Source organism: Inquilinus limosus DSM 16000, assembly GCF_000423185.1.
Classification (GTDB): Bacteria; Pseudomonadota; Alphaproteobacteria; order DSM-16000; family Inquilinaceae; genus Inquilinus; species Inquilinus limosus.
This window is the reverse complement of the sequence record NZ_AUHM01000029.1, coordinates 1-54717: the sequence shown is the minus strand read 5'-3', so window position 1 is coordinate 54717 and position 54717 is coordinate 1. Positions and strand designations below refer to the sequence as shown.

Sequence of the window (54717 nt, the reverse complement as noted above, 5' to 3'; positions counted from 1 at the left end):
GGGTCGTAGACGTCGAGCCGGAAATTGCCCCAGCCGACCGCCTGGCGGATCGCCGCCGGCGCGTTCGGGGCCACGTCGACCGTGCCGTCCGCCACCTTGCGATCGCGGGTGACGACCTTGTAGTCCCAGCGGCCGTCGGTCGAATACCACTGGTAGTCATGGATCTCCTCCACCAGGTCCCAGCGCAGCCCGCGGAGCGCAGCCGGGCGGCCGCCGGCGTCGAGGCCGATGACCTCGAAGCGCGCCTCGGCGCCTTCCTGCAGCGAGCCCGAGAACAGCGGCTTGACGCCGATCCAGGGATGCTCCTGCCGCACCGGCAGGACCATGGTCTCGTTGGCGGTGCGACCGCTGGAATCGAACACCGCGGTGCGCAGCTCGGCCTCGAGCGGCACGGTGGTGTCGGGCAGGCCGTCGAGCAGGATGTCGACCCGGCTCTGGCCCGCGGCGTCGGTCGCCGGGGTGGTGATCGGGCGGGTGCGCGGCGAGAAGGCGTCCTGCACCAGGCCGAAACGGTAGTCGGCGTAGTCCGGGAACGGAGTCGCCGCCTGGCGCAGGGTCAGGCTGGCCTCGGTGGCGAGGTCGGCCGCCGGGGCGCCGTAGAGGAACTGGGCGTCGATGGTAACGACGGCCGGCTTGTTGACGCGCAGGTCCTTGGCCTCGGTCTTCAGGTCGACGCGGATCCGCGCCGGCACGAAGTCCTCGACCTGGAAGACGGTGCTGCCGATCGCCTGGCCCTTCGGGTCGACATAGGCCTCGGCGGTCCAGGTGCCGGTATAGGCGCTGTCGGCCAGCGGCACGTCGAGGCTGTAGGAGCCGCCGCCCTGGTCCGTCACCTGCTGCACCCGGGCCTCGACCCCGTCCGGCCGGCTGATCCTGATGGTCAGCGGCACGCCGTCGATCGCCGCCGCGCGCTCGTTGCGCAGCAGCGTGGTCAGATGCACCGTCTCGCCCGGGCGGTAGACGCCGCGCTCCGGATACAGGAAGGCGTCGAGCGGGCCGGGTTCCGGCCGACCGCTGACGCCGCGGTCGGACAGGTCGAAGGCCGGGCCGGTCAGCTCGAGGAAGGTGAAGTCGCCGGAGCCGTAGGCATAGACCGCGGCCGGCCGGTTGCCGCCCTGCCCGGCCATGATCCCGGCCGGGAAGACGGCAAGGCCACCGGCGTCGGTCTCGGCCTCGCCCAGAACGGCGTTGTTGCGGGCGATCAGCGCCAGCTTGATGCCGGGCTGAGCCTTGGCCGAGGACAGGGAGCGCGCGGCCACGGTCAGCCCCTGCTGGCCGGAGAAGGTGGCGAGGCCGAGATCGGTGACCACGATCCACTGCGTGCCCGGGGTCTGATAGCTGTCCTCGTCGGCCTTGGCGTCGAGGGCGGAGAGCAGGTAGACGCCAGGCTTCGGCTGCGGCAGCAGCGTGTCCATCGGCACGCCGGTGACCATCGCCTTGTTGGTCTCGTTCTCCACCGGCATGGTGCCGGACCACACCTCCTCGCCCGTATCCTGGGCCAGGCTGTCGACGTCGTAGCTCTCCAGCATCTGGCCGATGCGGCCCTGCGCCACCTGGTCGATCAGGTTGCGGTCGTTGATGCGCAAGAGGCGCAGCTTGACCTCGGAGATGTTGACCGTGGTCAGCGGCACCGTGCCCTCGCCGCCCTTGGGCAGGACATAGGCGCTGCCGCGGAACACCACGCTGGCCGGCCGGTCCTCGACCGTCAGGTCGAAGCTGTCGTCGGCGGTGAGCGTGTCGCCGTCGACCGACTTGATGCCGGCCAGGAGGGTGACGGTGTAGGTCTGGCCGAAGGACACGCCCTCGATGCAGAGCTGCCGGTCGGACGGGATCACCTCGACCGGCACCGACGGCTCGATCCGGACATAGTCGGAATAGCGGACGGTGCGGCCGTCGACGATCGGGTCGGAGAAGTCGGCGCAGAGCTGCGGCGCGTCGCGGTCGTTCTGGACATAGGTCGAGGTGACGCGGAAGCCGTACTGCTCGCGCAGGTTGGCGGCGTATTCGGCGTTGTCGGCGGTCGGCGCCAGCTGCGCGCCCTCGGCCGCGACCTTGATCGCCTCGCGGCCCTTGTCCTGCCGCTCCAGCGATTGGGCCAGCAGGATCAGGGCGGCGCCGCGCAGCTTGTCGGTGCCGGCGTTGCTGTAGGCGGCGTAGGCGGCGCTCAGCGCGTTCTGCGAATAGGGTTCGGTCTGCTGCAGCGCCTGGGCCAGCCCGTACCAGGCGCCGGCATCGTTCGGCCGTCGGCCGAGGATGAGCTGGAAGGCGGTGACCGCGTCGTCCCAGCGTTCGCCCTTCACCGCGTCGGCGGCGAGGGATTGCAGCGTCTTCAGATCCGCCCACTGCGCCGGCGGAACGCTGCTGGCCTGCTGCTCCAGCCGTTTCGCAAAGGCCGCCGCCGCGGCGGCCAGGCCCGGCGCCTGGTAGGCGGCGGCGATCGGGGGCATGGCCAGCGTCGCGGCAAAGAGCGCCGCCGCCGCGGCAAGGGTTGCGAAACGCAGCTTCAAGGCCATGAGATCCCCCGTCGTCCACCCCGGCGCACCAGGGCCCGCCGACAGACTATACGCCCGATCACGTCGAAACCATGACGCAGGCGGGGCGGCAGAACGGCCCTCCCACCGCCGCGGCGACCCGTCTATGATCCGCGCGCCTTTCGGGAGCCCGCCGATGATTCGACTGATCACCGTCCCGCTGCTGCTGTTGCTGCCGGCCACGGCGTTGGCTGCCGAGACGCTGACCGGCGCCGAGATCCAGGCCCGGATCGTCGGCAACACCATCGACGGCACCGCCGGCGACGTCGACTACACCGAGTTCTACGCCGCCGACGGCACCATCCACGGCCTGGGCGACGACGGCCCCTATTCCGGGCAATGGTCGATCGAGGGCGACCGGATGTGCTTCGACCTGGGCGAGACCAAGGAATGCGACCAGCTGCGGCTGGACGGCACCAAGGTCGAGCTGATCGGCGAGGACGGCTCGCTGGTCGCGGTGGGGGAGTTGAAGCCGGGGAATCCGGGGAATCTGTGAGGGACTACTCCCCCTTCAGCTGCCGTTCCCGGTAGTAGATGAACAGGCCGGAGGCGATGATCACCAGGTTGCCGATGACGATGTTCGGCGTCGGCACGTCGCCCCACACCGCCCAGCCGAGCGCCGCGGCGATGACGATCGTGGAGTACTGGTAGGGCGCGACCACCGCGGCCGGGGCCAGCGACAGCGCCTTGTTCATGCACAGATGCGCGCCCATCGCGACGACGCCGAGGCCGAGCAGCAGCGCCCAGTCGAAGCCGGTCGGCGGCACCCAGGCGAAGGGCACGGTGGCGGCGCCGGCGAGGCCGGTGCCGACGATCTGATAGGTGATCAGGCCGAGCCCGCCGGTGTGGCGGACGCGGCGGGTGACGATCAGGACCAGGCTGAACAGGGTGGCGCCGAGCAGCGCGACCAGGGCCGATGCCGACAGCGCGGCGCCGGTCGGGCGCAGCACGATCAGCACGCCGACGAAGCCGATCAGCACCGCCGCCCAGCGCCGCGGCCCGACCTTCTCGCCCAGCAGCGGCACCGACAGCGCGGTCACGATCAGCGGCGAGGCCATGTAGAAGGTCATGACGTCGGCCAGCGGCAGGTCGCGCACGGCGAAGTAGAAGGTCGCGACCTCGGCCACCATCAGGCTGACGCGCAGCAGGTTCATCCAGGGCTGGTCCGGTGCCAGCAGGCCGCGGATGCCGCGGATCACCCAGGGCAGCAGGAGGATGAGGGCGCCGAGGCTGCGGATCAGCAGCACCTGGCCGACCGTGTAGTCGGCGACCAGCCACTTGCCCAGCGCGTCGTTGAAGGTGAACAGCGACATGCCGAGGAAGAACAGCAGGATGCCGGGGCCATGCCCGCCCTCCGTCCGACCGTCCAGCTTCTGGGCGCCGACCGCCGCCATCTCGCGCTTCTCCCCGATCCGTTCGCCTCTGTCTGCCCGAGGAATTTGTCGGACGGAAGCGGTAAGGCCACGGGCCGGGCATGCGTCGGCGTGAGGAGCTCCGGCTGAGGGGCCGGCTCTCCCCCTCACCCTCCCACGCGCTTCGCGCGGGTCCCTCCCTCTTCCCGAGGAGAGGGATATCGGAGCTGCGGCCCCTTTCACCTCTCCTGGGAAGAGGTCGAAATCGCGAAGCGATTTCGGGTGAGGGGGTGCGGCCTATCAGCCCAAGCCGGCGCCGGGCGTCAGGCGGCCTGCCCGAGCCCTTCCTTGGCCTCGTCGATCCAGGTCTTATTGATCGCCCGGTAGCTGCGCGTCGACTTGCCGGCGCGGGTCAGGATCTCGCGCCACAGCGTCTCGGCGGCGGCGCGGTCGCCGCGCTCCGCCTCGGCCCGGGCCAGCCAGGCGCGGACCTCCTCGCCGGCGAAGACCGGCAGCAGCTCGCGCAGCAGGGCGATGCCCTCGTCGTAGCGGCCCATCATGCACAGGGCCCGCGCATGCACCAGGCGGCGCTTCGAATCCGCGGTCTCGGGATTGGTCTCCGCCACCGCGGCCAGGACGTCGATCGCCTGCTGCGGCCGGCCCAGCATCAGCAGCGCCTCGGCCCGCAGCCGGCCGAAGGTCGGGTCGTCGGCATGGAGGCCGACCATCGAATCCTCGAGCAAAGGCAGCGCTTCGGCGGGCCGGCCGAGATGCAGCAGCTCCTCCGCCAGGGGCACCTTGTTGGCGGTGGTCGGCAGATCCTCATGCGCCTGGCGTAGGGCGCGCAGCCGGCGTTCCGGATCGACCGAATGGACCAGCTGCTTGCGGGCGTCCCGCACCGGCCGCAGATTCAGCCATTCCGGCAGCAACTCGATCAGCAGATAGGCGGCGATCCCCAGCCCGGGGGCGAGCAGCAGGATGTAGAACCAATAGTTCGCCCGCCCGGTGCGCACCGCGTGGACCAGGCAGCCCAGCTGGCAGGCGTAAATCAGGATCCCGAGAATCGGCATGATGGACCCCTCGAGTTTCGGGGTGATTTATCCGAAACTCGAGAAATCCGTCAACGCAGCGAAGCGGGACGGCAGTCCTGTGCCCGCCTCAGGCCTTGCGCTCGACCACGAAGCGGGCGACGGCGCGCAGCGCGTCGGCGCGGTCGCCGAAGATGTCGAGGTGGCGGCAGGCCTGGTCGGCCAGCATCCGGGCCTGGGACTCGGCCCGTTCGAGGCCGAGGATCGAGACGAAGGTCGCCTTGCCCGCGGCCTGGTCCTTGCCCGGGGTCTTGCCGATCTCCTCGGCCCGGCCGCGGACGTCGAGCAGGTCGTCGGCGATCTGGAAGGCCAAGCCCATGTCATGGGCATAGGCCTGCAGCGCGCCGCGCCGCGAATCCTCGACCTTGCCGAGGATCGCCCCGGCCTCGCAGGAGAACTCGAACAGCGCGCCGGTCTTCAGCCGCTGCAGCCGGGTGATGGAGCCGATCTCGGTCAGCGGCGTCTGCTCCGCTTGCATGTCAAGCGCCTGGCCGCCGACCATGCCGGCGGCGCCGGCAGCGCGGGCGAGGGCGGAGACGAGAGCGATGCGGACCTTCGGGTCGGCATGGGTCTCGGCGTCGGCCAGCACCTCGAAGGCCTGGGTCAGCAGGGCGTCGCCGGCCAGGATCGCGGTGGCCTCGTCGAAGGCCTTGTGTGTGGTCGGCTTGCCGCGGCGCAGATCGTCATTGTCCATCGCCGGCAGGTCGTCATGGACCAGCGAGTAGCAATGGATCATCTCCACCGCCGCGCCGACGCGGAGGGCGCAGCTCTCGGCGACGCCGAAGAGCCGCGAGGACGACACCACCAGGAACGGGCGCAGCCGCTTGCCGCCGCCCAGCGAGGCATAGCGGATGGCCTCGGCCAGCGGCGGCTCGCCCGGCTGGGGCTTGGGCAGGAGGCGGTCCAGGACGCGCTCGACCTGCGCGCCCGTCTCGGCCATGGCTTTGCTCAGATCAATCGACAAGACACGGCCTCAATCGAAAGTCGCGGGTTTGGCAGTGACGGCGCCGTCGGCGGCGCGCGAGATCATCTCGACCCGCGCCTGCGCCTCGCGCAGCTTCGCCTCGCAATGGGCGCGAAGCAAGGCGCCGCGTTCATAGGCCGATATGTTGTCGTCGAGCTTGCCCTGCCCCGCCTCGAGCTGGCGCACGATCGTCTCCAGCTCGGCGAGGGCGTCCTCGAAGCTCAGGGCAGCGATGTCGGCAGGGATGGGTCGGTCGGCCATGGGCTGTCCGTTCATGTTCGGGCGGCGACAATAGGCGCGGCGGAAGAAAGAGGCAATGTCGGCCGGGCGGGCTCAACCGTTGGCGGCGAGCACCCGGCCGGCGAGGTACAGCGAGCCGCAGATCAGCACCCGGCCGGGCGGGTCGCCGGGCCGGGCCGCGGCGGCGACCGCGGCCTCGACATCGTCGGCTGCGGCCACGTCGGTCAGGCCGACGGCGCGGGCGTGGTCGGCCACAGCCTCGGCCGGCAGGCTGGCCTCCTCCCCCGGGATCCGCACGGTGCGGATCGACCGGACGAACGGCGCCAGCGGCCGCAGGAACTCCCGCGGCTGCTTGCTTTCCAGCATGCCGCAGACGAGGTGCAGCGGCCGCGGGTCGAGCCCGCCGAGCCATTGCCCCAGCACCTCGCCGGCGCTGTCGTTGTGGCCGCCGTCGAGCCACAGCTCCCAGCCCGGCGGCAGCAGGGCGGGCAGCGGGCCGCGGGTCAGGCACTGCAGCCGCGCCGGCCATTCGACCGAGGCCAGGCCGCGGCGCACCGCCTCCTCCGGGATGTCGAAGCCGGCCAGCAGGTCGCGCAGGCGGATCGCGGTGGCGGCGTTCTCGAACTGATGCGCACCGGGCAGCGCCGGGCGCGGATAGTGCCGATCGCCCGCTTCGGTGCGCAGGACGAAGCCGTCCCCTGCAGGCGCCACGGACCAGTCGCGGCCGGCGAGGTGCAGCGCCGCCCCGGCCGATGCGATCTCCCGGGTCAGCACGGCCACAGCCGTCTCGTCGCGCTGCGGCGCCACCACCATCGGCACGCCGGGCTTGGCGATCGCCGCCTTCTCCGCCGCGATCGCTTCGATCGTGTCGCCGAGGAACTGCATGTGATCCATGGAGATGCGGGTCACCGCGGTCGCCGCGGGGCGCGGCACCACATTGGTGCTGTCGTAGCGCCCGCCCAGGCCGACCTCGAGCAGCAGGGCGTCGGCCGGCACCTCGGCGAAGGCCAGGAAGGCGGCGGCCGTGGTCGCCTCGAAGAAGGTGACTGGCTGGCCGGCATTGGCGGTCTCGACCCGCTCCAGCAGGTCGACCAGCGCGCCGCTCTCGATCAGCGATCCGGCCAGGCGGATGCGCTCGTGGAAGCGCACCAGATGGGGCGAGGTGTAGGCATGGACTCGATAGCCCGCCTGCTCCAGGAACGCCCGCAGGAAGGCGGTGGTCGAGCCCTTGCCGTTGGTGCCGCCGATGTGAACCACCGGCGGCAGGCGCAGCTGCGGATCGCCCAACGCCGCCAGCAGCCGTTCGGTGCGGCCGAGCGACAGGTCGATCCGCTTCGGGTGCAGATGGGTCAGCCGGTCGAGCGCGGCCTCGACCGCGGCCGCCCGGGCCTGATCCGTCTGCGCCTCAGGCACGATAGGCGGGCTCGCCCTCGATCGCGGCCGCGGCGGCGATGTCGGCCGGATCCACCACGATGTCGGCCGTGGCCGGGCGGAGGCCGCCGGTCAGATGGCCGAGGGTGCGGATCAACGTGTCGCGCAGCTCCTTGCGGGTCACCACCACGTCGACCATGCCGTGGTCGAGCAGATATTCGGCGCGCTGGAAGCCTTCCGGCAGGGTCTCGCGGATCGTCTCCTCGATCACCCGGGCGCCGGCGAAGCCGATCTGCGAACCGCGCTCGGCGATGTGGATGTCGCCGACCATGGCGAAGGAGGCGGTGACGCCGCCCGTGGTCGGGTCGGTCAGCACCACGATATAGGGCAGGCCTGCTTCCTTGACCTGCTCGACCGCGATGATCGAGCGCGGCATCTGCATCAGCGACAGGATGCCTTCCTGCATCCGGGCGCCGCCCGAGGCCGGCACCACCACCAGTGGCGCGTGCTGCATGACCGCCAGCTTGGCGGCGGCGACCAGCCCCTCGCCCACCGCCATGCCCATGGAGCCGCCCATGAAGCTGAAGTCGAAGGCCGCGATCACGGTGTCGCGGCCGCCCATCTTGCCGTGGGCGACGACGATGGCGTCACCGGCGCCGGTCTTGGCCTGCGCCTTCTTCAGCCGGTCGGTGTAGCGCTCGGTGTCGCGGAACTTGAGCGGGTCCACTGCGGGCTTCGGCAGCTCGATCGTCTCGTACTTGCCGTCGTCGAACAGCATGGCCAGGCGCTTGGCGGGGGCCAGGCGCATGTGGTGGCCGCAATGCTGGCAGACATGGAGGTTGGCCTCCAGGTCGCGATGGAACAGCATCGCCTCGCAATTCGGGCACTTCGTCCACAGATTGTCCGGCGTCTCCGGCCGGGACGAGACGAGGGCCCGGATCTTCGGGCGGATGTAGTTGGTCAGCCAGTTCATGGCGTGGTTCTCCGCCTTTCGGCCGGGAAGGTCAAGATGAGGGCGTACCTTGAGCGTAAGGATACATCGCCTTATATGTAAGGCTACAAAGCCTTACAGGGCCTCTACCAATGATGACACTACTCACCGTCACTGCGAAGGGCCAGGTGACCTTGCGCAAAGAGCTGCTCCAGCATCTCGGCGTCGCGCCTGGGGACAAGATCGCCGTCGACCTGCTGCCGGACGGCCGAGCCGAGGTCCGGTCGGCGAAGGCATCGGGCACCATTGAGGATTTTTTCGGCTGCCTCGCCGAGCCTGGGACCCCCAAGCTGTCGATCGAGGAAATCGGTGAAATCGCCGCTGCAGGATGGGCCGGCGAAAAGTGAAGATCATCGCCGACACCAACCTGCTGGTCCGAGCCGCGGTGCAGGACGATCCGGAGCAGACCTTGCTGGCGGAAACGACACTCCGCGATGCCGACAGCATCGCTATCCCCCTGCCGACATTGTGCGAATTCGTCTGGGTATTGATGCGCGGTTATAAGAAGACACCGAGCCAGACCGCCACAGCAATGCGCCGGTTGTTGAGCAGCGCTACCGTGGCGGTCGACAGGCCAGCCGCCGATGCGGGTCTCGCCATCCTCGAGGCCGGCGGCGATTTCGCCGACGGCGTCATTGCCTTCGAGGGCCGCCGCCTGGGCGGCGAGGTGTTCGTCACTTTCGACCGCAAGGCAGCATCGCTGATCGACGCGGCCGGCACGAAGACCCAGCTCCTATCCAAAACCTGACCTGACGCCACTGACGGCGAGCGGCGCTCAGCGCGCCCCGCGCACGCCCTCCGCCAGGCGCCGGACCAGGGCCAGCGGCGATTCGACCGTGGCGGCGGTCGGCCGGCCGTCGGCGTGCAGCGAGTGCCGGATCTCCTCGACGATGGCGGAGCCGACCACGGCGGCGTCGGCGATTCGGGCGATCGCGGCCGCGGCCTCCGGCGTGCGGATGCCGAAGCCCACGGCCACCGGCAGGTCGGTGTGGCGCCGCAGCCGGTCGACCGCGGGCTGCACCACCGCCGCATCGGCCGCGGCCGCGCCGGTAATGCCGGTGACCGAGACGTAGTAGATGAAGCCCGAGGTGTTCGCCAGCACGGCCGGCAACCGGGCGTCGTCGGTGGTCGGCGTCGCCAGGCGGATGAAGTCGATCCCCGCCGCCAGCGCCGGCAGGCACAACTCGGCATCCTCCTCCGGCGGCAGGTCGACCACGATCAGCCCGTCCACCCCAGCGTCCTTGGCGTCGGCCAGGAAGCGCTCGACCCCATAGGAGTAGATCGGGTTGTAGTAGCCCATCAGCACCACCGGCGTTGTCTCGTCGCCGGCGCGGAAGCGGCGGACCAGGTCGAGCGTCTTCGCCAGCGTCATGCCGGCGGCGAGCGCCCGCAGGCCGGCCGCCTGGATCGCCGGGCCGTCCGCCATCGGATCGGTGAAGGGCATGCCGATCTCGATCAGATCGGCACCGGCCTTGGGCAGGCCTTCGAGGATCCTGAGGCTCGTCTCCGGGTCCGGGTCGCCGGCGGTGACGAAGGTGACCAGGGCGGCCCGGTTCTGCGCCTTGAGATCGGCGAAGCGCGCGGCGATGCGGGTCATCAGATCTGCACTCCGAGCGCGTCGGCGACGGTGAAGATGTCCTTGTCGCCGCGGCCGCTGAGGCACATGACGAGCAGGTTGTCCTTCGGCAGGTCGGGCGCGATCTTCATCACATGCGCCAGCGCATGCGCCGATTCGAGCGCCGGGATGATGCCTTCGAGCCTGGCGCAGAGCTGAAACGCCTCCAGCGCCTCCTTGTCGGTCACCGCGGAGTACTGCACCCGGCCGACATCGTGCAACCAAGCGTGCTCCGGCCCGATGCCGGGATAGTCGAGGCCGGCGGAGATCGAATGCGCCTCCTCGATCTGGCCGTCCTCGGTCTGCAGCAGATAGGTGCGGTTGCCGTGCAGCACGCCGGGCCGGCCGCCGGTCAGCGATGCCGCGTGCTGGCCGGTCTCGACCCCGTGGCCCGCCGCCTCGACGCCGTGGATCGCCACCTCCGGCATGTCGAGGAACGGGTGGAAGAGGCCGATGGCGTTGGACCCGCCGCCGACCGCCGCCACCAGCGTGTCCGGCATGCGGCCCTCGGCCTGCATGATCTGCTCGCGCACCTCGTTGCCGATCACCGACTGGAAGTCGCGGACCAGGAGCGGGTACGGGTGCGGGCCGGCCACGGTGCCGATGATGTAGAAGGTGTCGTCGACATTGGTGACCCAGTCGCGCAGCGCCTCGTTCATTGCGTCCTTGAGCGTGCGGCTGCCGGAGATGACGGGCTTCACCTCGGCGCCCAGCAGCTTCATTCGGAACACGTTCGGCTTCTGCCGTTCGATGTCGACCTCGCCCATGTAGATGGTGCAGGGCAGGCCGAACAGGGCACAGACGGTGGCGGTGGCGACGCCGTGCTGGCCGGCGCCGGTCTCGGCGATGATCCGGGTCTTGCCCATGCGCCGGGCCAGCAGCACCTGGCCCATGCAGTTGTTGATCTTGTGCGCGCCGGTGTGGTTCAGCTCCTCGCGCTTGAAGTAGACGCGGGCGCCGCCGAGATGCTCGGTGATCCGCTCGGCGAGGTAGAGCGGGCTGGGCCGGCCGACGTAATGCGTCAGGTAGTAGCGCAGCTCGCTGTTGAACTCGGCGTCCTTGCGGGTCGCGGCATATGCCTTTTCGACCTCGAGGATCAGCGGCATCAGCGTCTCGGCGACGAAGCGGCCGCCATAGAGGCCGAAACGGCCGTTCTCGTCCGGGCCCGAACGGTAGCTGTTCAGGCGTGGCTGGAAGGGTGCGGTCTCGGTCACGCGGCGTCGGCTCCCGGGCGCGGATCGTGGCAGGAATGGGAAGAGGCCGTGACCTTACCGGCGACCGCGGCCTGCGCCAAACATTTGTGGCGAATGCCCGGCGCGCACGCATTCCAGACCCGCGGTGGGCGCAGGGCGGGCGGCTGCGTCCGGGTCCGCTGGTCTCAAGCCGTCATGCGAGGAGCGAAGCGACGAAGCAATCCAGGGGCCGGCGCAAATGGCCCTGGATTGCTTCGCTGCGCTCGCAATGACGATGGTGTGACGGCGACGATGGTGCGACGGCGTCTCGAGCTACTGCCCGACCGCCCGCACGGCGGCGAGGAAGCGCTCCACCCGCTCCGGCGTCTTGTGGCCGGGGCGCTCCTCGATGCTGGAGGAAACGTCGACCGTGACGGCGCCGGTGCGGGCGACGGCCTCGGCGACATTGGCCTCGGTCAGGCCGCCGGCCAGCATCCAGGGCTTCGACCAGGTCCGGCCGGACAGGATCGACCAGTCGAAGGCCAGGCCGTTGCCGCCGGGCAGAGAGGCGACGCCCTTCGGCGGCTTGGCGTCGAACAACAGCCAGTCGGTCACCGCCTCGTAGGCCGCGACCGCCGCCAGATCCTCGACCGTCGCGATCTTGACCGCCTTCATCACCGGCATCGCCCAGCGGCCGCGGATCTCGGCCACCCGTTCCGGCGTCTCGGACCCGTGCAGCTGGATCATGTCGAGCGGCACCCGGCCGAGCACGGAGCCGAGCTCGTCCTCGGTCGGGTCGACGAACAGGCCGACGCTGCGCAGCCCGGTGGGCACCATGCGCGCCAGCTCGGCGCCGAGATCCGGCGCCACCGAGCGCGGGCTGGGCGGGTAGAAGTTGAAGCCGATCCAGCGGGCCCCGTGCTTCGCCGCAGCCTCCAGCACCTCGGGCGTGCGGATGCCGCAGATCTTGGTCTCGATCGTCATGGCACAGGAGTCTGGGGAGCCGCCCCCCCAGCATCAAGCGCCAGGCCGAGATCCGCGGCAATCGCGCGCGCCGCGGCGGCCGGGTCGGCGGCGGCGGTGATCGGCCGGCCGATGACGAGATGGGTGGCCCCGGCCTCCATCGCCTCCTTCGGCGTCATCACCCGCTTCTGGTCGCCGACATCCGACCCGGCCGGGCGGATGCCGGGGACCATCAGCACCGAGTCCGGCTTCAGCACCCGGCGCAGCCGCGCGATCTCCCGCGGCGAGCAGATGACGCCGTCGAGGCCGCTCGATTCGGCCAGCCGGGCCAGGCGCTCGACCTGGGCCGAAACCTCCATCCCCTGCCCCACCGCCTCGAGATCGGCGACGTCGAGGCTGGTCAGCACGGTGACACCGAGCAGCTTCGGCCGGGGAACACCCAGCTTCTCCGCCTCGCTCCCCGCGGCCTCGGCCGCAGCCTGCATCATCGCCCGGCCGCCGGAGGCGTGGATGGTGATGTAGGTCGGGGACAGCGGCACCACCGAGCGGATGGCGCCGGCCACGGTGTTCGGGATGTCGTGCAGCTTGATATCGAGGAACAGCGGCACGCCGGTGGGCCGCGCGGCCCGAACCCCCTCCGGCCCCGCCGCCATGAAGAATTCGAGGCCGAGCTTGATGCCGCCGACCGCGCCCGCGACCAGGCCGGTCAGCCGCTTCGCCTCGTCCAGGGTCGGCGCGTCGATGGCGACGTAGACAGGATTCGTGGTCATGCTCGCACTCCCTCCGCCGGCAGGTGCCCGGCCGCCCAGGATCTCAGCTCGTCGGCGGCACGCCGGCCGAGCACGCCGTCGGCCACCGCCCGGCCGATCAGCGCCCCGAACTTGAAGCCGTGGCCCGAGCAGGGGCTGACCAGCCAGGCCCGGCCGCGCCGCTCCAGCACGAAGCGGCTGTCCGCGGTGAAGATATAGCGGCAGGTGCGGGCTTCGAGAATGCGGTAGTGGTCGAGGTCGTGCAGCACCGGCCGGTAGCGCTCGCGGAACGCCTCCGCCTCCCCCGCCGCGGCGGCGTGGTCGGATTCGGGATCGGCCCGCCGCTTCCAGGCGCCGACGCCGATCTTCAGCCGGGTGCCGCCGACCGGCGGGATCGCCCAATGGTCGTCCGGAAAGCCGCAATCGATGATGCCCGGCGCCGCGGCCCAGGCGGCGGCGTGCTCCGCCGGCGGGTCGAGATAGACCACGAGCTGACGGTAAGGGGTGAGGCGCCCGGCCAGGTCCGGGAACAACCCACCGACCCAGGCGCCGGCTGTGACCACCACCGAATCGGCCTGCAGCACCTCGCCCGAGGCCAAGGTGACGGTGCCGGCATCGGCATCGACCGATCGGACCGGCGCTTCGGGCCGCAGCGCCACCCCGGCGGCGCGGCAGAGCCCGGCCAGGGTGGAGACGATCCGGTCGGCGAACAGCACGCCGCCCTCGGGCATGAACAGACCCCAGCGGATGCCGTCCGGGATCAGGAAGGGGAAGCGGCGCGCCAGCTCTTCCGGCGGCAGCAGCTCATAGGCGGCGCCGAGCGAGTCGAGCGGGGCGCGGCAGCCATCGGCCCAGTCGCCCTCGGCCCGGCTGAAGGCGATCGAGCCGCAATTCTCGTAGTGGCGCACGCCGGCGGCGGCCCAGACCTCGTCCCAGGCGGCGTAGGCGTCGAGCGCCATGCGGGTGTAGCCGGGCGAGCCGGGGTAGAGGGCGCGGATCAGCCGGTGGCTGTCCCAGGAAGCGGCCAGCGGGTTCGGGATCGGCCCCTGCTCCAGCACCGTCACGGCCTCTCCGGCCCGGGCGAGATGCCAGGCGGCGGCGAGCCCCATCACCCCGGCGCCGACGACGATGCTGGTCATGTGTGACGGTCCCCGCGTTCGAGCGAATGCACGCCCCTATTTCACTGTCATGCCCGGGCTTGACCCGGGCATCCAGAGACTGTCGACACCCTCTGGACTGCCGGGTCAAGCCCGGCAATGACAGAAAGAGAGGCTCGCTAAGCTCCCTGCCGTTCCAGGGTCTCGACCGCCAGGCGGGCGGCGGCGAGGTCCTCCAGCGCGGTGCCGACCGACTTGAACAGCGTGATCTCCTCCGGCGCGCGGCGGCCCGGCGCGGTGCCGCGCGTCAGGTCGTGCAGGTCGGCCAGGATCGCATCCTCGCCGATCACCCCGGCCCGGATCGGCTGCAGCAGGTCGCCGGCCTCGGCCAGGGCGCCGGCGCGGGTGTCGACGAAGATCCGGGCACGATGCACCGCCTCGTCGTCGCTTTCGCGCATTGCCGGCAGATAGGCGCCGGCGAGGTCGAGATGGGTGCCGGGCTTCAGCCAAGCGCCGCGCACGATCGGCTCGCGCGACTGGGTGGCGCAGGAGACGAGGTCGGCGTCGCGGATTGCGGCTTCCAGATCCGTCGCGGCGCGGACCGGCAGGCCCTCCGCCGCCAACCGCCCGGCCAGCTCCGCCGCCTGTTCCGGCCGCCGGGCCCAGATGGCGATATCGGTCAGCGGGCGGACCGCGGCATGGGCGCGGATGAAATGCGGCGCCAGCGCGCCGGCCCCGACCATCACCATGCGCGACGCGTCCGGCCGGGCGAGGTAGTCGGCGGCCAGGGCCGAGGCCGCGGCGGTGCGGCGGTTGGTCAGGGTCGGCCCGTCCATGATCGCCCGCGGCACGCCGGTGGCGCCGTCGAGCAGCAGGTAGGAGCCGACGATGAAGGGCAGGTCCTTGGCCGGATTGCCCGGCATCAGCGACACCAGCTTGATGCCGATCGCCTGCTCCCGCTCCCAGGCCGGCATGATCAGCAGCGTCGCGTCGCCGGCCGCCGTCGGCACGGTGTGGTGATGGCGCAGCGGCGCCTCCACATCGCGGCGGAAGGCCTGGCGCAGCGCCTCGATCAGGGCGCGCGTGTCGATCGCCCGGTCGAGGGCGGCAGCGTCGATGGCAAGCATGATGATGTCTTCAGCGGGACTGGCCGGCGGCAGGCAGGGCCGGGCGCGCCGGCTCGCCGTTGCGGTTGGCGGTGGCCGGGACGCCGGGGCGCTGCCGCGCCTTCAGCCCTTCCAGGTCCTTCTGGGTCGCGGCCAGCCTGGTCTCCAGCCGGCGCATGCGCAGGCCGGTGGCGAAGCGGCCGAACCAGACGACCAGGCCGCCGATCAGGACCCCGGCCAGGAGCGGCAGCAGCGCCACCAGATAGAGCGGCGCCTCGGTCTGGAACGGCAGCGGCCAGAGGCCGAGCGTCACCGCCTCGCGGTTGCTGATCGCGAAGGACAGCAAGAGGAGGGCGAAGGGGATGGTGACGATCCAGGCGATGTAGCGCACGCGCGATCCCTCGTGGTGGCCGGGCGGCGGGGCCCGTCAGTCATCGGTGTTCAGCCGCTCGCGCAGCTGCTTGCCGGTCTTGAAGAATGGCACCAGCTTCTCCGCCACGTCGACCGCCACGCCGGTGCGCGGGTTGCGCCCGGTCCGGGCGTCGCGGCGCTTCACCGAGAAGGCGCCGAAGCCGCGCAGCTCGACCCGCTGGCCTTCCGCCAGCGCCTGGGTGATGCGGTCGAAGATGGTGGTGACGATGCGTTCGACGTCACGCTGGTAGAGGTGCGGATTGCGCTCGGCAAGCCGCATGATCAGTTCGGACTTGGTCATGTCTCCCGAATCCCTGTCCGCCGCCTTGTTGTCGACACGGGTGGCCGCGTCGCCTCGCTCGAGTTTGGCGGCAGCCGGATGGTGCCAGCACGGTCGCGCGAGCGCAAGGACAAGTGCTTCTGGACAAAGGGATTTCCGGCGCAGACGGTCATTCTGCCGGGCGCATCTCCGGGGCCGTGCCGCGACGGCCGCGGACCACCAGCAGGGTCGCGACCAGGCCGCACAGCGCGGCGAAGGACACCCACAGGCCCGGCATCGCCGAATTGCCGGTGGCGTGGATCAGCCAGGTGCAGACCGCCGGGGTGAAGCCGCCGAAGGTCGCGGTCGCCAGGCTGTAGGCCAGGGAGAAGCCGCTGGTGCGCACATCCTCCGGCATGATCTCCGTCAGGAACGGGATCATCGCGCCGTTGTAGCTGCCATAGAGGAAGGACAGCCACAGCTCGACCTCCAGCAGCCGTCCGAAGGACGGGGCGGAGACCAGCCACAGCATGGCCGGATAGGCGGTGACCAGCATCAGCACGGTGCAGGCGACCAGGATCGGGGTGCGGCCGATGCGGTCGGACAGCGCGCCCGAGAGCGGCAGCCAGATCAGATTGGTGATGCCGACGCACAGCGTCACCGCCAGGCTGTCGATGCTGGCCAGGTGCAGCGCCTGGTTGCCGAAGGTCGGGGTGTAGGCGGTGATCAGATAGAAGCTGACCGTGGTCATCGTCACCAGCATCATGCCCAGCAGGACGACGCCCCAGTTGTCGGCCAGGGAGCGCAGGATCTGCCCCACGCTCGGCCGCCGGTGCGCCCGGGCCTGGAAGGCCTCGGTCTCCTGCAGCGAGCGGCGCAGCAGGAAGATCAGCGGCACGATCAGGCAGCCGACCAGGAGCGGCACCCGCCAGCCCCACAGGGCGACCTCTTCCGGCGGCAGCAGCGTGCTGAGGAGCACGCCAAGGAGGGCCGCGACCACCACCGCGACCTGCTGGCTGCCGGACTGCCAGGCCGTGTAGAAGCCCTTGTGTCCCGGCGTCGCGATCTCGGCCAGATAGACCGAGACGCCGCCGAGCTCGACCCCGGCCGAGAAGCCCTGCAGCAGCCGGCCGACCACCACCAGCACCGGCGCCAGCAGGCCGATCGTCTCATAGCCCGGCATCAGGCCGATGGTCAGGGTGCCGACCGCCATCAGCCCGAGCGTCAGCAGCAGGCCGGCGCGGCGGCCATGCCGGTCGATATAGGCGCCGAGCACCAGGGCGCCCAGCGGCCGCATCAGGAACCCCGCCCCGAAGGTGGCGAGCGACAGCATCAGCGAGAGGAAGTCGCTGCCGGTCGGGAAGAACGTCTTGGCGATGAACGCGGCGTAGTAGCCGTAGACCATGAAGTCGTACATCTCCAGGAAGTTGCCGCTGGAGACGCGGAGGACGGCCATGGCCTTCGATCGGGGAGTCGCGGCTGCGGTCATGGATGGGCCTTTCTGAATCGGAACCGGCGCACTCTCTCCCCGCCCCGTCCCTCGACCAACCGAGCCGGCTTGTCAATGCCGAGATGGCGGGGACCGGGAGTGCCCAAAAGAAAAGGCCCGCCTCCTTGCGGAGGCGGGCCCGGCCGAGGCCGTGGGGCCTTGGCTTACTTCTCTTCGCCCGAGCTCTCGCGCGCCTTGCGCAGCGCGGCGCCGAGGATGTCGCCGAGCGAGGCGCCGGAGTCGGACGAGCCGTACTCCGCCATCGCCTGCTTCTCCTCGTCGACTTCCTTGGCCTTGATCGAGAGCTGCACCTTGCGGGCGGCGCGGTCGACCTGCATCACCTTGGCGTCGACCTTGTCGCCGACGGCGAAGCGGTCCGGGCGCTGCTCCGACCGGTCGCGCGACAGGTCGGACTTGCGGATGAAGCCGACCAGGCCGTCGCCGACCGAGACCTCGACACCGCCGTCGTTCACTTCCGTGACCGTGCCGGTGACGATCTCACCCTTGCGCAGGCCGCCGCCGGCGGTGGCCTTCTCGAAGGTGTCCTCGGTGAGCTGCTTCATGCCGAGGCTGATGCGCTCCTTCTCGACGTCGACGTCGAGGACCTTGACCTTGACCTGGTCGCCCTTCTTGAAGTCCTGGATCGCCTCTTCGCCCGGGCGGTCCCAGGCGATGTCGGAGAGGTGGACCATGCCGTCGATCTCGCCCGGCAGGCCGACGAACAGACCGAATTCGGTGATGTTCTTGACCTCGCCCTCGAGCTCGGTGCCGGCCGGGTACTTCTCGGCGAACACCTCCCACGGGTTCGGCAGGCACTGCTTCAGACCGAGGCTGATGCGGCGCTTCACCGGATCGACATCGAGCACCATCACCTCGACCTCCTGGGAGGTGGAGACGATCTTGCCCGGATGGACGTTCTTCTTGGTCCAGCTCATCTCCGAGACATGGACTAGGCCTTCGATGCCCGGCTCCAGCTCGACGAAGGCGCCGTAGTCGGTGATGTTGGTCACGCGGCCCCGGAAGCGGGCACCCGCCGGGTACTTGGCGACCACGCCCTCCCACGGATCGGCCTCGAGCTGCTTCATGCCGAGGCTGATGCGCTGGGTCTCCGGGTTGAAGCGGACGACCTGGACCTTGACGGCCTGGCCGATCTGCAGCGCCTCGGACGGGTGGTTGATGCGGCGCCACGCGATGTCGGTGACGTGCAGCAGGCCGTCGACGCCGCCGAGATCGACGAAGGCGCCGTAGTCGGTGATGTTCTTGACCACGCCCTCGAGGACCTGGCCTTCCTTGAGGTTGGCGACCAGCTCGGAGCGGGCCTCGGCGCGGCTCTCCTCGAGCACGGCGCGGCGCGAGACCACGATGTTGCCGCGCGAGCGGTCCATCTTGAGGATCTGGAACGGCTGCGGCGTGCCCATCAGCGGGCTGATGTCGCGCACCGGCCGGATGTCGACCTGGCTGCCCGGCAGGAAGGCGACGGCGCCGTTCAGGTCGACGGTGAAGCCGCCCTTGACCTTGCCGAAGATCACGCCGGTGACACGCAGCTGATCGGTGAACGACTTCTCGAGCGCGGTCCAGGCCTCCTCACGCTTGGCCTTCTCGCGGGACAGGACGGCCTCGCCGTTCTTGTCCTCCATGCGCTCGATGAACACCTCGACGGTGTCGCCCGCGGCGAGCGTGGCGGGCTGGCCCGGGACGGCGAATTCCTTGAGCGCCACGCGCCCCTCGGACTTCAGCCCCACATCGATCAGCACCATGTCGTTGTCGATCGAGACCACCCGACCCTTGACGACGGTACCCTCGAAGCTCTCGGACTGGCCGAGCGACTCCTCGAGAAGGGCGGCGAAGCTTTCCTTCTCGGTCGATTTGACGGCGGCGGAACTTGTAGCCATGAAAACTCCCGTTAGAGACAAACCGGCCGCCGCGCCGGCGGGTCGTCCCGCCTGGGAGAGCGCGATGGCCGGGCCGGGCCCGATGCCCGTATCTCCATCTTTCGATCGACGGCGGCCCGAGGGTCAGACGGCGTCGCGCGGGGGGCCGATCCGGCGGGACACGTAAGCCAGGGCCTGGTCGAACACCTCGTCCGCCGTCAGCTGGCTCGTATCCAACAGAAAAGCGTCGCTCGCCGGGACCAGTGGGGCCACGGCGCGGCGACGGTCGCGCTCGTCTCTCTGTCTCAGGTCGTCGAGGACCTCGTCGTATATAGACCGGAGGCCGCGCTCCCGCAACTCCTTCCACCGGCGCATCGCGCGGGCTTCCAGCGTGGCGGTGACGAAGATCTTGGCCGGGGCGTCCGGGCAGATCACGGTGCCGATGTCGCGGCCGTCGAGCACCGCCCCCGGCCGGCGGGCGGCAAAGCGGCGCTGGAAGTCGAGCAGCGCCGTGCGAACCCCGGGGATGGCCGACACCCGGCTGGCCGCCTGGGCCGCGACATCGCCGCGCAGTTCCGGATCGCCGAGCGCGGCCGGATCCAGCGCCAGCACCGCGGCGAGGCCGGCGATCGGGTCGTCCGGATCGCCGCCGGCGCGCAGCACGGCGATGCCGACGGCACGGTACAGCAGGCCGGTGTCGAGATGGTCGAAGCCGTAGGCGGCCGCCAGCCGGCGGGCCAGCGTGCCCTTGCCCGAGGCGGCGGTGCCGTCGATGGCGATCACGGTCATGCCGCCGGGCCTCGGGCGCCGAGCGGCCCCTTCGGGCGGAAAATCACGAGTTGCAAGGCGACCATCCCATCACCGGCCCCGGGTTGCGCCCCGTGGCGAGAACTGCCGAACCGCGGGCTGATAGCATGGCCGGGAGGATGGTGGAACGGCGACCCGCGCCGGGAACGGCTTTTTGTTTTTGACAGCCGGCCCCGGCCATGGCAGATGGCGCGCTTCTATCCCGACATGACCCGAGGAGGCTCGGCGTGGCGAAACCTGAATGGGGCGCCAAGCGCATCTGCCACAATTGCGGGGCCCGCTACTACGATCTGCAGCGCGACCCGATCATCTGCCCGAAATGCGGCACCGAGTTCGACCCGGAGGCGTTCCTGAAGTCGCGCCGGTCGCGCCCGACCATCGTCGACGAGCCGGTCGAGAAGGTGCGGGCCGTCGATGAGGATTCCGACGCCCTGCTCGAGGACGAGACCGAGGAGACGGCCGAGGAGGAGGAAGCGGTCGAGGAGGTCGAGGTGCTCGACGAGGGCGACCTCGACGAGGCCCTGGCCGACGAGGACGACGAGGAGGTCCCCGGCAAGGAGAAGGCTCCGGCCGACGAGTTCGACACCGAGGAGGATCTCGGCGAGGACGAGGACGTCCTGATCGAGGACACCGACGACCTCGGCGAGGAGGATGTCGACGTCGACATCGAGGAGGACGAGGAGCGGAACCGCTGATCGCGGGGCCGATTGCGGGACTGAAAAATTCCCGCAAAAAAACCTCTTGCATAGGCGGGGCGGTTGAATAATATCCGCCCCCGCCGACGCCCCCCGGAAAACACGCCGGACGGTGCGTCGCCCAGAGTTTCGGGGCCATAGCTCAGCTGGGAGAGCGCTACAATGGCATTGTAGAGGTCAGGAGTTCGATCCTCCTTGGCTCCACCAAAACCAAAAAGCCCGGCCAGAAATGGCCGGGCTTTTTGGTTCTTATGCCTGCGACGGCCTCTTGCCTCGACCGATCCTCGGGCGCGAGGCCGCATTTTCTTCGGCGATGCTCACGACTTTCATATCCGACGAGGAGGCAATTCCGGTCCGCCGATCGACCGTCCGGATGAAAAGATCACCGAAGAACGATTGACCGAAGGCATTCAAACCAAATATTCCCAATCCATTGGCGATTCTGAGCTGCTCTATTGGCCAGCCGCAGGGGGAGGGAATTGATGCCCAACCGCAGAACGACCTCGGGCAGCGCGATCATCGCGGCCTGGTTGGCAATATCGGCCCAGGCCGCCGCGCAGACGGTGGCGACGGCCCCATCGCCCGGCCAACCCGATCCCGATGCGCGGCCCGCCTATGCGACGGTTTCCCTGAACGGCGGCTTTCCGGTCGATCCTTACCCGATCGGCATCATCGCCGGCGGGCGATATTCCGCCACCGCGCTCGGCCAGGATTGCATCGGCAACATCACCCCCACCCAGCCCGATGCGAAGATCGAGTTCGAGGGCGGCCAGCGCCCCTTGAGCATCTATGCGGCCGCAGGCTCCGACATCGCCCTGGTCATCCACACGCCGCAGGGGACATGGGTCTGCGCCGACGACACCGACGCCGGGGGCATCAATCCGGCGGTCACCTTCCAGAGGCCGGCGGACGGCACATACGCCGTCTGGGTGGCGGCGGTCGACACCTCGTCCCGTCCCGTTCCGGCGGTGCTCGTGATCAGCGAATTTCCCCCGACCTGGTGAGGGAACGTCATGTCAGCCAAGACCATACATTCGGCGGTGCTTCTGGCGCTCCTGGCCGCGGGCTGCTCCGATCTCCCCCGGCAGAAGCCCTTCCCCGAATTCGCCAAGCTGCCGGACGAAGGCGCGGGCAGCGCGGAGCCGGCGGGGCCCGCGGGCACGGAGGTCGCCGACGCCTCCACCTCGGCCAGCCTTCTGGCCCGCAAGGTCGAGACGACGCGGTCGACGCTGGATCTGGCGGTCGAGACCGCCCGTCAGCGCCTGACGAAGCTCAAGCAGCAGATCGTCGATGCGCGGCAGGAGCTCGATGAGCGCGGCGGGCGCCGCGCCAATCCGGAGCAGTATGCCGCGCTGCGCCAGGCCCAGGACCAGATCGAACTGGCCCTGACCCGGACGCGGACCCCGACGAACCGCCGCGTCGTCAGGGGTGTGCCGGAGCAGGCCGAGGCCGTCCGCGACCTGGGCGGCCTGATCGCATCGGTGTCCGGTGTCGTCGATACGATCAGCGGCGGCTCGACCGCGCCCTCCGCGGCGCTGTCGGCCGAGGCGGCGATCGCACAGGCGGCGCCCTCCGCGCCGGCGGCCGGTCCCGGCGGCCCGCTGCAGCCGGAGATCGTCACGGCGTCGGCCGTGCCGCCTGGCGCTCCGGGAACGGCGTCGCTCTACGAGTCGCTGCTGGCGCGGGCCAAGCCGTCACGGCCGCTGGGGCTCGAGCCGGCGACCGCGACACCGGCCGAGACGGGCGCGGCGCCGCAGCCCGGTCAGCCGCCCGCTGCCCCGGCATCGGCGGCGCCGCAGCCGGCTGCGCCGGAGACGACCACCACCCAGGTCGACCCGGTCTACGAGGCGTTGCGGGCGCGCGCCAAGCCGTCGCGGCCGCTGGGAACCGAGCCGCCGCCGGCCGCCTTCGCCGGGCCGGCCGCGGCCGGGGCACCCGGCTCGCCGCAGCCCGGCCAGCCGGCCATCACCGCATCGCCGGCGGCGCCGCAGCCGGCGGCTTCGGCGGCGCCCCAGACCACCCAGGCCAACGACCCGGTCTATGAGATGCTGCGGTCGCGCGCCAAACCGTCGCGGCCGCTGGGAAGCGAGCCGCCGGCCGCAGCCCCCGCCGCAGGGCTGGCCCCGGCCGGGGCCGCCGGCGCGCCGCAGCCCGGCCAGCCGGCAATCTCTCCGGCGGCGGCGCAGCCGGCTGCTCCGGCAGCGCCGCAAATCACCGCCGCCCAGAGCGACTACGAGCTGCTGCTGACCCGGGCCAAGCCGTCGCGGCCCCTGCCCGCCCCGTCGTCGCCGGCGGCGCCTCCCGCCGAGGGCACGGGCACCACGCCGTAGCCGCGCGGCGCACGCTCCCCCGACCCGCCGACCTGCGGCGTATGGCCGCAGACCGGCGGGGTCACGACTTGCGCTGTCACTTCCGGTTGATGTGCCGGTCGATCACCTCGCGCAGCGCCGTTGCGTCGCGGGCGCGGATCGCCGCGATCATGGCGTGGTGCTCCTGCGCGCTGAGGCGCAGCCCGGCCAGGGTGAACCAGCGGCCGGTGGTGCCGGACTGGCCGCGCTCGCGCATGTCGTGGATCAGCCCGGCCAGCACCGGGTTGCCGGCGATGTCGTAGAGCCGGCGGTGGAAGGCGTAGTTCAGCTCGGTCCGGGTCGGCGGATCGCCGGTCTCGATCGCCTGTTCGAACCGCGCGGCGAGGTCGTCGAGCTCGGCCAGGTCGGCCGCCGTCGCCTGCGCCACCACCGGCTCCGCCGCGCCGGTCTCGAGGATCGTCCGCACCGCCTTCAGATGCACCAGCTCCTGCGGGTCGGGCGCGGCGACGCGGAAGCCGCTGTTCACCTTGTGCTCGACCAGCCTCCGGTTCTTCAGCTCGACCAGCGCCTGCCGCACCTCGAAGCGGTTGGCCTCATAGCGCTCCTGCAGATCGATCTGCTTCAGCCACTCCCCGGCCCTATAGACGCCGTAGAGGATGTCGTCCCGGATCGCCTCGGCCAGCGTCTCGACCCGGCCCCGGTCCATGCCCTTTCGCTTCATCGCCCTTCGGTGTCTCGTTCCCGCCCGCGCCCGACGCGCTTGCAGCCTTGTAGCATGCCGGCTTGCCGCCTGCGATTTTGACGTTTATCGTCACGAAAAAATTGGCGCCAATTTTGGAGAAGCCCAATGGCGGATGGCGGCGTGGCGAAGACGGATCTCGAAGCGGCCCCTGCCGCCACGGCGGCGAGGCCGGTTCATCGCCCCGGCACCACGCCCCTCCTCGCCTGCCGGGCCGATCCGCGCTTCTCCTACAGCCTCATGATCCCGCCGCGGCTGCGCGACGCCCCAGCCCGGGTGCCGTTGCTGGTCGCGGTGCACGACAGCACCCGGGCGGTGCAGACCGCCCGCGACGCTTTCGCCGAATTCGCCCGCTGGCACGGCGCCGCCGTCCTGGCGCCGCTGTTTCCGGCCGACCCGCTCGGCGACGGCAACGAGGACGGCTACAAATACCTGGCCGAGGGCGGCATCCGGTACGACCGGCTGCTGCTGACCATGGTGGCGGAGGCCGAGGCGCGCACCGGGCTCGGCTTCGACCGCTTCTGCCTGTTCGGCTTCTCCGGCGGCGGCCATTTCGCCCACCGCTTCCTGTACCTGCATCCGGAGCGGCTGCGCGCCGTCTCGATCGGCGCCCCGGGGTCGGTCACGCTGATCGACCCGAAGCGCGGCTGGTGGGTGGGCACGCGGGACATGGAGCGGCTGTTCGGCCGCGCCCCCGACCTGGACGCCTTGCGCCGGGTGCCGGTGCATCTGGCGGTGGGCGACGCCGACCTGGAGACGGCCTCGATCACCCATCGGCCGGGCAGCCGGCACTGGCAGACGGACGCCAACCGGGCCGGGGCCAACCGGATCGCCCGGCTGACCAGCCTGCGCCGCAACCTGCAGGCGCATGGGCTGGCCGTCCGGCACGACATCATTCCCGGCGCCGCCCACGATTTCGCGGCGGTGGCGGACCGCGCCCGGGATTTCTTCCACCAGGTGCTCGGCCCCGGCCGGGCACCGGCCTTCGGTGCATGACCATAACGACAGGGGGCAGAATGAACCGGCTCATGCTTCTGGGAGCGGCGGCGCTGGCGGCCTTCCCCGCCGTCGCGGCCGAGACGCCGCAGCGCGGCGGCACCATCAACACCGTGCTGTCGGCCGATATCCGCAGCACCAACCCCGGCGTCGACCGCGACGGCGCCACCGACATCGTGCACCAGCACATCGTCGAGGGGCTGGTCGGGTTCCGCGAGGACCTGGAGGTCGGGCCGATGCTGGCCGAGCGCTGGGAGGTGTCGCCGGACGGCAGGACCTACACCTTCCATCTGCGCCGCGGAGTGAAGTTCCAGAACGGCGCGACCATGACCTCGGCCGAGGTGAAATGGTCCTGGGACCGGCTGATGGACCCGGCCACCAAATGGCGCTGCCGCGACGTCTACACCGGCGACAACGGGCTGAAGGTCGAGAGCGTCGCCACCCCCGACGCGGACACCGTGGTCTATGTCCTGGACCGGCCGAGCGCCGGCTTCCTGTACAACCTGGCGCGGATGGATTGCGGCGGCACGCCGGTGCTGCACCCGGCCTCGGTGAAGCCGGACGGCAGCTGGGACAAGCCGGTCGGCACCGGCCCCTTCATCCTGTCGGAGTGGCGCCCCGGCCAACATATCGAGCTGACCCGGTTCGACGGCTACACCCCGCGCGACGACGCCATGAGCGGCTATGTCGGCCGCAAGGAGGTGTTCGTCGACAATGTCCGCTTCAACATCATGCCCGATGCGGCGGCGAAGCTGACGGCGCTGCAGGCCGGCGCCCTGGACACGGCCCCGCTGGAATCGCAGGACCGGATCCAGTTGCAAGGCAACCCGGCCCTCGCGGTCCAGTCCAGCATCACGCCCGGCTGGGAGGCGCTGATCCTTCAGTCCGAGGATCCGATCCTGAAGGACAGGCGGGTGCGGCAGGCGATCGTGATGGCGCTGGACCGTGCCGCGATCACCGAGGCCGTCACCTTCGGCGGCTCGACCTTCTCGGCGACGCCGGTGCCCGAATTCAGCCCCTACCACTCCCAGGCCCAGACCGAGGCCCTGCCCTATGATCCGGAGCGGGCCAAGGCCCTGCTGGCGGAGGCCGGGTACAAGGGCCAGCGCATCGTGATGACAGCAAACAAGCGCTACGCCGAGATGTATGACTGCGGCGTGCTGATGCAGGACATGCTGCGCAGCATCGGGATGAATGTCGAGCTGGAGGTGCTGGAATGGACCGCCCAGCTCGACGCCTATCAGACCGGCAGGTTCCAGATGCAGTCCTTCTCCTACTCGCCGCGGCTCGACCCGCTGGGCCAGTGGGAACGGATCATCGGACCGCAGCCCCGCAAGATCTGGAGGGATCCGCGCGCCATCGACCTGCTGGCCCGGGCCAACGCCACCACCGACCGGGCGCAGATGCAGTCGGTCCTGGACCAGATCGGCCGGCTGTTCACCGAGGAGGCGCCGGCCGCCAGCCTGTATCTCCACGCCTCCGACTACGCCGTGGCCCAGCGGGTCGGCGGCTTCAAGGTCTGGCCGGCCGACGCGCCCCGCTACTGGAACGTCTGGGTGAAGCGATGACCGTGATCCGCGCCGCCTGCATCCAGCTGAATGCCGGCCCGGATGTCGGCCCCAACCTCGCCGCCGCCGGCGCCCTGGTCCGCGACGCCGCCGGCCGCGGCGCGACGCTGGTGGCGCTGCCGGAGGTGGCGGATGCGATCATCGAGGACCCGGCGCTGCTGCGGGAGCGGACGCAGCCGGAGGAGCGGCACGAGGCGCTGGCCGGTTACCAAGCCCTGGCGCGGGAGACCGGCGTGACGCTGCTGGTCGGCTCCGCCGTCGTGCGCACCGACGGGCCGCGCTTCGCCAACCGGTCCTACCTGCTCGGCCCCGACGGCGCGATCCTGGCGCGCTACGACAAGATCCATCTCTACGACGCCGACCTGCCGGACGGCGAGGTGCATCGGGAGAGCGCCCAGTTCGCGCCCGGCGGTGCCGGCGTGGTGGCGGCGCTGCCGGGCGGCGGCAGGCTGGGATTGACCATCTGCTACGACCTGCGCTTCCCGCAGCTGCACCGCGCCCTGGCCAAGACGGGGGCGGAGATCCTGGCGGTGCCCGCCGCCTTCGCCTGCGCCACCGGCGCTGCCCATTGGGAGGTGCTGCTGCGGGCGCGTGCGATCGAAACCGGCTGCTTCGTCCTGGCCCCGGCCCAGACCGGCACGCATCACCTCGGCCGCCGCACCTGGGGCCATTCGCTGATCGTCTCGCCCTGGGGCGAGGTGCTGGCCGATGGCGGGACCGAGGTCGGAGCGGTCATGGCCGATCTCGACCTCGACCGTGTCCGAGCCGCCCGCGCGGCCCTGCCGAGCCTGAGCCACGACCGGGCGTTCGAGATTATCGGGGCCGTTCCGGCCTGACACCACCTTGCCGACGGCCTGTCAAAGACTCGCCTTCAGGTCGGCCAGCGTGACCATCAGTGTCATCGGATCGAGCGGCGACGGCTCGAAGCCGATCCGCTCGTAGAAGACCTTGGCCTCCGCCGATAGGGCGTGCACGATCATCCCGCGAATCCCGATGGTATCGGCGGCTTGGATGACGCGCAGGCCCGCATCCCTCATCAAGGCGCGGCCCAGGCCCTGGCCCTGCTGGGATTGGTCCACGGCAAGCCGGCCGAGAACAACAACGGGGATCGGATCCGGCATGTTGCGGCGGAAGCGGCCGAGCGCGGCATCTATGGTGATCGCACTCGATGCCAGGGCGTAGTACACCAGCACGCGGCGATCATCGCAGGCGACGAAGGTACGGGACGCGCCCGTCGCCTGATTTTTCAGGGCCCGGCGCTTGAGCCAATCATCCAGGCTCTCGACACCCGACCCGAACGCTTCGACATCATGATGCGGGGCCAGCGGCTCGGGCGCCGAAACCGTCATGCCTTCTCCCAGGGAGCCTTCATCTGCATCGTCTTGCGCAGCCGCTCATTGGGCTGAGGCGGCACATCCAGCCGAGCCAGGAATGCGGCATAGGCTTCCGGGCCGGCCGAAATAACGGCCTGGTCGAGCAGGGCCTCTTCGGCGGCCGCGCGCGCGGCGTCCAGCACGAAGTCCGTGCGGTTCTTCCCCCGCGCTTTCGCGGCACGGTCGATCAGGTTGCGTTCCTCGGGCTTGATGCGGATGTTCAGCGTCTCACGCTTACTGGATGCGGCGCGCGGCGTGGGCATGGCTCGACCTCCTAGGTTGGGCCATCATAGCCGATCGTACTGTCAACGTCATTACGCGCCGTGCGCCCTACCCCGCCGCCCGCCGGGATTCCTCGATCACGACGCGGCCGGGCTTGCCCAGCGCCTTGGCCACGGCATCGAGGCGGCGGTCGACGGCGAGGCCGGTCAGCGCCTCCTCGTCCGCCGGCAGGGTCAGCACCACCGATTCGCCCGAGACCGAGAGGCTGGTGCGCTCGAGCAGCGAGGTGGCGCCGCCGGTCAGGGTGTGGGCCAGGCGCAGGGCCTGGCCGAGCAGCAGCGCGCGGCTGCGCATCTCCTCGCTCAGCAGCTCCAGCACCGGTCCGGTCAGCGCATCGCCCAAGGTGCCGCCGTAGCGGACATAGACCGCGGCCGCCAGGAACACCCGCTCGGCGTGGTCCAGCCCGGCGACCGGCATGCGCAGCACCCGGAGCCAGGCGTGCTCGGCCCGGTAGTCGGGATGCTCGAACCAGCCGATGTCGGAGAGCAGGCTGGCGGCCTGGCGCAGCCGGGCGTCGTCCGGGGTCTCGTCCGGGAACACCGACCGGGTCCATTCCGCCACCACCTCGGCATGGCCGAAGCGGTCGAGCCGGTGCGCCAGCTCGGCCGCGGCGAAGATCAGCGGGTCGCGCGCCTGGTCCTCCGGCGACAGCAGGTCGAACAGATGGCCCTCGCGCAGGCCGAGGGCGGAGAACACCACCCGCGCCGGCTTCAGCGTCTTCAGCACGCCTTCCAGCACCAGCGCCGCCATCGGCAGCATCTCGATGCGGCGGCGGGAGATCGAGGCGCCGGACAGCGCCCCCTTGCTCTGCTTCGCCACCAGCCCGACGAAATCGGCGAGGATGCCGGTCGGCACCGTGTACTGGTGGATGATGTGCAGCGGATGGTTCACCCGCTCCATGAACAGCTTGGCGATGGCGCGCCAGGCGCCGCCGACCGGGTAGAAGCTGCGCCCGGCATAGGCCGGCAGCCAGTCCTGCTGGCCGAGCGTGTCGAGCACGACGCTGCGCGCCTCCTTGCGCGCACCGGTCTCGTCCATCAGCCGGAACGGGCCGAGCGGCAGCGTCACCTGCTCGCGGATCTCACCGCGGTCCAGCCCGACCAGCTCGAGCGAGCCGCCGCCGAGATCGCCCATCACGCCGTCGACGCCGCGGATGCCGGAGACGACCCCGAGGGCCGACAGCCGTGCCTCCTCCACCCCGCTGATCACGGTGACCGGCAGGCCGCAGCGACGCTCGACCTCGGCGACGAAATCGGCGCCGTCCTCGGCCTCGCGCACCGCCGCCGTGGCCAGCACGTCGACCCGGTCGACCCCCATGCCTTCCAGCAGCCGGGTGAAGCGGGCCAGGTTGTCCAGCGCCTGGACCACGCCCTCCGGAGACAGGCGGCCGGCTTGGCCCAGGCCCCGGCCGAGGCCGCACATCACCTTCTCGTTGAAGACCGGGACCGGCGACCGGGTCACCCGGTCATAGACGACGAGGCGGATCGAGTTCGAGCCGATGTCGATGACGCCCACCCGCCCCGGCCGGGACGGCACGATCGGTCCGATACGGAACACCTGCTCTCAGATCCTCATTCCGCGGGCTTGACCAGACGGCGCGGGGCCCGTTTCGCATCCCTCAGCGCGCTGCCCCGGCCGGACAGGCTGGGGTTGGTCATGAAGTACATGTGCGCGCTGAAGGCGTCCTCCGGCGCGTCGATCCGATGATAGCGGCCATCGGGGGCGAGCATCCAGGTGTTCGATTCATCCTTCAGATTCGCCAGCATGATCTGCTCCATCACCTGCTGGCGGACGGTGGCGTTCTCGAGCGGCACCAGGCTCTCGATCCGACCGTCGAGATTGCGTGGCATCCAGTCGGCCGAGGACAGGAACACCTTGGCCTGGCGCGACGGCAGTTTCTGGCCGTTGGCGAAGCACAGGATGCGGGCGTGCTCGAGGAACCGGCCGACGATCGAATGCACCCGGATGTTCTCGGACAGGCCCGGCACGCCGGGCCGCAGGCAGCAGATGCCGCGGATCACCAGGTCGATCTCCACCCCGGCCTGGGAGGCCTGGTAGAGCTTGTCGATGATGGTGGCGTCGACCAGGGCGTTCAGCTTGACCCAGATCTGCGCCGGCTTGCCGGCCTTGGCGTTGTCGATCTCGGCCTCGATCAGCTCCATGATCCGGCTGCGCAGGAACAGGGGTGCGATCGACAGCTTCTCCAGCTTCGCCGGCTTGGCGTAACCGGTCATGTAGTTGAAGACCGCCGCCGCGTCGCGGCCGAGCACCGGATCGCAGGTGAAGAAGCTGAGATCGGTGTAGATCTTGGCGGTGATCGGGTGGTAGTTGCCGGTCCCGAAATGGGTGTAGGTGCGCAGGCCGCCCTGCTCGCGCCGCACCACCATGGAGACCTTGGCGTGGGTCTTCAGGTGGATGATGCCGTAGACCACCTGGGCGCCCGCCCGTTCCAGGTCGCGGGCCCAGCGGATGTTGGCCTCCTCGTCGAAGCGGGCCTTCAGCTCGACCATCGCGGTGACCGACTTGCCGGCCTCCGCCGCCTCGACCAGCGCCTGGACGATCGGCGAGTCCTTCGAGGTGCGGTACAGCGTCTGCTTGATCGCCACGACGTCGGGGTCGCGCGCCGCCTGGCGCAGGAACTGCACGACGATGTCGAAGCTCTCATAGGGGTGGTGGACGACGATGTCCTTGGCCCGAATCGAGGCGAAGCTGTCACCGCCGAAATCCCGCACCCGCTCCGGGAACCGGGCGTTGTAGGGCGAGAACAGCAGCTCCGGCCGCTCGTCGACGATCAGCTTCCTCGTGTCGCTGAGGCCGAGCAGCCGGTCCATGGCGAAGACGTCGTCCTCCTTCACCTTCAGCTTCTCGCAGACGAAGCGGCGCAGCGATTCCGGCACGTCGGCGGAGACGGCGAGGCGGATGACGATGCCCTTGCGCCGGCGCTTCAGCGCGCTCTCGAAGGTCTTGACCAGGTCCTCCGCCTCCTCATCGATCTCCATCTCGCTGTCGCGGATCACCCGGAACATGCCGCTGGCCTGCAGCGTGTAGCCGGGGAAGAGGCGGTCGAGGAACAGCTTGACCACCTCCTCGATCAGGACGAAGCGGATCGGCACCGCCCCCGGCAGGCGGATGAAGCGGTCGAGCTGCGGCGGCAGCGGCACGATCGCGTCCATCTCGTCCTGCGTCTCCTCCCCGGTGTTGACCAGGGTCAGGGCCAGGCAGAGGCCGAGATTGGGGATGAAGGGGAAGGGATGGGCCGGATCGATGGCGAGCGGCGTCAGCACCGGAAACATCTCGCTGAGGAACCGGTCCTCGAGCCAGGCCCTCTCGGACTTGGTCAGCTCGTCCGGCCCGACCACGGCGAGGCCGGCGGCGCGCAGCTCCTCGCTCAGGGCCCGCCAGCAATGCTGCTGGTCACGCATCAGCTCCTGCACCCGGGCGGTGATCTCGCCGAGCTGCTGCGCCGGGCTGAGCCCGTCCTGGCTCGGCGAGACGACGCCCAGCGCCACCTGTGCCTTCAGCCCGGCGACGCGGACCATGTAGAACTCGTCGAGGTTGGACGCCGAGATCGACAGGAAGCGCAGCCGCTCCAGCAGCGGATAGCGGGTGTTGTAGGCCTCCTCCAGCACCCTCTGGTTGAAGGCCAGCCAGGACAGCTCGCGGTTGATGAAGCGGTCGGGCGAATCCGCGGGAATCGCTGGCAGGGCGGGAACGCGGACAGCCTCCGCCGCTTCGGCGGGGGCGGCCTCGGCGGTGCTCTGCAACATGGTCACGGGCTGTCTCCGAACCTTCATTGATCGTAACAAAACTGCAATATCAAACCCTTACAGAGCTCGATTTCAGCGCCACTATACACAAGCCCGAACCGGAAGCGCCATGACGAGGCGATCAATTCGTCGCCTTGCGCCGGACAGTTGCGCGGAGGCTCCCCGGGGCACGAGGTCGCCGCGCCCCGCCCTTATCCCTCAGTAGCGCTGAGGCACGTAGAGCTCGGCCGGCAGCGTGCGGCGCTCGTAGTTCGGGTCGAACATCCGCTCCGGCAGCGTGATCTCCTCGTGCGGCACATCCCCGTAGGGCACCATCGAGAGCAGGTGGGAAATGCAGTTCAGGCGTGCCCGCTTCTTGTCGTTGCCTTCCACGATGTGCCAGGGCGCCTCGGGAATGCTGGTGCGCTCGAACATGGCCTCCTTGGCCTTGGTGTACTGCTCCCAGCGCACCCGGGACTGCAGGTCCATGGGCGAGAGCTTCCACTGCTTGATGGGATCGTGGATGCGCATGAGGAAGCGCAGCTGCTGCTCCTCGTCGGTGATGGAGAACCAGTACTTCACGAGGATGATGCCGGAACGCACCAGCATGCGCTCGAACTCCGGCACGTCGCGGAAGAAATCCTCCACCTGGCCTTCGCTGGCGAAGCCCATGACGCGCTCGACGCCGGCGCGGTTGTACCAGCTGCGGTCGAACAGCACGATCTCGCCGGCCGCCGGCAGGTGCGGTACGTAGCGCTGGAAGTACCACTGGGTCTTCTCGCGGTCGGAGGGGGCGGGCAGCGCCACCACCCGGCAGGTGCGCGGATTGACGCGCTGGGTGATGCGCTTGATGGCGCCGCCCTTGCCGGCGCTGTCGCGGCCCTCGAACAGGACCACCATCTTGAGGCCCTTGTGGTGCACCCAGTCCTGCAGCTTCACGAGCTCGCCCTGAAGCCGCAGCAGCTCCCTGAAATAGGTGTGGCGGTCGAGGGTGCTCTTCTGCCGCTTCTCGAGCAGAGCGCGCAGCTCGGGCGGGACGCGGGCGTCGTCGATCGACTGCTCGAGCTCCTCGTCCATGTCGTCTTCGAGCTCGATCTCCAGCCAGCTGCGGGTCTCGATGTCTTTCAGCTCAGTCATGTGCCAGCCTCCTGCTACCCGACCCATGTACCCGGAAGCTTATGCAATTTGGTGACAGCGGCCGCTGGTGACAGGTCCATGTTCGATGTCTCGCCGCGGTCGAAGCAATCCTGAACGGCCCGCAGCGGGCTCCTGGATTGCTTCGTCGGCTTCGCCTCGCGATGACGGCAGGGGCCTGACCGGGGCAGGTCCGGTTTACCGCCTGCCGCCGAAGATTGACCCCAGGATGCCGCGCACCACGGCACGGCCGATGGTGCCGCCGAGCGTGCTGGCAGACCTGCCGCCGACACTGCGGCCCAGGCTGCGGCCGAGCTGGGTGCCGATCGAGCTGCCGGCATTGCGGATCACGTCGCGGAAGATCGATTCGGCCATGCCGGGACCTTCCTTGGCCTCGGCTTTCGCCTCGGCGGCGGCCGTCGCCTCCTGCTGCGCTTCGGCCGCCTTGGCGCTCAGCTTCTCGTAGGCGGACTCGCGGTCGACCGGGGTGGTGTATTTCGCATCCATTCCGCCGGCGGCGATCGCCGCCTTGCGCTCGGCATCGCTGATCGGGCCGAGGCGGGAGACCGGCGGGCAGACCAGCGCCCGCTCCACCACCTCCGGGATGCCCTTGGGATCGAGGAAGGAGACCAGGGCCTCGCCCACCGCCAGCTCCTGCAGCGCGCGGGCGACGTCGAGCCCGCCTTCGGTGCGGAAGGTGTCGGCGCTGGCCTTCAGCGCCTTCTGGTCGCGCGGTGTGAAGGCGCGCAGCGCGTGCTGCGCCCGGTTGCCGAGCTGGGCCAGCACCTTGTCGGGCACGTCGATCGGGTTCTGGGTGACGAAATAGACGCCGACACCCTTGGAGCGGATCAGCCGCACCACCTGCTCGACCTTCTCGACCAGCGCCTTGGGCGCGTCGTCGAACAGCAGATGCGCCTCGTCGAAGAAGAACACCAGCTTCGGCTTCTCCGGGTCGCCGACCTCGGGCAGGCGCTCGAACAGCTCGGACAGCAGCCACAGCAGGAAGGTGGCGTAGAGGCGGGGCGCCTGGATCAGCGTCTCCGCCGCCAGCACGTTGATCACGCCGCGCCCGTCCGCGCCGGTGCGGATGAGATCGGTCAGGTCGAGCGCCGGCTCACCGAAGAAGGCCTCCGCCCCCTGCTGCTCCAGCACCAGCAGCTGGCGCTGGATGCTGCCGACCGAGGCCTTGGAGACGTTGCCGTAGACCCCGGTGAACTTCGACGCGTTCTCGGCCATGAAGGTGAGCAGCGCCTGCAGGTCCTTGAGGTCGAGCAGCAGCAGCCCTTCCTGGTCCGCCGCCTTGAAGGCGATGTTGAGCACGCCCTCCTGCGTGTCGTTGAGCTGCAGGAGGCGCGACAGCAGCAGCGGCCCCATCTCCGCCACCGTCGCCCGGACCGGCGTGCCCTGCTTGCCGTAGAGGTCCCAGAACACGGTCGGGAAGCCCTGATACTGCAACTCGCCGAGGCCGAGCGTCTTGGCGCGGTCCTCGATCTTCGGGTTGGCCTCGCCCGGCTGGCTGATGCCGGCGATGTCGCCCTTCACATCGGCGACGAAGACCGGCACCCCGGCCCGGCTGAAGCCTTCGGCCAGGACCTTCAGGGACACCGTCTTGCCGGTGCCGGTGGCGCCGGCGATCAGCCCGTGGCGGTTGCCGAGGCCGAGCAGCAGCCGGTGCTCGCGCTGGCCCTTGGCGAAGTAGAGTCCGTCCGTCATTCCTGTCTCCTCGGCCCGCGGCCCGGCATAACGGGCACATCATGCGCATGGTGCCTTGCGTCTGGACGCCGCGCCAGAGGTCGCGCAGGGTGAGCCGGCGAGGAGGTGCGATGAAGACCCTGATCCTGCTGCGGCACGCCAAGTCCGACTGGTCCGACCCGACCCTGGCCGACCACGACCGGCCGCTGGCGCCGCGCGGCCGCGACGCCGCGCCCCGGATGGGCGCCTGGCTGAAGGCGCACGGCCCGGCACCCGATCTGATCCTGTGCTCCACCGCCGCCCGCGCCCGGCAGACTCTGGCGCTGGCCCTGGAGGCGCTGGGCGCCGCGCCCGAGACCCGCTTCAACCGCGGCCTCTACCTGGTCGGCGGCACCGGGGTGCTGGCCCGGCTGCGCCAGGCGCCGGACGATGCCGGGGCGGTGATGGTGGTCGGCCACAACCCCGATCTGGAGCAGCTGGCCCGCCGGCTGGCAACGTCGGGCGACAAGCAGGCGCTGGCCCGGCTGGCGGAAAAGGTTCCGACCGCCGCCCTGGTGGTGATCGAGCTGCCCATCGAGCGCTGGGCCGAGGCCGGCGATGGCGGCCGACTACGGGCCTTCGAGACGCCGAAGACGGTCAAGGGCTGAACGCTTCAACTTCCTTCGGATCGGCAGCAAACGACTTGCAGAGACCGCCAAAACAATCGAAGACCAAAATTGTTCCCGCTTTGCAGATTATTCATTTTGATCAGTTTCTACGCGATACAGACTGCCGTTTCCCGAGATTTTCCTTCGAATGAACATATCGTAAGATGACAGATACTGGAGACGAGACGAAATCTCTGCAGCGTGGAATTGGCGCCGCACCCGATCGGGCGCGGGCCGTCAGCAGAGGATGTTCGCCATGTCGCGTCTCCCAGCTCGCCTGCTCAAGACCGGAGCGGCCCTGATCGCCGCCTCGGCGCTGGCCGGCTGCGTCGTCTACCCGGCCGCTCCGCACCCGGTCTACTACGCCCGCCCGGCCGTGGTGTATCACCCGTACTATCACTACTGGTAACCAAGGCCCCTACTCCACAAGGAGGACCGGGTCGCCGATCACCGCCGGGTCCGGGGTCACGCCCAGGCCCGGCGCGGTGCCGGCGGCCATCCGGCCCTGCTTGCGGCGCGGCGCGTCGGGCGCGGTCGAGACGGTGACGTAGGAGTTGAAGTCGGTCGCCGAGAACAGCAGCTCCGGCGGCGTCGAATGGGCGAGATGGGCGATCGCCGCGGTGGCGACGTCGCCGCCCCATGTGTCCTCGATGGTCATGGCGATGCCGAGCGCGGCGCAGAGGTCGCGGATCTGGCGCGCCTTGGTCAGCCCGCCGACCTTGGAGATCTTCAGGTTGATCACGTCCATGGCGCCGTCGGCGGCGCCGCGCAGCACCGCCGGCAGGCCGTCGATCACCTCGTCGAGCACGAAGGGCCGGGCGGTGCGGCGCCGGATCGTCAGGCACTCCTCGTAGCTGCGGCAGGGCTGCTCGATGTACACGTCGACATCGCGCACGGCGTCGACCACCCGCGCCGCCTGATGCATCAGCCAGCCGGTGTTGGCGTCGGCGATCAGCACGTCGCCCGGCTGCAGCTTCGCCGCGACGGCGCGGATCCGGGCGATGTCGGTGTCCGGGTCGCCGCCGACCTTGAGCTGGAACTTGGTGTAGCCCTGGGCGCGGTACTCCGCGACCCGCGCGGCCATCGCCTCCGGGCTCTCCTGGCTGATGGCGCGGTAAAGGGCGAAGTCGTCGCCATAGCGGCCGCCCAGCAGCTCGCAGACCGGCAGGCCGGCGGCCTTGCCCAGGATGTCCCAGCAGGCGACGTCAATCGCCGACTTGACGTAGGGGTGGCCGCGCATCGCCCGGTCGAGATGGCGGTCGAGGACGCCGAGCTGCCGCGGGTCGAGCCCGATCAGCCCCGGCGCCAGCTCGCGCAGCCCGGTGCGGGCGCCTTCGGCATAGGCCGGCAGATAGGCGGGGCCGAGCGGGCAGACCTCGCCCCAGCCGGTCAGGCCGGCATCGGTGTCGATCCGCACCAGGGTGCTGTCGAACACGGTGACGGCATTGCCGCCAGACCATCTGTAGCTGCCCTCGTGCAGCGGCAGATCGACCTGATGGACGGCGATCCGGGTGATGCGCATCGAGCTCTCCCGCGGTGGCGGCGCGAAACCTTCGCCCGCCCTGCCCGGGGCTGTCAAATCGGGTTCAACCTCAGACGGACTTCTTGAACCGGGCGGCCTCGCCCGAGCCGCCGGTGGCGTTGCCGGCGCTATAGGAATGGGCACCGGCGCCGGCCAGCTTGCCGCCGTCGACGATCAGGTACTCCTCGCGGATCGGCCGGCCCTCGAACCAGCATTCCAGGATCTCGCGCACGCCGGCGGCGTAGCGCGCCTGGGCCGACAGCGAGGTGCCGGAGATGTGCGGCGTCATGCCATGATGCGGCATGGTCCGCCAGGGATGGTCGACCGGAGGCGGCTGCGGGAACCAGACATCGCCGGCATAGCCGGCGAGCTGACCGCTCTCCAGCGCCGCTGCGACGGCATCACGATCGCAGATCTTGCCACGCGCGGTGTTCACGAGATAGGCGCCGCGCTTCATCTTGGAGATCAGCGCGGCGTTGAACAGGTTGTCGGTCTCCGGGTGCAGCGGCGCGTTGATGGTGACCACGTCGCAGACCCCGACCATGTCCTCCGCCGTCGGATGCCAGGTCAGGTTCAGTTCCTGCTCCACCGCCTCCGGCAGGCGGTGCCGTTCGGTGTAGTGCAGATGCACGTCGAAGGGCTTCAGGCGGCGCAGCACGGCGAGGCCGATGCGGCCGGCGGCCACCGTGCCCACATGCATGCCTTCGAGGTCGTAGGACCGGGCGGCACAGTCGGCGATGTTCCAGCCGCCCTTCACCACCCACTGGTAGGAGGGGATGTAGTTGCGCACCAGCCCGAGGATCATCATCACCACATGCTCGGCCACGCTGATCGAGTTGCAGTAGGTGACCTCGGCCACGGTGAGGCCGCGGTCGATCGCCGCCTGCAGGTCGACATGGTCGGAGCCGATGCCGGCGGTCAGGGCCAGCTTCAGCTTGGGCGCCTTGGCGATGCGCTCCGCCGTCAGATAGGCCGGCCAGAAGGGCTGGGAGATCACGATGTCGGCGTCCGGCAGTTCCCGGTCCAGCCGGGAGTCGGCGCCATCCTTGTCCGAGGTGACCACCAGGGTGTGGCCGAGGGATTCGAGCCAGCGGCGTAGGCCGAGCTCGCCCGAGACGCTGCCCAGGAGCGTGCCGGGGACGAAGTCGATCGCCTTCGGCGTCGGCAGTGTCTGGCCGCCGGGGTAGCGCTCGAGCTTCGGCAGGTCGTCGCGGGCGTAGGAGGTCGGATAGCCCGTCACCGGGTCGTCGTAGAGAACGCAAACGATCTTGGCCATTCCAGTCTCCCTGGGAGAAGAGCTGGCCCGATCCGCCGCCATGGCAGGTTCGCCATGCCGGTCTGACGCGATCGTGGCGGGCTGAGCCCGTCTGGTCTCGCACAGGGTCTAGCGGCCCGGTCCGGATCGGACCGTGACACGCGGCCACGATGCGGCCAGCGAAGCACCATATTCAAATCGATACTTCCGATCGAATGATCGACGTTGTCTATTGATCGGGACCGCCAGGGTGAGCCGCGGACGAAGCCGTCCAGCGGCCGCGCCGGTCAGCGGATGCCGGCGAGATAGGCCAGCAGCGCCGCCTCGTCGTCGAACACGGCATCGAGCGGCACCGCCAGCATCGGGTTCAGCCGGGCGCCGAGAAAGGCGGCGCGGGAATCGGTGTGCAGCCCGACCAGCCGGCGCCCCGGCTTCGCCAGCTGGCGATGGGCGTAGGCCATGCCGAGCTCCAGCGCCGCGCCCTCGTCCGGCACCCGCCCGTCGAGCACGAACAGCAGCACGTCGCAGGCGAAGACCTAGTCGCGGTCGAGCTCGAAGATGGCCCGGCGCCGCTCGTCCGGCGACATCGCCACCCAGGGCTCGCGGCTGCTCTCGACTCCGTCGCGCTGCGGCAGGAAGACGGTGAAGCCGAGCGCCTCGATCTTCTCCGCCAGCGCCGCGTTGAAGGCGAGCTCGGCGGCCGAGAACAGCGGCCCGGCGAAATACAGCCGCGGCATCAGCCGGCCCCGATCCGCTCCAGCGCCGCCCGGTGCAGCGCCGGCGTGGCGGCGGCCAGGACATCGCCCGAGGAGTCGATCCCGAGCGGCTTGCCCTGCCAGTCGGTGATGACGCCGCCCGCGCCCTCGATCACCGGCACCAGGGCCATGAAGTCGTAGGGCTGCAGGCCGCGCTCGATCACCACGTCGATGCAGCCGAGCGCGATCAGGGCATAGGCGTAACAGTCGCAGCCGTAGCGGCGATACTTGACCGCGCCGGCCAGCCGCTCGAACACCGCGGCGGAGACACCCGTGAACATCTCCGGCGCGGTGGTGGAGAGGATGGCGTTCCCCAGCCCACCGCAGTCGCGGGTGTGGCAGGGCTTGCCGTTGGCCAGGGTCGGGTGGCCGGCATGGCCGACGAAGCGTTCGCCCAGCGCCGGCATCTCGATCACCCCGACCAGAGGCCGCCCGCCCCGGGTCAGGGCGATCAGCGTGCCGAACAGCGGGATGCCGGCGATGAAGGCGCGGGTGCCGTCGATCGGGTCGAGCACCCAGACCAGATCGCGGTCGAGGCCTTCGCGGCCGTGCTCCTCGCCGAGGATGCCGTGCTCGGGATAGCGGTCGGCGATCATCTGCCGCATCTGCCGCTCGACCGAGCGGTCGGCCAGCGTCACCGGCGAGGCGTCGGGCTTGTCCTCGACCGCGAGGCCGGTGCGGAACCAGCGCAGCGCCGCCGGGCGGGCGGCATCGGCGAGGCTTTCGGCGAAGGCGACGAAGGGATCGGCGGTCATGGCGCGGACTCGGGGCTGCGGGCGGAGGCCGCAGCCTCGCCGGAAACGGAAGCAGGGGCAAGCCTTCAGCGAGGCGGGCCATGCCACGCCCTCTCCTGCTATTCTGGCCCGGTTCGACCGAGGGGATGCGCCGGATGTTGCGGTACACCTGGACCTGCTCATGCTGTGACCGGCAGCATGAGGAACTGCCGCTGGCCTTCTCGGCGTCCGCGCCGCTGCACTACTACGCCATCCCGGAAACCGAGCGGGAGGCGCGGGTGCTGTTGAGCGAGGACATGTGCACGATCGACGACCGGGCCTTCTATGTCCGCGGCTGCCTCGACATCCCCGTCATCGGCCATGACGAGCCGTTCTCCTGGGGGGTCTGGGTGTCGGTGTCGGAAGAGAGTATGGCGCTGATCTTCGAGACCTGGGAGGCGCCTGACCGGGCCCGGCATGCGCCGCGTTTCGGCTGGCTGTCCGCAACGCTGAAGACCTATCCCGAGATCGTGAACCTGAAGACGATGCTGCATTTGCGGCCGCCGCCGATCCGGCCGTTCATCGAGCTGGAGCCGACCGACCATCCGCTCGCAGTCGATCAGCGGCAGGGCATCACCATCGAGCGGGTCGTCGAGATCGCCGAGGCCCATCTGCCGCGGCATTGAGCAGGTCGACCGGCTACTCGCGCAGCGCCGCGGCCAGGGCCGCGATCTCCTCCGCCCCCTTGGTGGCCGGCGCGGTCTCGACCAGGGTGCGGCCGGCCAGCATCGCGGCGGCGAAGCCGGTGCGGTTGCCGATCCGGGCCGGCAGCACCGGGATGCCGAGCCGTCCGATCTCGAGCTCCAGCGCATCCGCGACCTTGGAGCGGGACGGCACCCGGTTCAGCACGATCCGGGCCGGCACCTTCTCCTCCGCCGCCAAATCCAGGGTCGGCTGCGTCGCCCACAGGTCCATCGGGCTGGGCTGGATCGGCACCAGGACCAGCTGCGCCGCCCGCACCGCGATGCGCGCGTCCGAGGCGGCATGCGGCGGGCTGTCGATCAGCACCAGGTCGTGCTTGGCCCGGGCGCGGTCGACCTCCGCCGGCACTCGCCAGCCGGTGATGCGCAGATGGGTGAAGCCGGGATCGTCGCCGCGCGCCTCGACCCAGCGGCTGAGGCTGCCCTGCGGGTCGATGTCGATGGTGGCGACCGTGAGGCCCGAGCGGACGAAGGCGGCGGCGAGATGCGCCACCAGCGTGGTCTTCCCCGCCCCGCCCTTCTGCTGCGCCACGGTGATGGTCCGGCCGGCCATGCGCCCCTCCGTTTTGCGGGAGTGTCGCGCGGCTTTTGCTGCAGCGCAACATGAGATGTCCGGTCCGGGGATGGCGGCTTCCCCCTGAGCGCATGGCGCCGCGGCGCCGGATCGGGCTATAGAGCGGACATGGACAGTTCCCTCAAGACCGAGATCGTCGACGACGGCCCGGCCGGCATCGCCCGCGCCGCGGCGCTGCTGCGCGAGGGCAAGCTGGTCGCCTTCCCGACCGAGACGGTCTACGGCCTGGGCGGCGACGCCACCAACGACCGCGCCGTGGCCGCGATCTTCGAGGCCAAGCGGCGCCCCAGCTTCAACCCGCTGATCTGCCACCTGGCCGAGGCCGAGCAGGCCGAGGATCTGGTGCTGTTCGACGAGCGTGCCCGCCGCGTCGCCGAGACGCTGTGGCCCGGGCCGCTGACCCTGGTGCTGCCGCGGCGCGAGAGCTGCCCGGTGTCGCTGCTGGCCTCGGCCGGGCTCGACAGCCTGGCGATCCGGGTGCCGGCGCATCCGGCGGCGCGGCGCCTGCTGGCCGCCGTCGGCCGGCCGGTGGCGGCACCCAGCGCCAATGTCTCCGGCGCCGTCAGCCCGACCACGCCGCAGCACGTGCTTGACGGGCTGTCCGGCCGGGTGTCGCTGGTGGTGGCCGGCGGGCGCTGCGCCGTCGGCCTGGAATCGACGGTGCTGGACTTGACCGGCGAGCGGCCGATGCTGCTGCGCCCCGGCGGGGTGACGATCGAGGAGCTGACCGCGCTGCTGGGCCCCGTCGCCGTGCCGGAGTGGGACCCGGACCGGCCGGCCTCGCCCGGCCAGCTGGCCAGCCACTACGCGCCGCGAGCGCAGGTTCGGTTGAACGCCGGTCCCATCGGCCCGGACGAGGTGCTGCTGACCTTCGGCCCCGACCTGCGCAGCGGCCCGAAGGTGATGAACCTCAGCGAGAAGGGCAATCTGGCCGAGGCGGCCGCCAACCTGTTCGCCATGCTGCGGGCGCTGGACAAGACCGGCGCCGGCACCATCGCCGTGGCGCCGATCCCCGAGACCGGCCTGGGCGCCGCCATCAACGACCGGCTGCGCCGCGCCGCGGCGCCCCGCCCATAGGGAGCAAACGATGACCGACGCCGCGCTGCTCGACGCCCTGATCGCCGTCACCGGCCCGCAGGGCGTGCTGCGCAGCGAAGCGGATCTGGAGCCCTATCTGAAGGAATGGCGCGGCAAGTACCGAGGCACGGCCGGCATCGTGGTGCGGCCGGCGTCGACAGCCGAGGTGGCGGCGGTGGTCAAGCTGTGCGCCGAGCGCGGCATCGGCATCGTGCCGCAGGGCGGCAACACCGGCCTGTGCGGCGGCGCCGTCGCCGAGGCCGGCCAGGTCCTGCTGTCCACCGACCGGCTGACCCGGATCCGCGAGGTCGACGCCGAGGGCGACCACATCACGGTCGAGGCCGGGGTGATCCTGGCCCAGGTGCAGACGGCGGCCGAAGCGGCGGACCGGCTGTTCCCGCTGAGCCTGGGCGCCGAGGGCAGCTGCCGCATCGGCGGCAACCTGTCGACCAATGCCGGCGGCACCGCGGTGCTGCGCTACGGCAACACCCGCGACCTGGTGCTGGGCCTCGAGGTGGTGCTGCCCGACGGCCGGGTCTGGGACGGGCTGCGGGCTCTGCGCAAGGACAACACCGGCTACGACCTGAAGCAGCTGTTCATCGGCGCCGAAGGCACGCTGGGCGTGATCACCGCCGCGGTGCTGAAGCTGTTCCCGCGGCCGCGCAGCGTCGCCGCGGCGCTGGTCGCGGTGCCGGATCCGGCCGCCGCCGTCGCCCTGTTCGGCCGCGCCCGCGCCGAGGCCGGCGGATCGGTCACCGGGGTCGAGCTGATGCCGCGCCTGGCCGTCGACTTCGCCCTGCGCCATGTCGCCGGCACCGTCGATCCGCTGAGCGAGCGCCACCCCTGGTACGTGCTGCTGGAGCTGTCGTCCCCCGCCGCCGACGCGCCGCTGGCGGAGCAGCTGGAGATGATTCTGGCCGGCGGCTTCGAAGCCGGGCTGGTGGCCGACGCCGCGATCGCGTCGAGCGAGGCGCAGCGCAAGGCCTTCTGGCATTTGCGCGAAGCGATCGTCGAGGGCCAGCGCTTCGAGGGCGGGGCGATCAAGCACGACATCGCCGTGCCGGTGGCGAAGGTGCCGGAGTTCCTGGAGCGGGCGACGGCGGCGGTCGAGGCGGCGATCCCGGGCGTGCGGGTGGTGCCCTTCGGCCATCTCGGCGACGGCAACATCCATTTCAACCTGAACCAGCCCGAGCGCCGACCGCGATGCCTTCATGGCCCGCTGGGAGGAGATCGCCCACCGGGTGCATGACATCGTCGCCGCCATGGGCGGGTCGATCAGCGCCGAGCACGGCGTCGGCCTGCTGAAGCGCGACGAGATCGCGGAACGGAAATCGCCGGTCGAGATCGACCTGATGCGCCGGATCAAGCGGGCGATCGATCCGGCCGGGATCATGAATCCGGGCAAGGTGGTCCTGCCGTAGCCGTCATGGGCTAGAATTCGCTCCGCTGTCGAATCCGGCACCGCGCCGTCGACCAGTTGCGTCGACCCATGAGGAGGACCGTCCGATGGCCGAGAGCAACACCCTGATTCCCGCGGCCGAGCTGGCCCGCGCCAATCCCGTCCGGATCCCCAATGAGAGCGCCGAGTACCGCGCCGCCCGCACCGCCCTGCTGGCCGAGGAGATCGAGCTGCGGCGGCATATCGAGCGTGTGGCCGCCCAGCGCCGCGCCCTGCCGCCGGGCGGGCCGGTGACCGGCGGCTACCGCTTCGAGGGCGCCGAGGGCCCCACCGACCTCGCGGGGCTGTTCGGCGACAAGCAGACGCTGGTGATCTACAGCTACATGTTCGGGCCGCAGCGCGAGCGCCCCTGCCCGATGTGCACCAACCTGCTGGGCGCCTGGGAGGGCAATGCCGCCGATATCGGCCAGCGCGTCTCGCTGGCCGTGGTCGCCCGCTCGCCCTATGCCCGGCTGGCCGCGTGGAAGCGCGAGCGCGGCTGGCGGGACCTGCGCCTGTACAGCGATGTCGACGGCGCCTATTCGCGGGACTATTTCGGCGTCGCGCCCGACGGGTCGGACATCCCGGCCCTGAACGTGTTCACCCGCCGCGACGGCACCATCCGCCACTTCTGGGCGGGCGAGATGACCGGCAGCACCGCCGATCCCGGCCAGGATCCGCGCGGCGCCCCCGACCCGGCGCCGCTGTGGATGGTGCTGGACTGCACGCCGGAGGGCCGGGGCACGGACTGGTATCCGCAGCTGAGCTACGACTGAGAGAAGCGGCCGGGCGCGGTCGCCCCGGCCGCGCCCGCCTCACCAGTGGCCGCGACGTCCCCAGCCGCCGCGGCGGTAGTGACGGTGGTGACGGTAGCCGTCGTCGTCATCGGCCAGGGCCGCGCCCAGGGCGATGCCGCCGACCGCCAGCAGGCCGGCCGCCAGGGCGGTGTTGGTGTCCTGCTGCTGCCGCTCGGCCTGGGCCTGGTAGGACAGCGGGCCGAGGGAATCGCAGGCATAGGGATCGCCGTAGGAGCATTGCTGCGAGGCGTAGTTCAGCTGCATCTCGCCCGGGGTCGGCCCGCAGGCCGCCAGGACAGCCAAGACCCCGACAACACCAACCCGCGAGATGCGAGACCTCAACGAACCGGCAACCATACTCGTCTCCAGCCGACCGGCTTCCGTTCCAGTCGGCACGCCGTTTTCCAATTAAGGCAATTCCATGGCAACTTCACGGCGAACCTTGGAACTACCCACAGGGCCGCCGGATAACTTGTCATATCCCAGGCCCCTTCCGATCCAATACACGGACGAGGCGGATCATTCCGTCGATCGACTGGGCGGAACGAACGGACAGTATTCGGAAAGACATCGGCCGGATTCGCTGGCGGCGAATCCGGCCGATCCGGTTCGGGCGGCGGTGATCGGCTACAGCGCCCGCCGCGGGGCCAGGCGCAGCCGGGCCATGGCCGGGGCCGGCATCGGCGCGATCCGGGCTGGACGGATTCGGTGGGCCGTGACCGGCCGCGGCGCGGCGGCGCGGCGCTTCCAGGGCTGGCCGTTGAACCAGGCGGCGCCGCGGGCCCAGAGCCAGAGCAGAGCGATGCCGCCGAGATTGACCGCGAGATGCGGCAGGATCCCGGTGCCCGCCTGGTCGAGGACGATGCCGCCGATGAAGGACAGGGCCATGCCGAGCAGGAACACCGACAGCGAGTGCCGGCCCATCAGGGCCATCGGCTCCGCCCCCCGCGGGGTGATCAGGCCCGGCGCGGCGCGCAGCAGCGACACCACGACATAGGCCAGGGCGAAGAAGTGCAGCAGGCGCAGCGGGCCGATATCGGTCTTGCGTGCCAGCGGCTCGAGGATGTCGCGCATCCCGGCGAACAGGCCGCCGTCCAGCCGCACCAGCGACAGCGCCAGCGCCGCGCAGAAGACGAGATAGATCAGCGCCGCGGTGATCCGGCCGCGCGTCGCCCGCGGCACCTCGAACCAGCCGGCGCCGTAGCCATAGCCGGCGACGAACAGCACCTGCCAGGCGAAGGGGTTGAAGAACCAGCCGCGGCCGTCGGTGCTGTCGGCCGTGAGATTCCAGCCGCCGGCCACCGCGCCGACATAGAGCACGGCCGAGCCGATCACCACCAGCACCGGCGAGATCCGCGACAGCAGCACCATCGCCGGGATCGCCGCCAGCAGCAGCATGTAGAGCGGCAGGATGTCGAAGTAATGCGGCACGTAGTGCAGCGACAGCAGCTCGAACAGCGACCTGCCCGGGCTGTCGAAGAACCGGTCGATGCCCAGCCGCGAGATGTAGTTCGGCTCGGCGAAGATGCTGTTCGCCCCGACGATGATGCCGCAGATGGCGATGAACAGGCCGATATGGGCGCGGTAGAGCTGCCAGACGCGCTGGGCCACGCGGCCGAATCCGGCCAGGAAGCCGGCGCGGTCGAAGCTGCGGCCGAAGGCCATCGCCGAGGACAGGCCGGCGAGGAAGATGAAAATTTCCGCCGCATCGCTCAACCCATACACCCGCGGCGTGAACATTCCGACAATGTTCCCGGGCGTATGGTTGATGAATATTATGATCAGCGCGAGACCACGGAAGAAATCGATCCGAATATCCCGTGCCGGCGTCTGTGCGGTCATTTCATCACTCCGACTGCATCGGCCCGACGAGGCGACGCTATTGGGGAACGCTTCATTCCAAGCGAGGTTCCCAAGAAATCCGAGTCGTGGAACACTGCCGGGCGGAGAGCGGATTGGCCATGCTTCGCCTGTGCATCATCATCATCATCCTGTTCCTGACCGCCGCGCCGGCCCTGATCCGGGCCGCCCATGCCCAGGGCACCGCGCCGGCCGAGACCATCATGTTCAAGAGCCTGTCCGGCGAGGTGATCACCGGACGCCTGTTCCTGCCCCGGGGAACGGGTCCCTTCCCGGCCGTGGTCGGGCTGCACGGGTCCGGCGGCCACGCCCCGGCGCATGACCGCTGGGCGACCCGGCTGGCCGCCAGCGGCTATGCCATGTTCCTGGTCGACAGCTACACCCCGCGCGGCTATCGCGAGATCGTCTCGGTCGGCCTGTCGACGATCCCGGTCGAGCTGCGCGTCAAGGACGCGGTCGGAGCCCTGGAATACCTGCAGACGCGCAAGGAAATCAATCCCAAGCAGATCGCCGTTCTCGGCTGGTCCCAGGGCGCGACCACTGCCGTCGCCGCCGCGGCGACGATGCGGCAGGCGCTGATCGCCAAGACCGCGCCGCATTTCGCCGCCGCGGTGGCGCTGTATCCGCGCTGCGACCAGTACATGACCGACACCCAGCCGGTCGGCGACACCCCGCTGCTGGTCCTGATCGGGTCGGCCGACACCGTGACCCCGGCCGCGGCCTGCGACACGCTGTTCGACACCTGGCTGTCCAAGGGCGCCGCGGTCAGCCTGATCGTCTATCCCGGCATGAAGCACAACTTCGACTTCGCAGCCCCGACCACGGCGATGCTGGATCGGGAACAGCCGGTCGCCGATCCGCCGGCGCTGAGCCCGAGCTGGACGGCCGTGGACGACGCCGAGCTCCGGACCCTGAGCTTCCTCGACCGGCGGCTGGGGCTTGATTCCGTTCCCGGTTCGGTGAAATCTCCCCTTTACGTAAACGGAAACCAACAGGGAGCCGCCCGATGACCGCCTATGCCGCGCCGCTGTCCGACATGCGCTTCGTCCTGCGGCATCTGGTCGGGCTGGACCGCATCGCCGCCCTCCCCGGCAAGGGGGAGACGACGCCGGAGCTGGTCGAGGCGGTGCTGGAGGAGGCCGGCAGACTGGCGGCCGAGGTGATCGCCCCCTTGAACGCCGTCGGCGACCGCGAGGGCGCGCGGCTGGAGAACGGCGTGGTGCGCACCGCCCCCGGCTTCCGCGAGGCCTATGCGCAGTACCGCGACGGCGGCTGGAACGCCCTGCCCTTCGAGGCGGAATGGGGCGGCCAGGACCTGCCCTGGGCGGTGGCGATGGCGGTGTCGGAGATGTGGCAGTCGGCCAGCCTGGCCTTCGGCCTGTGCCCGGTGCTGAACCGGGGCGCGGTCGAAGCGCTGCAGGCGCACGGCTCGGACGAGCAGAAGCGGATCTACCTGCCGAAGCTGGTCGCGGGCGTCTGGACCGGCACGATGAACCTGACTGAGCCGCAGGCCGGCTCCGACGTCGGCGCGGTGCGCACCCGGGCCGAGCGGCAGCCGGACGGCGCCTACCGGATCACCGGCCAGAAGATCTTCATCACCTATGGCGACCATGACATGGCCGAGAACATCGTCCATCTCGTGCTCGCCCGCACCCCGGACGCGCCGGCCGGGATCAAGGGCATCAGCCTGTTCTTGGTGCCGAAGCTGCTGCCCGACGCCGAGGGCAACCCGGGCGAGCGCAACGACGTCCGCTGCGTCAGCCTGGAGCACAAGCTGGGCATCCATGCCAGCCCGACCTGCGTCATGGCCTATGGCGACGGCGGCGGCGCCACCGGCTTCCTGATTGGGCAGGAGAACCGCGGCATCGAGTACATGTTCACGATGATGAACAACGCCCGGCTGACCGTCGGCCTGCAGGGCGTGGCGATCGCCGAGCGCGCCACCCAGGCGGCCGAGGCCTATGCCGCCACCCGCATCCAGGGCAAGCCAATCGGGTCTGAAGGCTCGGCACCGATCGCGGCCCATCCCGACGTCCGCCGCATGCTGCTGTCGATGCGCTGCCTGACCGAGGCGGCGCGGGCCCTGACCTACAGCGCCGGCGCCGCGCTGGACCTCGCCCGCGGCCATCCCGACCCGATCGAGCGCGCGAAGGCCCAGGCCCGGGTCGACCTGCTGACGCCGGTGGTGAAGGGCTGGAGCACCGATGTCGGCTGCGAGGTCGCCTCGACCGGCATCCAGGTGCATGGCGGCATGGGCTATATCGAGGAGACCGGCGCCGCCCAGTTCCTGCGCGACGCCCGGATCACGCCGATCTACGAGGGCACCAACGGCATCCAGGCCAACGACCTGGCGTTCCGCAAGGTGGCGCGCGACGGCGGCGTCGCCGCCCGGCAGCTGTTCGAGGAGATGGCGCGGACCCAGGCCGACCTGGCCGAAGCCTCGCATCCCGCGGCGGCGGCGATCCGCGACCGGCTGGTGGAGAGCCTGGCGGCGCTGATGGCGGCGACCGACTGGGTGGTCGAGACCGCTCCGGACAACCCGGCCGCCGTCGCGGCCAGCTCCGTGCACTATCTGCGCATGTTCGGCCTGGTGGCCGGCGGCTGGCTGATGGCCCGGGGCGCGCTGGCCGCCCTCGCGGACGACAGCGACCCCGAGCTCCGCGCGGCCAAGCCGGCCCACGCCCGCTTCTACGCCGAGCAGTTCCTGCCCCAGGCCGCGGCGCTGCTGCTGCCGATCACCGAGGGCTGGCGGAGCGTGGTGGAAGGAGCGGCCTGAGCCGCCGCTCAGGCGTGGATGCCCAGCCGCTGCACCTCGGCGGCGGCGTCGCGCCATTCCTGGGCGTAGTCGACGTCCTGGTAGTTCTCGAACCAGGGGCCGCCGCGGGTGTAGTGCACCGCCTGGGGATAGCCCTTCTCCGGCTTCGGGTACCAGCCCTCGAGCCAGTTCCAGCCGGTGTCGAGCGAGCCGATCTGGTCGTCCGCCAGCCACTGGAAGCGGTGCAGGAAGGCGCCGGTCTCGCGGTTCACCACCTCCGGCGTCAGCGCCGCGTTCGCCGGATGGCCGCAGTTGAACAGCATCAGGCTGGACCAGTTCTTGCGCGGATAGGCGGCCTGCGGCTTGCCGTCCATCTTGACCGTCTCCTTCGGCTGATAGTCGTGCTGCACGACCATCACCGCGTAGCGGTCCTGCCCCTGGGCGAACAGGTCGGCGATGTCGCCGAACCACAGGAAGTCGCAGTCGCAGAACACCGCCCAGCCCCGGTACCCGGCCAGGGCCGGCACCAGGAAGCGGCTGAAGGTGAACTCGGTCGACCCCAGCGTGTCGACCGGCCGGGTGTAGATCCCCTGCGCCCGCAGCTCCGGCAGCTTCAGCGGCGTCACCTCGACCGGCTTCGAAGCGTGCTTCAGCACCGAATGGCGGCAGACCTGCCACGCGATGTCCTCGCGCGAATCGTAACCGACATAGAGGCGCAGCGCTTCGCTCATTCCCATACTCCCGCTTTGCGACCGGGTCGCAACTGTCCCTCCCTAGCACGGACGGGGACCGCAGTCTAACGCTCCCCCTTCCGGTATGGCACCATCAGCGCCTTGGGCACGGCCGCGCGGCGCGACATCGCGACCAAAGCGAGGATGCTGAGCAGATAGGGCAGCATCAGGAAGACCTGATACGGCACCACGCCGCCGGCGAGCTGCTGCAGCCGCACCTGGAAGGCGTCGAAGGCGCCGAACAGCAGGGCGCCGAGCAGCGCCTTGCCCGGGCGCCAGGAGGCGAAGACCACCAGCGCGATGCAGACCCAGCCGCGCCCGGCCACCATTTCGAAGAAGAAGGCGTTGAAGGCCGACATGGTCAGGAAGGCGCCGCCGACCGCCATCAGCGCCGACCCGGCCATCACCGCGCCGAGCCGGATCGCCACCACGTCGATGCCCTGCGCCTCGGCCGCCGCCGGGTTCTCGCCGACCGCGCGCAGGGCGAGGCCGAGCGGGGTGCGGGAGAGGACCCAGGCGGCGACCGCGACGGCGGCCAGCGCCAGATAGGTCAGCGGCGTCTGCTGGAACAGCACCGGCCCGATCCAGGGCAGGTCGGAGAGGCCGGGCAGCGCCAGCGGCTGGAACGGCTCGATCCGCGGCGGGGTCGAGACGTTCGGCAGCACCATGCGGTAGGTGAAGTAGGACAGGCTGGTGGCAAGCAGCGTGACGCCGATGCCGGTGACGTGCTGCGACAGGCCGAGCGGCACGGTGAGGAGCGCGTGCAGCAGGCCAAAGGCGGCGCCGACCCCGGCGGCGAACAGCACCCCGGTCCACAGGTCGCCGCCCTGATAGACCCACATCCAGCCGGCCATGGCGCCGGCGGTGAAGATGCCCTCGATGCCGAGGTTCAGCACCCCGGCGCGCTCGCAGATCAGCTCGCCGAGCGTGCCGAAGACCAACGGCGTGGCGATCCTGAGCGCCGCCGCCCAGAAGCTGGCGGCGAGGAGGATGTCGAGGATCTCGCTCATCGCCGGCACATCCCTTTCTTGTCCCCCCTCCCCTCGCGGGAGGGGGCGAGGGGGAGGGGGTTCGCGCCGCAAATGGTGACGGACGAGGCAGGCCCGAATCCTTCGATCGACAACCCCCTCCCCCTACCCCCCTCCCGCAGGGGGAGGGGGGACTGAAAAGAGGAGGTGCCGGAGCTGGAAAGACACGTCATCGCCACCTCACCCGGTAGCGCAGGACGATGCCGGAGAGCAGCACCGTCAGCAGCGAGGTGGCGACCACCAGGTTGGCGATGTAGCTGGAGACGCCGATCGCCCGGCTCATGCTGTCGGCGCCGACGAAGACCGCGGCCACGAACAACGCCGCCAGCAGCACGCCGAGCGCGTGCAGCTGCGCCAGCATGGCGACGACGATGCCGGCATAGCCGTAGCCCGGCGACAGGTCCTGGGTCAGGTAACCCTTCAGCCCCGCCACCTCCCCCACCCCGGCCAGGCCGGCGAGGGCGCCGGAGATCAGCCCGACGCGCAGCATCACCCGGCCGACCGGCATGCCGGCGAAGCGCGCCGCCGCCGGGTTGGCGCCGGTGGCCCGCATCTCGAAGCCCCAGACCGTGCGCGTCGTCACCAGCCAGACCAGGACCGCGGCGGCGACGGCGATCAGGAGCCCGGCGTGGATGCGGGTGCGCGGCACCAGCTTCGGCAGGGCCGCGGCGTCGAGGATCGGCGCCGATTGCGGCCAACCCATGCCCATCGGGTCCTTCATCGGCCCTTCCAGCATCATCGAGACGAAGAGCAGCACGACGAAGTTGAGCAGCAGCGTCGTTACCACCTCGTCGACGCCGAGCCGGGTCTTGAGGACGGTCGGGCCCAGCATCCAGAAGGCCCCGGCCAGCGCGCCGGCGGCGAGGATCAGCGGCAGCAGCGCCCAGCCCGGAAGATCGAGCGCGCCGGAGCCGAGCGCCGTCGCCGCCAGGGCGCCGAGATAGAGCTGCCCTTCCGCCCCGATGTTCCACAGCTTCGCCCGGAAGGCGACAGTGGCGGCGAGGCCGGTCAGCACCAGCGGCGTGGCGCGGGACAGGGTCTCGGCGACGGCGAAGCGGGAGCCGAAGGCGCCCTGGGCCATCACGCCATAGGCCTGCAGCACCGGCGCCCCGGCCCAGAGCAGCGGGACGGCGCAGAGCAGCAGCGCCAGCGCCGCGGCACCGACAGAGGCGCCGAGCATCAGCGCCGGCGAAGTGCGCTCGCGGGGTTCAAGCCGCATGCGACGGCTCCTGCCCCGCCATCATCAGGCCGAGCGCTCGAACGGTCAGCTGCTCCGCCGGCCAGGGCGGGGTGAGGCGGCCGCGATAGATCACGGCGATGCGGTCGGACAGGGCGAACAATTCGTCGAGATCCTCCGAGATCAGCAGCACCCCGGCGCCGCGGTCGCGCGCCGCCAGCAGCCGGCCGTGAATCTCCGCCACCGCGCCGATGTCGAGGCCGCGGGTCGGCTGGCTGGCCAGGACCAGGCCCGGCGATCGTTCCAGCACCCGGCCGAGGATCAGCTTCTGCATGTTGCCGCCGGAGAGCAGCCGGGTGCGCGCCTCCGGCCCCGGGCAGCGCACGTCATAGGCGCCGATCAGCCGCCGCGCCCGGTCGCGCAGCGCGGTGCGGCGCAGCAGCCCCCAGCGCTGCGCCTCCGGTCCGCGATAGTCCTCCAGCGCCAGGTTCTCCCACACCGCCATGTCGCCGACGACGCCGTCGCGATGGCGGTCCTCCGGGATGCGGCCGACCCCGGCCGCGACCATCGCCGCGGGCGACCCGACCGGTGCGGGGCCGTCGAACAGCGCAACCCGGCCGGCGTCCGGCGCGGCCAGGCCCGACACCAGCCCGGCCAGCGCCGCCTGGCCGTTGCCGGAGACGCCGGCGATGCCCAGCACCTCGCCTCCGCGCAGCTCGAGCGACACGCCGTCGAGCCTCGGCCGGCCGTCGGGGCCGCGCAGCGTCACGCCGTCCAGCGCCAGCACCGGGGCGCCGGGCGCGGCCGGGCGTTTGCGCGTCTCCGGGATCGGTCGGCCGACCATGGCTTCGGCCAAAGCGGCGCGGTCGACCCCGGCCGTCGCCATCTCCGCCGCCACCCGGCCGGCGCGCAGCACCACGACGCGGCGGCTGATCGCCAGCACCTCGGCCAGCTTGTGCGAGATGAAGACGATGGCCAGCCCCTGCCCCGCCAGCCGGCGCAGGATGGCGAACAGCCCCTCGGCCTCCTGCGGCGTCAGCACCGCCGTCGGCTCGTCGAGAATGAGGATCCGGGCGTCGCGGTAGAGCGCCTTCAGGATCTCGACCCGCTGCCGCTCGCCGACCGAGAGGCCGGACACCATCGCGTCGAGCGGCACGGCGAGGCCCGAGGCCTCGATCAGCGCCGCCAGCTTCGCCCGCGCCTCACGACGGCGCAGGGCGGGCCGCCACAGCGGCTGCGAGCCGAGCACGATGTTGTCGAAGACGCTGAGATTGTCGGCCAGGGCGAAGTGCTGGTGCACCATGCCGATGCCGGCGGCGAGCGCCGCCTGCGGCGAGCCCGGACGCAGCGGGGCCGGCGCGCTGCCGCCCGGTCCCGCCACCTCGACCGTCCCGGCATCGGCCACATAGTGGCCGAACAGGATGTTCATCAGCGTGGTCTTGCCGGCGCCGTTCTCGCCGAGCAGCGCCAGCACCTCGCCGCGGGCGAGATCGAGGTCGATCCCGTCATTGGCGAGGAGGCCGCCGAAGCGCTTGGTGATGCCGCGCAGGCGCAGGACCGGCGCGGCATCGAACGAATCAGAGCCGGGCGTCACAGCGTCGGCTTGGGCTCGCTGTCGTCGACCTTGACCGTGAAGGCGCCGCTCTCGATTTCCTTCTGCCGCGCCGCCACCCGGTCGATGATCGACTGGTCGACCAGCTTGGGATCGAGCGGGGCGAGCGAGGAGCCGCCCGCCTTCATGGCGCTGTAGGGGCCGTAATCCTCGGCCTTGAAGCTGCCATCCGCGACCGCCTTGAGGGCGCGATCGATCGTCGGCTCCATGTGCCAGAGCGCGCTCGCGACCACCGTGCCGGGATACTCCGACTGGGTGTCGATGACGTTGCCGATGGCCAGCACCTTGCGCTCCTTGGCCGCGTCGGAGACGCCGTAGCGCTCGGCGTAGAGCACGTCGGCGCCGGCGTCGATCATGGCGAAGGCCGCCTCCTTGGCCTTGGGCGGATCGTACCAGGAGCCGATGAAGGTGATCGAGAACTTGACCTGCGGGTTGACCTCCAGCGCCCCGGCCATGAAGGCGTGCATCAGCCGGTTGACCTCCGGGATCGGGTAGCCGCCGACCATGCCGATCTTGTTCGACTTCGTCTTCAGCCCGGCAACCATGCCGGTGAGGTAGGAGGCGTCCTGGATGTAGTTGTCGAAGACCGAGAAGTTCGGCTCGGCCGGCGGCAGGCTGGAGCCCATCAGGAAGGCGGTCTCGGGATAGTCCTTGGCCACCGCCCGGGCGCCGCGCTCGACCCCGAAGGCCTCGCCGATGATCAGCTTCTTGCCGCCCTCGGCGTATTCGCGCATGACGCGTTCGTAGTCGGTGTTGGCGACGTTCTCGGAATAGACGTAGTCGATCTCGCCCCGCTCCTGCGCCGCCTTCAGCGCCTTGTGGATGCGGCTGACCCATTGCTGCTCGACCGGCACGGTGTAGATCGCCGCGACCGGCAGCTTCTCCGCAGCCTGGGCCTGCGGCAGCGCCGCCGCGCCCAGCATCGCCGCCGCCGCGCCGAGCAGCGCCCGGCGACTCCAACGTCCCAGCATGAATGCCCCCTTCTTGTGATTTGGCTCGCCGGTCAAATGTGCAGAAAGCGGCGCGCGGCGCAACAGGCCGGAGAGCGAGACCGGCACCGCCATTCGCGCGCGAACGCGCGCAGCCCCCTCCCCTACCCCCCTTCCGCAAGGGGAGGGGGAGTGTGGAAGGCTACGAATGCGGATGGAACGACGGGCGGTGACGTGAGCCGCGGCGCTCAACTGCTGTCCGGCTTCGCGGGCATGGACGGCGAGCGGCCATCGCCGGGCGCATCCGGCTGCTCGGACCAGCCGTCCCCGGCGTCGGCAGCCACGACGCCGGCATCCGTGCCCTCACCGGCCGAGCCGGTAGTGTCGTTGGCCCCGAGGACATCGTCCCAGCCCGGCGGCAGCCGGCTCGGGTCCAGCCGGCGGCCGAGCCAGCGGCAGACCTCCCGCACGAACTC

57 protein-coding genes and 1 tRNA gene (1 of these 58 only partly in view) are annotated in these 54717 nt (G+C 70.5%); 19 read left to right on the top strand and 39 right to left on the bottom strand.

What is annotated here, in order from left to right; genetic code table 11:
* Positions 1–2507, bottom strand: partial view of an alpha-2-macroglobulin family protein gene (locus G537_RS39260; protein ID WP_155888713.1) — the 5' portion only. 2692 nt of this gene lie to the left of the window's left edge; only the first 2507 of its 5199 coding nucleotides appear in the window; it begins with the start codon at positions 2505–2507; its stop codon lies off the left edge, out of view.
* 160 nt (positions 2508–2667) lie between these two features.
* Here G537_RS39260 and G537_RS43845 point away from each other — a divergent pair, with 160 nt between their 5' ends.
* Entirely contained in the window at positions 2668–3027 is a 360-nt protein-coding gene (locus G537_RS43845; RefSeq protein WP_155888712.1) for a hypothetical protein, read from the top strand.
* A gap of 4 nt (positions 3028–3031) precedes the next feature.
* Here G537_RS43845 and G537_RS0122035 read toward each other — a convergent pair whose 3' ends face one another.
* The 6 genes from G537_RS0122035 to accD form a co-directional block, all read right to left on the bottom strand.
* Positions 3032–3925, bottom strand: coding sequence for a DMT family transporter (locus tag G537_RS0122035; protein ID WP_051248849.1), 894 nt, complete (start codon positions 3923–3925; stop codon positions 3032–3034).
* Positions 3926–4206: 281 nt separating this feature from the next.
* The gene (locus G537_RS0122030) at positions 4207–4953 is read right to left on the bottom strand and encodes a tetratricopeptide repeat protein (RefSeq protein ID WP_026871960.1); all 747 of its coding nucleotides are present in this window, start codon (positions 4951–4953) and stop codon (positions 4207–4209) included.
* Between the two features lie 88 nt (positions 4954–5041).
* Positions 5042–5911: a polyprenyl synthetase family protein gene (locus G537_RS0122025; protein WP_051248847.1), complete on the bottom strand. Its 870-nt coding sequence runs from the start codon at positions 5909–5911 to the stop codon at positions 5042–5044.
* A 33-nt stretch (positions 5912–5944) separates the two neighbouring features.
* Positions 5945–6196 (bottom strand): exodeoxyribonuclease VII small subunit, encoded by a 252-nt coding sequence (locus G537_RS0122020; RefSeq protein WP_026871958.1) that lies wholly within the window; start codon positions 6194–6196, stop codon positions 5945–5947.
* Positions 6197–6268: 72 nt separating this feature from the next.
* Complete coding sequence (locus tag G537_RS0122015; RefSeq protein ID WP_026871957.1) at positions 6269–7588, bottom strand: bifunctional folylpolyglutamate synthase/dihydrofolate synthase; 1320 nt, start codon at positions 7586–7588, stop codon at positions 6269–6271.
* On the bottom strand, positions 7581–8519 hold the full coding sequence (gene accD / locus G537_RS39255; RefSeq protein WP_034852611.1) for an acetyl-CoA carboxylase, carboxyltransferase subunit beta: 939 nt from the start codon (positions 8517–8519) through the stop codon (positions 7581–7583). Before accD ends, G537_RS0122015 begins: the two co-directional genes overlap by 8 nt.
* A 146-nt stretch (positions 8520–8665) precedes the next feature.
* Between accD and G537_RS0122005 the strand changes: the two genes are divergently transcribed.
* Positions 8666–8884, top strand: coding sequence for an AbrB/MazE/SpoVT family DNA-binding domain-containing protein (locus tag G537_RS0122005; protein WP_245579077.1), 219 nt, complete (start codon positions 8666–8668; stop codon positions 8882–8884).
* On the top strand, positions 8881–9285 hold the full coding sequence (locus G537_RS0122000; RefSeq protein ID WP_026871955.1) for a type II toxin-antitoxin system VapC family toxin: 405 nt from the start codon (positions 8881–8883) through the stop codon (positions 9283–9285). Before G537_RS0122005 ends, G537_RS0122000 begins: the two co-directional genes overlap by 4 nt.
* 27 nt (positions 9286–9312) lie before the next feature.
* On the opposite strand, the gene trpA is transcribed toward G537_RS0122000, so the two are convergent.
* The 11 genes from trpA to G537_RS0121945 form a co-directional block, all read right to left on the bottom strand.
* Entirely contained in the window at positions 9313–10134 is an 822-nt protein-coding gene (gene trpA / locus G537_RS0121995; protein ID WP_211230465.1) for a tryptophan synthase subunit alpha, read from the bottom strand.
* Positions 10134–11366: a tryptophan synthase subunit beta gene (gene trpB, locus G537_RS0121990; RefSeq protein ID WP_026871953.1), complete on the bottom strand. Its 1233-nt coding sequence runs from the start codon at positions 11364–11366 to the stop codon at positions 10134–10136. Before trpB ends, trpA begins: the two co-directional genes overlap by 1 nt.
* Positions 11367–11657: 291 nt before the next feature.
* Positions 11658–12308, bottom strand: a complete 651-nt coding sequence (locus G537_RS0121985) for a phosphoribosylanthranilate isomerase (RefSeq protein WP_026871952.1) — start codon at positions 12306–12308, stop codon at positions 11658–11660.
* Complete coding sequence (gene pyrF, locus G537_RS39250) at positions 12305–13057, bottom strand: orotidine-5'-phosphate decarboxylase (protein ID WP_034852609.1); 753 nt, start codon at positions 13055–13057, stop codon at positions 12305–12307. Before pyrF ends, G537_RS0121985 begins: the two co-directional genes overlap by 4 nt.
* On the bottom strand, positions 13054–14175 hold the full coding sequence (locus G537_RS39245) for an NAD(P)/FAD-dependent oxidoreductase (RefSeq protein WP_034852607.1): 1122 nt from the start codon (positions 14173–14175) through the stop codon (positions 13054–13056). Before G537_RS39245 ends, pyrF begins: the two co-directional genes overlap by 4 nt.
* 137 nt (positions 14176–14312) lie before the next feature.
* Positions 14313–15260: a bifunctional Delta(1)-pyrroline-2-carboxylate/Delta(1)-piperideine-2-carboxylate reductase gene (gene lhpI, locus G537_RS0121970; RefSeq protein WP_026871951.1), complete on the bottom strand. Its 948-nt coding sequence runs from the start codon at positions 15258–15260 to the stop codon at positions 14313–14315.
* A gap of 10 nt (positions 15261–15270) precedes the next feature.
* On the bottom strand, positions 15271–15630 hold the full coding sequence (locus tag G537_RS39240; protein WP_034852605.1) for a lipopolysaccharide assembly protein LapA domain-containing protein: 360 nt from the start codon (positions 15628–15630) through the stop codon (positions 15271–15273).
* 36 nt (positions 15631–15666) lie between these two features.
* Positions 15667–15951 carry an integration host factor subunit beta gene (gene ihfB, locus G537_RS0121960; RefSeq protein ID WP_026871950.1) on the bottom strand — a complete coding sequence of 95 codons (285 nt, stop codon included), beginning with the start codon at positions 15949–15951 and terminating at the stop codon, positions 15667–15669.
* 148 nt (positions 15952–16099) lie between these two features.
* Complete coding sequence (gene tcuC / locus G537_RS0121955) at positions 16100–17365, bottom strand: MFS transporter (protein WP_245579076.1); 1266 nt, start codon at positions 17363–17365, stop codon at positions 16100–16102.
* Between the two features lie 197 nt (positions 17366–17562).
* Positions 17563–19290, bottom strand: a complete 1728-nt coding sequence (gene rpsA / locus G537_RS0121950) for a 30S ribosomal protein S1 (protein ID WP_026871948.1) — start codon at positions 19288–19290, stop codon at positions 17563–17565.
* 123 nt (positions 19291–19413) lie between these two features.
* Positions 19414–20058 carry a (d)CMP kinase gene (locus tag G537_RS0121945; RefSeq protein WP_026871947.1) on the bottom strand — a complete coding sequence of 215 codons (645 nt, stop codon included), beginning with the start codon at positions 20056–20058 and terminating at the stop codon, positions 19414–19416.
* A 245-nt stretch (positions 20059–20303) separates the two neighbouring features.
* On the opposite strand from G537_RS0121945, the gene G537_RS0121940 reads away from it, so the two are divergent.
* From G537_RS0121940 to G537_RS0121925, 4 genes are all read left to right on the top strand, one after another.
* Positions 20304–20771 carry a TIGR02300 family protein gene (locus G537_RS0121940; RefSeq protein WP_026871946.1) on the top strand — a complete coding sequence of 156 codons (468 nt, stop codon included), beginning with the start codon at positions 20304–20306 and terminating at the stop codon, positions 20769–20771.
* Between the two features lie 131 nt (positions 20772–20902).
* Positions 20903–20978 (top strand) — tRNA-Ala (locus tag G537_RS0121935).
* 275 nt (positions 20979–21253) lie between these two features.
* On the top strand, positions 21254–21775 hold the full coding sequence (locus G537_RS39235; RefSeq protein ID WP_026871945.1) for a hypothetical protein: 522 nt from the start codon (positions 21254–21256) through the stop codon (positions 21773–21775).
* A gap of 9 nt (positions 21776–21784) precedes the next feature.
* Complete coding sequence (locus G537_RS0121925; RefSeq protein WP_026871944.1) at positions 21785–23101, top strand: hypothetical protein; 1317 nt, start codon at positions 21785–21787, stop codon at positions 23099–23101.
* A 76-nt stretch (positions 23102–23177) separates the two neighbouring features.
* Here G537_RS0121925 and G537_RS0121920 read toward each other — a convergent pair whose 3' ends face one another.
* A complete protein-coding gene (locus G537_RS0121920; RefSeq protein ID WP_081688968.1) occupies positions 23178–23801 on the bottom strand; it encodes a GntR family transcriptional regulator in 624 nt (207 codons plus the stop codon).
* Between the two features lie 126 nt (positions 23802–23927).
* Here G537_RS0121920 and G537_RS0121915 point away from each other — a divergent pair, with 126 nt between their 5' ends.
* The 3 genes from G537_RS0121915 to G537_RS0121905 are packed head-to-tail and all read left to right on the top strand — an operon-like array spanning position 23928 to position 27219.
* Complete coding sequence (locus G537_RS0121915; RefSeq protein WP_051248845.1) at positions 23928–24815, top strand: alpha/beta hydrolase; 888 nt, start codon at positions 23928–23930, stop codon at positions 24813–24815.
* Positions 24816–24835: 20 nt separating this feature from the next.
* Positions 24836–26383, top strand: coding sequence for an ABC transporter substrate-binding protein (locus G537_RS39230; RefSeq protein WP_051248843.1), 1548 nt, complete (start codon positions 24836–24838; stop codon positions 26381–26383).
* Positions 26380–27219 (top strand): carbon-nitrogen hydrolase family protein, encoded by an 840-nt coding sequence (locus tag G537_RS0121905; protein WP_026871941.1) that lies wholly within the window; start codon positions 26380–26382, stop codon positions 27217–27219. Before G537_RS39230 ends, G537_RS0121905 begins: the two co-directional genes overlap by 4 nt.
* 21 nt (positions 27220–27240) lie before the next feature.
* Here the strand turns inward: G537_RS0121905 and G537_RS0121900 are convergent, their stop codons facing one another.
* The 6 genes from G537_RS0121900 to G537_RS0121875 all read right to left on the bottom strand — a co-directional run bounded on the left by G537_RS0121900 (position 27241) and on the right by G537_RS0121875 (position 34631).
* Positions 27241–27732, bottom strand: coding sequence for a GNAT family N-acetyltransferase (locus G537_RS0121900; RefSeq protein WP_026871940.1), 492 nt, complete (start codon positions 27730–27732; stop codon positions 27241–27243).
* On the bottom strand, positions 27729–28019 hold the full coding sequence (locus G537_RS0121895) for a type II toxin-antitoxin system TacA family antitoxin (RefSeq protein ID WP_026871939.1): 291 nt from the start codon (positions 28017–28019) through the stop codon (positions 27729–27731). Before G537_RS0121895 ends, G537_RS0121900 begins: the two co-directional genes overlap by 4 nt.
* Before the next feature lie 67 nt (positions 28020–28086).
* Positions 28087–29595, bottom strand: coding sequence for a Ppx/GppA family phosphatase (locus G537_RS0121890; RefSeq protein ID WP_051248841.1), 1509 nt, complete (start codon positions 29593–29595; stop codon positions 28087–28089).
* Positions 29596–29609: 14 nt separating this feature from the next.
* Positions 29610–31805 carry an RNA degradosome polyphosphate kinase gene (locus tag G537_RS0121885; RefSeq protein WP_081688974.1) on the bottom strand — a complete coding sequence of 732 codons (2196 nt, stop codon included), beginning with the start codon at positions 31803–31805 and terminating at the stop codon, positions 29610–29612.
* A gap of 198 nt (positions 31806–32003) precedes the next feature.
* On the bottom strand, positions 32004–32921 hold the full coding sequence (ppk2, locus tag G537_RS0121880; protein ID WP_026871936.1) for a polyphosphate kinase 2: 918 nt from the start codon (positions 32919–32921) through the stop codon (positions 32004–32006).
* Between the two features lie 195 nt (positions 32922–33116).
* Complete coding sequence (locus tag G537_RS0121875; RefSeq protein WP_026871935.1) at positions 33117–34631, bottom strand: helicase HerA-like domain-containing protein; 1515 nt, start codon at positions 34629–34631, stop codon at positions 33117–33119.
* Positions 34632–34741: 110 nt separating this feature from the next.
* Here G537_RS0121875 and G537_RS0121870 point away from each other — a divergent pair, with 110 nt between their 5' ends.
* Both G537_RS0121870 and G537_RS44500 read left to right on the top strand, forming a co-directional pair.
* Positions 34742–35257, top strand: a complete 516-nt coding sequence (locus G537_RS0121870) for a SixA phosphatase family protein (protein WP_026871934.1) — start codon at positions 34742–34744, stop codon at positions 35255–35257.
* A gap of 256 nt (positions 35258–35513) precedes the next feature.
* A complete protein-coding gene (locus G537_RS44500) occupies positions 35514–35666 on the top strand; it encodes a hypothetical protein (RefSeq protein WP_169516738.1) in 153 nt (50 codons plus the stop codon).
* A 9-nt stretch (positions 35667–35675) separates the two neighbouring features.
* Here G537_RS44500 and G537_RS0121860 read toward each other — a convergent pair whose 3' ends face one another.
* The 5 genes from G537_RS0121860 to hisN form a co-directional block, all read right to left on the bottom strand.
* Positions 35676–36779 (bottom strand): cis-3-hydroxy-L-proline dehydratase, encoded by a 1104-nt coding sequence (locus G537_RS0121860; RefSeq protein ID WP_026871933.1) that lies wholly within the window; start codon positions 36777–36779, stop codon positions 35676–35678.
* 70 nt (positions 36780–36849) lie between these two features.
* Positions 36850–38055 (bottom strand): NAD-dependent formate dehydrogenase, encoded by a 1206-nt coding sequence (locus G537_RS0121855; protein WP_026871932.1) that lies wholly within the window; start codon positions 38053–38055, stop codon positions 36850–36852.
* 266 nt (positions 38056–38321) lie between these two features.
* Complete coding sequence (locus G537_RS42270; RefSeq protein ID WP_051248839.1) at positions 38322–38555, bottom strand: hypothetical protein; 234 nt, start codon at positions 38553–38555, stop codon at positions 38322–38324.
* Between the two features lie 15 nt (positions 38556–38570).
* Positions 38571–38771, bottom strand: coding sequence for a nucleoside 2-deoxyribosyltransferase domain-containing protein (locus G537_RS39225; RefSeq protein WP_051248837.1), 201 nt, complete (start codon positions 38769–38771; stop codon positions 38571–38573).
* Positions 38771–39544, bottom strand: a complete 774-nt coding sequence (gene hisN / locus G537_RS0121845; protein ID WP_026871931.1) for a histidinol-phosphatase — start codon at positions 39542–39544, stop codon at positions 38771–38773. Before hisN ends, G537_RS39225 begins: the two co-directional genes overlap by 1 nt.
* A 134-nt stretch (positions 39545–39678) precedes the next feature.
* On the opposite strand from hisN, the gene G537_RS0121840 reads away from it, so the two are divergent.
* Positions 39679–40188, top strand: a complete 510-nt coding sequence (locus tag G537_RS0121840) for a DUF2199 domain-containing protein (protein WP_211230464.1) — start codon at positions 39679–39681, stop codon at positions 40186–40188.
* A gap of 13 nt (positions 40189–40201) precedes the next feature.
* Here the strand turns inward: G537_RS0121840 and parA are convergent, their stop codons facing one another.
* A complete protein-coding gene (gene parA / locus G537_RS0121835) occupies positions 40202–40816 on the bottom strand; it encodes a ParA family partition ATPase (protein ID WP_026871929.1) in 615 nt (204 codons plus the stop codon).
* 129 nt (positions 40817–40945) lie between these two features.
* Here parA and G537_RS0121830 point away from each other — a divergent pair, with 129 nt between their 5' ends.
* From G537_RS0121830 to G537_RS0121820, 4 genes are all read left to right on the top strand, one after another.
* Complete coding sequence (locus tag G537_RS0121830) at positions 40946–41914, top strand: L-threonylcarbamoyladenylate synthase (RefSeq protein ID WP_026871928.1); 969 nt, start codon at positions 40946–40948, stop codon at positions 41912–41914.
* 10 nt (positions 41915–41924) lie between these two features.
* Positions 41925–43163, top strand: a complete 1239-nt coding sequence (locus tag G537_RS39220; protein WP_342665224.1) for an FAD-binding oxidoreductase — start codon at positions 41925–41927, stop codon at positions 43161–43163.
* Entirely contained in the window at positions 43126–43335 is a 210-nt protein-coding gene (locus G537_RS45565; protein ID WP_342665223.1) for an FAD-linked oxidase C-terminal domain-containing protein, read from the top strand. Before G537_RS39220 ends, G537_RS45565 begins: the two co-directional genes overlap by 38 nt.
* A gap of 85 nt (positions 43336–43420) precedes the next feature.
* Entirely contained in the window at positions 43421–44128 is a 708-nt protein-coding gene (locus G537_RS0121820) for a DUF899 family protein (RefSeq protein ID WP_026871927.1), read from the top strand.
* Positions 44129–44167: 39 nt separating this feature from the next.
* On the opposite strand, the gene G537_RS42265 is transcribed toward G537_RS0121820, so the two are convergent.
* On the bottom strand, positions 44168–44452 hold the full coding sequence (locus tag G537_RS42265) for a hypothetical protein (RefSeq protein ID WP_026871926.1): 285 nt from the start codon (positions 44450–44452) through the stop codon (positions 44168–44170).
* A 324-nt stretch (positions 44453–44776) separates the two neighbouring features.
* Positions 44777–45991 (bottom strand): OpgC family protein, encoded by a 1215-nt coding sequence (locus tag G537_RS39215; protein ID WP_081688966.1) that lies wholly within the window; start codon positions 45989–45991, stop codon positions 44777–44779.
* 119 nt (positions 45992–46110) lie between these two features.
* Between G537_RS39215 and G537_RS42260 the strand changes: the two genes are divergently transcribed.
* A complete protein-coding gene (locus tag G537_RS42260) occupies positions 46111–47019 on the top strand; it encodes a dienelactone hydrolase family protein (RefSeq protein ID WP_051248833.1) in 909 nt (302 codons plus the stop codon).
* Complete coding sequence (locus G537_RS0121800) at positions 47016–48785, top strand: acyl-CoA dehydrogenase (RefSeq protein WP_026871925.1); 1770 nt, start codon at positions 47016–47018, stop codon at positions 48783–48785. The genes G537_RS42260 and G537_RS0121800 overlap by 4 nt, the downstream gene beginning before the upstream one ends.
* 8 nt (positions 48786–48793) lie before the next feature.
* Here the strand turns inward: G537_RS0121800 and G537_RS0121795 are convergent, their stop codons facing one another.
* The 6 genes from G537_RS0121795 to G537_RS44315 form a co-directional block, all read right to left on the bottom strand.
* Positions 48794–49495, bottom strand: coding sequence for a hypothetical protein (locus tag G537_RS0121795; protein WP_026871924.1), 702 nt, complete (start codon positions 49493–49495; stop codon positions 48794–48796).
* Positions 49496–49560: 65 nt separating this feature from the next.
* Positions 49561–50505, bottom strand: a complete 945-nt coding sequence (locus G537_RS0121790) for an ABC transporter permease (RefSeq protein ID WP_026871923.1) — start codon at positions 50503–50505, stop codon at positions 49561–49563.
* 187 nt (positions 50506–50692) lie between these two features.
* Positions 50693–51742, bottom strand: a complete 1050-nt coding sequence (locus G537_RS0121785) for an ABC transporter permease (RefSeq protein ID WP_026871922.1) — start codon at positions 51740–51742, stop codon at positions 50693–50695.
* On the bottom strand, positions 51732–53294 hold the full coding sequence (locus G537_RS0121780) for an ABC transporter ATP-binding protein (RefSeq protein ID WP_051248831.1): 1563 nt from the start codon (positions 53292–53294) through the stop codon (positions 51732–51734). The genes G537_RS0121785 and G537_RS0121780 overlap by 11 nt, the downstream gene beginning before the upstream one ends.
* Entirely contained in the window at positions 53291–54283 is a 993-nt protein-coding gene (locus G537_RS0121775) for a BMP family protein (protein WP_026871920.1), read from the bottom strand. The genes G537_RS0121780 and G537_RS0121775 overlap by 4 nt, the downstream gene beginning before the upstream one ends.
* 206 nt (positions 54284–54489) lie before the next feature.
* Positions 54490–54717, bottom strand: a 228-nt coding sequence (locus G537_RS44315; protein WP_034852601.1) for a hypothetical protein, incomplete at its 5' end; no start/stop codon positions are given.

What these genes read in the sequence shown, in the direction of transcription:
- G537_RS43845 (WP_155888712.1), top strand. Translation starts at nt 2,668, where the DNA reads ATGATTCGACTGATCACCGTCCCGCTGCTGCTGTTGCTGCCGGCCACG.
- G537_RS0122035 (WP_051248849.1), bottom strand. Translation starts at nt 3,925, where the DNA reads ATGGCGGCGGTCGGCGCCCAGAAGCTGGACGGTCGGACGGAGGGCGGG.
- G537_RS0122030 (WP_026871960.1), bottom strand. Translation starts at nt 4,953, where the DNA reads ATGCCGATTCTCGGGATCCTGATTTACGCCTGCCAGCTGGGCTGCCTG.
- G537_RS0122025 (WP_051248847.1), bottom strand. Translation starts at nt 5,911, where the DNA reads ATGGCCGAGACGGGCGCGCAGGTCGAGCGCGTCCTGGACCGCCTCCTG.
- G537_RS0122020 (WP_026871958.1), bottom strand. Translation starts at nt 6,196, where the DNA reads ATGGCCGACCGACCCATCCCTGCCGACATCGCTGCCCTGAGCTTCGAG.
- accD (WP_034852611.1), bottom strand. Translation starts at nt 8,519, where the DNA reads ATGAACTGGCTGACCAACTACATCCGCCCGAAGATCCGGGCCCTCGTC.
- trpA (WP_211230465.1), bottom strand. Translation starts at nt 10,134, where the DNA reads ATGACCCGCATCGCCGCGCGCTTCGCCGATCTCAAGGCGCAGAACCGG.
- G537_RS0121985 (WP_026871952.1), bottom strand. Translation starts at nt 12,308, where the DNA reads ATGACGATCGAGACCAAGATCTGCGGCATCCGCACGCCCGAGGTGCTG.
- pyrF (WP_034852609.1), bottom strand. Translation starts at nt 13,057, where the DNA reads ATGACCACGAATCCTGTCTACGTCGCCATCGACGCGCCGACCCTGGAC.
- G537_RS39245 (WP_034852607.1), bottom strand. Translation starts at nt 14,175, where the DNA reads ATGACCAGCATCGTCGTCGGCGCCGGGGTGATGGGGCTCGCCGCCGCC.
- lhpI (WP_026871951.1), bottom strand. Translation starts at nt 15,260, where the DNA reads ATGCTTGCCATCGACGCTGCCGCCCTCGACCGGGCGATCGACACGCGC.
- ihfB (WP_026871950.1), bottom strand. Translation starts at nt 15,951, where the DNA reads ATGACCAAGTCCGAACTGATCATGCGGCTTGCCGAGCGCAATCCGCAC.
- tcuC (WP_245579076.1), bottom strand. Translation starts at nt 17,365, where the DNA reads ATGGCCGTCCTCCGCGTCTCCAGCGGCAACTTCCTGGAGATGTACGAC.
- rpsA (WP_026871948.1), bottom strand. Translation starts at nt 19,290, where the DNA reads ATGGCTACAAGTTCCGCCGCCGTCAAATCGACCGAGAAGGAAAGCTTC.
- G537_RS0121945 (WP_026871947.1), bottom strand. Translation starts at nt 20,058, where the DNA reads ATGACCGTGATCGCCATCGACGGCACCGCCGCCTCGGGCAAGGGCACG.
- G537_RS39235 (WP_026871945.1), top strand. Translation starts at nt 21,254, where the DNA reads ATGCCCAACCGCAGAACGACCTCGGGCAGCGCGATCATCGCGGCCTGG.
- G537_RS0121925 (WP_026871944.1), top strand. Translation starts at nt 21,785, where the DNA reads ATGTCAGCCAAGACCATACATTCGGCGGTGCTTCTGGCGCTCCTGGCC.
- G537_RS0121920 (WP_081688968.1), bottom strand. Translation starts at nt 23,801, where the DNA reads ATGAAGCGAAAGGGCATGGACCGGGGCCGGGTCGAGACGCTGGCCGAG.
- G537_RS0121915 (WP_051248845.1), top strand. Translation starts at nt 23,928, where the DNA reads ATGGCGGATGGCGGCGTGGCGAAGACGGATCTCGAAGCGGCCCCTGCC.
- G537_RS39230 (WP_051248843.1), top strand. Translation starts at nt 24,836, where the DNA reads ATGAACCGGCTCATGCTTCTGGGAGCGGCGGCGCTGGCGGCCTTCCCC.
- G537_RS0121905 (WP_026871941.1), top strand. Translation starts at nt 26,380, where the DNA reads ATGACCGTGATCCGCGCCGCCTGCATCCAGCTGAATGCCGGCCCGGAT.
- G537_RS0121900 (WP_026871940.1), bottom strand. Translation starts at nt 27,732, where the DNA reads ATGACGGTTTCGGCGCCCGAGCCGCTGGCCCCGCATCATGATGTCGAA.
- G537_RS0121895 (WP_026871939.1), bottom strand. Translation starts at nt 28,019, where the DNA reads ATGCCCACGCCGCGCGCCGCATCCAGTAAGCGTGAGACGCTGAACATC.
- G537_RS0121885 (WP_081688974.1), bottom strand. Translation starts at nt 31,805, where the DNA reads ATGTTGCAGAGCACCGCCGAGGCCGCCCCCGCCGAAGCGGCGGAGGCT.
- ppk2 (WP_026871936.1), bottom strand. Translation starts at nt 32,921, where the DNA reads ATGACTGAGCTGAAAGACATCGAGACCCGCAGCTGGCTGGAGATCGAG.
- G537_RS0121875 (WP_026871935.1), bottom strand. Translation starts at nt 34,631, where the DNA reads ATGACGGACGGACTCTACTTCGCCAAGGGCCAGCGCGAGCACCGGCTG.
- G537_RS0121870 (WP_026871934.1), top strand. Translation starts at nt 34,742, where the DNA reads ATGAAGACCCTGATCCTGCTGCGGCACGCCAAGTCCGACTGGTCCGAC.
- G537_RS44500 (WP_169516738.1), top strand. Translation starts at nt 35,514, where the DNA reads ATGTCGCGTCTCCCAGCTCGCCTGCTCAAGACCGGAGCGGCCCTGATC.
- G537_RS0121860 (WP_026871933.1), bottom strand. Translation starts at nt 36,779, where the DNA reads ATGCGCATCACCCGGATCGCCGTCCATCAGGTCGATCTGCCGCTGCAC.
- G537_RS0121855 (WP_026871932.1), bottom strand. Translation starts at nt 38,055, where the DNA reads ATGGCCAAGATCGTTTGCGTTCTCTACGACGACCCGGTGACGGGCTAT.
- G537_RS39225 (WP_051248837.1), bottom strand. Translation starts at nt 38,771, where the DNA reads ATGCCGCGGCTGTATTTCGCCGGGCCGCTGTTCTCGGCCGCCGAGCTC.
- hisN (WP_026871931.1), bottom strand. Translation starts at nt 39,544, where the DNA reads ATGACCGCCGATCCCTTCGTCGCCTTCGCCGAAAGCCTCGCCGATGCC.
- G537_RS0121840 (WP_211230464.1), top strand. Translation starts at nt 39,679, where the DNA reads ATGTTGCGGTACACCTGGACCTGCTCATGCTGTGACCGGCAGCATGAG.
- parA (WP_026871929.1), bottom strand. Translation starts at nt 40,816, where the DNA reads ATGGCCGGCCGGACCATCACCGTGGCGCAGCAGAAGGGCGGGGCGGGG.
- G537_RS0121830 (WP_026871928.1), top strand. Translation starts at nt 40,946, where the DNA reads ATGGACAGTTCCCTCAAGACCGAGATCGTCGACGACGGCCCGGCCGGC.
- G537_RS39220 (WP_342665224.1), top strand. Translation starts at nt 41,925, where the DNA reads ATGACCGACGCCGCGCTGCTCGACGCCCTGATCGCCGTCACCGGCCCG.
- G537_RS45565 (WP_342665223.1), top strand. Translation starts at nt 43,126, where the DNA reads ATGGCCCGCTGGGAGGAGATCGCCCACCGGGTGCATGACATCGTCGCC.
- G537_RS0121820 (WP_026871927.1), top strand. Translation starts at nt 43,421, where the DNA reads ATGGCCGAGAGCAACACCCTGATTCCCGCGGCCGAGCTGGCCCGCGCC.
- G537_RS39215 (WP_081688966.1), bottom strand. Translation starts at nt 45,991, where the DNA reads ATGACCGCACAGACGCCGGCACGGGATATTCGGATCGATTTCTTCCGT.
- G537_RS42260 (WP_051248833.1), top strand. Translation starts at nt 46,111, where the DNA reads ATGCTTCGCCTGTGCATCATCATCATCATCCTGTTCCTGACCGCCGCG.
- G537_RS0121800 (WP_026871925.1), top strand. Translation starts at nt 47,016, where the DNA reads ATGACCGCCTATGCCGCGCCGCTGTCCGACATGCGCTTCGTCCTGCGG.
- G537_RS0121795 (WP_026871924.1), bottom strand. Translation starts at nt 49,495, where the DNA reads ATGAGCGAAGCGCTGCGCCTCTATGTCGGTTACGATTCGCGCGAGGAC.
- G537_RS0121790 (WP_026871923.1), bottom strand. Translation starts at nt 50,505, where the DNA reads ATGAGCGAGATCCTCGACATCCTCCTCGCCGCCAGCTTCTGGGCGGCG.
- G537_RS0121785 (WP_026871922.1), bottom strand. Translation starts at nt 51,742, where the DNA reads ATGCGGCTTGAACCCCGCGAGCGCACTTCGCCGGCGCTGATGCTCGGC.
- G537_RS0121775 (WP_026871920.1), bottom strand. Translation starts at nt 54,283, where the DNA reads ATGCTGGGACGTTGGAGTCGCCGGGCGCTGCTCGGCGCGGCGGCGGCG.